This is a genomic window from Streptococcus sp. A22 (assembly GCF_043674215.1).
Lineage (GTDB): Bacteria > Bacillota > Bacilli > Lactobacillales > Streptococcaceae > Streptococcus > Streptococcus suis_V.
In genome coordinates, this window is the sequence record NZ_JBIMJQ010000018.1 from 1 (window position 1) to 42,904 (window position 42,904).

47 protein-coding genes and 5 pseudogenes are annotated in these 42,904 nt (G+C 38.1%); 10 read left to right on the forward strand and 42 right to left on the reverse strand.

Annotated elements, in window-relative coordinates:
• Nucleotides 1–76: 76 nt before the first annotated feature.
• The 3 genes and pseudogenes from ACHBHN_RS07745 to ACHBHN_RS07755 form a co-directional block, all read right to left on the reverse strand.
• Nucleotides 77–1,147 (reverse strand): annotated as a pseudogene (locus ACHBHN_RS07745) (bacteriocin-associated protein); the annotation flags it as partial.
• Nucleotides 1,148–1,252: 105 nt separating this feature from the next.
• Nucleotides 1,253–1,549 (reverse strand): lactococcin 972 family bacteriocin, encoded by a 297-nt coding sequence (locus ACHBHN_RS07750; protein WP_105111886.1) that lies wholly within the window; start codon nucleotides 1,547–1,549, stop codon nucleotides 1,253–1,255.
• Nucleotides 1,550–1,863: 314 nt separating this feature from the next.
• Nucleotides 1,864–2,034, reverse strand: coding sequence for a PhrA family quorum-sensing system peptide (locus tag ACHBHN_RS07755; protein WP_105101019.1), 171 nt, complete (start codon nucleotides 2,032–2,034; stop codon nucleotides 1,864–1,866).
• 193 nt (nucleotides 2,035–2,227) lie between these two features.
• Here ACHBHN_RS07755 and ACHBHN_RS07760 point away from each other — a divergent pair, with 193 nt between their 5' ends.
• A complete protein-coding gene (locus ACHBHN_RS07760) occupies nucleotides 2,228–3,091 on the forward strand; it encodes a helix-turn-helix domain-containing protein (RefSeq protein ID WP_105122736.1) in 864 nt (287 codons plus the stop codon).
• Nucleotides 3,092–3,195: 104 nt separating this feature from the next.
• Here the strand turns inward: ACHBHN_RS07760 and ACHBHN_RS07765 are convergent, their stop codons facing one another.
• From ACHBHN_RS07765 to ACHBHN_RS07790, 6 genes are all read right to left on the reverse strand, one after another.
• Entirely contained in the window at nucleotides 3,196–5,070 is a 1,875-nt protein-coding gene (locus ACHBHN_RS07765; RefSeq protein WP_105137930.1) for an SAG1250 family conjugative relaxase, read from the reverse strand.
• Nucleotides 5,057–5,422, reverse strand: coding sequence for a MobC family plasmid mobilization relaxosome protein (locus ACHBHN_RS07770; protein ID WP_105137929.1), 366 nt, complete (start codon nucleotides 5,420–5,422; stop codon nucleotides 5,057–5,059). The genes ACHBHN_RS07765 and ACHBHN_RS07770 overlap by 14 nt, the downstream gene beginning before the upstream one ends.
• A gap of 2 nt (nucleotides 5,423–5,424) precedes the next feature.
• Nucleotides 5,425–5,787 (reverse strand): SAG1252 family conjugative relaxosome accessory protein, encoded by a 363-nt coding sequence (locus tag ACHBHN_RS07775; protein WP_105137928.1) that lies wholly within the window; start codon nucleotides 5,785–5,787, stop codon nucleotides 5,425–5,427.
• Nucleotides 5,788–6,165: 378 nt separating this feature from the next.
• On the reverse strand, nucleotides 6,166–7,737 hold the full coding sequence (locus ACHBHN_RS07780) for a hypothetical protein (protein ID WP_248046154.1): 1,572 nt from the start codon (nucleotides 7,735–7,737) through the stop codon (nucleotides 6,166–6,168).
• A gap of 1 nt (nucleotide 7,738) precedes the next feature.
• Complete coding sequence (locus ACHBHN_RS07785) at nucleotides 7,739–8,785, reverse strand: RNA helicase (RefSeq protein ID WP_105137925.1); 1,047 nt, start codon at nucleotides 8,783–8,785, stop codon at nucleotides 7,739–7,741.
• On the reverse strand, nucleotides 8,767–10,356 hold the full coding sequence (locus ACHBHN_RS07790; RefSeq protein WP_105137924.1) for an AAA family ATPase: 1,590 nt from the start codon (nucleotides 10,354–10,356) through the stop codon (nucleotides 8,767–8,769). The genes ACHBHN_RS07785 and ACHBHN_RS07790 overlap by 19 nt, the downstream gene beginning before the upstream one ends.
• 187 nt (nucleotides 10,357–10,543) lie before the next feature.
• Here ACHBHN_RS07790 and ACHBHN_RS07795 point away from each other — a divergent pair, with 187 nt between their 5' ends.
• The 5 genes from ACHBHN_RS07795 to ACHBHN_RS07815 are packed head-to-tail and all read left to right on the forward strand — an operon-like array spanning nucleotide 10,544 to nucleotide 13,436.
• Nucleotides 10,544–11,236 (forward strand): XRE family transcriptional regulator, encoded by a 693-nt coding sequence (locus tag ACHBHN_RS07795; RefSeq protein WP_394733892.1) that lies wholly within the window; start codon nucleotides 10,544–10,546, stop codon nucleotides 11,234–11,236.
• Nucleotides 11,237–11,238: 2 nt separating this feature from the next.
• Nucleotides 11,239–11,373 (forward strand): hypothetical protein, encoded by a 135-nt coding sequence (locus tag ACHBHN_RS07800; RefSeq protein WP_105137922.1) that lies wholly within the window; start codon nucleotides 11,239–11,241, stop codon nucleotides 11,371–11,373.
• Between the two features lie 5 nt (nucleotides 11,374–11,378).
• A complete protein-coding gene (locus tag ACHBHN_RS07805) occupies nucleotides 11,379–12,794 on the forward strand; it encodes a Y-family DNA polymerase (protein ID WP_105137921.1) in 1,416 nt (471 codons plus the stop codon).
• Complete coding sequence (locus tag ACHBHN_RS07810) at nucleotides 12,791–13,141, forward strand: hypothetical protein (protein ID WP_105137920.1); 351 nt, start codon at nucleotides 12,791–12,793, stop codon at nucleotides 13,139–13,141. The genes ACHBHN_RS07805 and ACHBHN_RS07810 overlap by 4 nt, the downstream gene beginning before the upstream one ends.
• Complete coding sequence (locus ACHBHN_RS07815) at nucleotides 13,128–13,436, forward strand: DUF5960 family protein (RefSeq protein ID WP_105137919.1); 309 nt, start codon at nucleotides 13,128–13,130, stop codon at nucleotides 13,434–13,436. The genes ACHBHN_RS07810 and ACHBHN_RS07815 overlap by 14 nt, the downstream gene beginning before the upstream one ends.
• Before the next feature lie 68 nt (nucleotides 13,437–13,504).
• Here the strand turns inward: ACHBHN_RS07815 and ACHBHN_RS07820 are convergent, their stop codons facing one another.
• Both ACHBHN_RS07820 and ACHBHN_RS07825 read right to left on the reverse strand, forming a co-directional pair.
• Nucleotides 13,505–13,738 (reverse strand): hypothetical protein, encoded by a 234-nt coding sequence (locus tag ACHBHN_RS07820; RefSeq protein ID WP_105137918.1) that lies wholly within the window; start codon nucleotides 13,736–13,738, stop codon nucleotides 13,505–13,507.
• Between the two features lie 53 nt (nucleotides 13,739–13,791).
• Nucleotides 13,792–13,857, reverse strand: a pseudogene (locus ACHBHN_RS07825) (DUF5945 family protein); the annotation flags it as partial.
• 82 nt (nucleotides 13,858–13,939) lie between these two features.
• Here ACHBHN_RS07825 and ACHBHN_RS07830 point away from each other — a divergent pair.
• From ACHBHN_RS07830 to tnpC, 3 genes are read left to right on the forward strand one after another with little or no spacing between them, the layout of a single operon-like run.
• The gene (locus ACHBHN_RS07830) at nucleotides 13,940–14,125 is read left to right on the forward strand and encodes a hypothetical protein (protein WP_167785862.1); all 186 of its coding nucleotides are present in this window, start codon (nucleotides 13,940–13,942) and stop codon (nucleotides 14,123–14,125) included.
• Nucleotides 14,106–14,456, forward strand: coding sequence for an IS66 family insertion sequence element accessory protein TnpB (gene tnpB / locus ACHBHN_RS07835; RefSeq protein WP_105137248.1), 351 nt, complete (start codon nucleotides 14,106–14,108; stop codon nucleotides 14,454–14,456). Before ACHBHN_RS07830 ends, tnpB begins: the two co-directional genes overlap by 20 nt.
• A 53-nt stretch (nucleotides 14,457–14,509) precedes the next feature.
• On the forward strand, nucleotides 14,510–16,021 hold the full coding sequence (tnpC, locus tag ACHBHN_RS07840; RefSeq protein WP_394733893.1) for an IS66 family transposase: 1,512 nt from the start codon (nucleotides 14,510–14,512) through the stop codon (nucleotides 16,019–16,021).
• Nucleotides 16,022–16,218: 197 nt separating this feature from the next.
• Here the strand turns inward: tnpC and ACHBHN_RS07845 are convergent, their stop codons facing one another.
• The 30 genes and pseudogenes from ACHBHN_RS07845 to ACHBHN_RS07990 form a co-directional block, all read right to left on the reverse strand.
• Nucleotides 16,219–16,689 carry an SMI1/KNR4 family protein gene (locus ACHBHN_RS07845; RefSeq protein ID WP_105137247.1) on the reverse strand — a complete coding sequence of 157 codons (471 nt, stop codon included), beginning with the start codon at nucleotides 16,687–16,689 and terminating at the stop codon, nucleotides 16,219–16,221.
• Between the two features lie 23 nt (nucleotides 16,690–16,712).
• Nucleotides 16,713–17,315, reverse strand: coding sequence for an HNH endonuclease (locus ACHBHN_RS07850; protein ID WP_248046453.1), 603 nt, complete (start codon nucleotides 17,313–17,315; stop codon nucleotides 16,713–16,715).
• A gap of 118 nt (nucleotides 17,316–17,433) precedes the next feature.
• Complete coding sequence (locus tag ACHBHN_RS07855) at nucleotides 17,434–17,799, reverse strand: immunity 22 family protein (protein ID WP_105111493.1); 366 nt, start codon at nucleotides 17,797–17,799, stop codon at nucleotides 17,434–17,436.
• Between the two features lie 3 nt (nucleotides 17,800–17,802).
• Entirely contained in the window at nucleotides 17,803–19,566 is a 1,764-nt protein-coding gene (locus ACHBHN_RS07860) for a pre-toxin TG domain-containing protein (RefSeq protein ID WP_248046452.1), read from the reverse strand.
• Entirely contained in the window at nucleotides 19,563–19,772 is a 210-nt protein-coding gene (locus tag ACHBHN_RS07865; RefSeq protein ID WP_172006816.1) for a hypothetical protein, read from the reverse strand. The genes ACHBHN_RS07860 and ACHBHN_RS07865 overlap by 4 nt, the downstream gene beginning before the upstream one ends.
• Before the next feature lie 109 nt (nucleotides 19,773–19,881).
• Nucleotides 19,882–20,616 (reverse strand): DUF2290 domain-containing protein, encoded by a 735-nt coding sequence (locus tag ACHBHN_RS07870; RefSeq protein ID WP_105138291.1) that lies wholly within the window; start codon nucleotides 20,614–20,616, stop codon nucleotides 19,882–19,884.
• 4 nt (nucleotides 20,617–20,620) lie between these two features.
• Entirely contained in the window at nucleotides 20,621–22,795 is a 2,175-nt protein-coding gene (locus ACHBHN_RS07875; RefSeq protein ID WP_105138290.1) for an ATP-binding domain-containing protein, read from the reverse strand.
• A gap of 198 nt (nucleotides 22,796–22,993) precedes the next feature.
• Nucleotides 22,994–23,194: pseudogene (locus ACHBHN_RS07880) on the reverse strand (DUF5966 family protein); the annotation flags it as partial.
• A gap of 20 nt (nucleotides 23,195–23,214) precedes the next feature.
• On the reverse strand, nucleotides 23,215–23,757 hold the full coding sequence (locus tag ACHBHN_RS07885) for a T6SS immunity protein Tdi1 domain-containing protein (RefSeq protein WP_105111811.1): 543 nt from the start codon (nucleotides 23,755–23,757) through the stop codon (nucleotides 23,215–23,217).
• 16 nt (nucleotides 23,758–23,773) lie between these two features.
• On the reverse strand, nucleotides 23,774–25,705 hold the full coding sequence (locus ACHBHN_RS07890; protein WP_248046450.1) for a polymorphic toxin type 15 domain-containing protein: 1,932 nt from the start codon (nucleotides 25,703–25,705) through the stop codon (nucleotides 23,774–23,776).
• Complete coding sequence (locus ACHBHN_RS07895; RefSeq protein ID WP_172006806.1) at nucleotides 25,705–25,893, reverse strand: hypothetical protein; 189 nt, start codon at nucleotides 25,891–25,893, stop codon at nucleotides 25,705–25,707. The genes ACHBHN_RS07890 and ACHBHN_RS07895 overlap by 1 nt, the downstream gene beginning before the upstream one ends.
• Nucleotides 25,894–25,950: 57 nt before the next feature.
• Nucleotides 25,951–26,613, reverse strand: coding sequence for a PoNe immunity protein domain-containing protein (locus ACHBHN_RS07900; protein WP_105137755.1), 663 nt, complete (start codon nucleotides 26,611–26,613; stop codon nucleotides 25,951–25,953).
• Between the two features lie 13 nt (nucleotides 26,614–26,626).
• Complete coding sequence (locus tag ACHBHN_RS07905; protein ID WP_394733894.1) at nucleotides 26,627–28,573, reverse strand: pre-toxin TG domain-containing protein; 1,947 nt, start codon at nucleotides 28,571–28,573, stop codon at nucleotides 26,627–26,629.
• Nucleotides 28,573–28,971: a hypothetical protein gene (locus tag ACHBHN_RS07910; protein ID WP_248046446.1), complete on the reverse strand. Its 399-nt coding sequence runs from the start codon at nucleotides 28,969–28,971 to the stop codon at nucleotides 28,573–28,575. Before ACHBHN_RS07910 ends, ACHBHN_RS07905 begins: the two co-directional genes overlap by 1 nt.
• On the reverse strand, nucleotides 28,971–29,660 hold the full coding sequence (locus ACHBHN_RS07915; protein WP_105137944.1) for a DUF5081 family protein: 690 nt from the start codon (nucleotides 29,658–29,660) through the stop codon (nucleotides 28,971–28,973). The genes ACHBHN_RS07910 and ACHBHN_RS07915 overlap by 1 nt, the downstream gene beginning before the upstream one ends.
• Complete coding sequence (locus tag ACHBHN_RS07920) at nucleotides 29,629–29,961, reverse strand: WXG100 family type VII secretion target (RefSeq protein ID WP_105137945.1); 333 nt, start codon at nucleotides 29,959–29,961, stop codon at nucleotides 29,629–29,631. The genes ACHBHN_RS07915 and ACHBHN_RS07920 overlap by 32 nt, the downstream gene beginning before the upstream one ends.
• A 3-nt stretch (nucleotides 29,962–29,964) precedes the next feature.
• The gene (locus tag ACHBHN_RS07925; protein ID WP_105137946.1) at nucleotides 29,965–30,372 is read right to left on the reverse strand and encodes a hypothetical protein; all 408 of its coding nucleotides are present in this window, start codon (nucleotides 30,370–30,372) and stop codon (nucleotides 29,965–29,967) included.
• Nucleotides 30,373–30,396: 24 nt separating this feature from the next.
• The gene (locus ACHBHN_RS07930) at nucleotides 30,397–30,777 is read right to left on the reverse strand and encodes a hypothetical protein (protein WP_394733895.1); all 381 of its coding nucleotides are present in this window, start codon (nucleotides 30,775–30,777) and stop codon (nucleotides 30,397–30,399) included.
• Nucleotides 30,778–30,788: 11 nt separating this feature from the next.
• On the reverse strand, nucleotides 30,789–31,757 hold the full coding sequence (locus tag ACHBHN_RS07935) for a hypothetical protein (RefSeq protein WP_394733896.1): 969 nt from the start codon (nucleotides 31,755–31,757) through the stop codon (nucleotides 30,789–30,791).
• A 128-nt stretch (nucleotides 31,758–31,885) separates the two neighbouring features.
• Nucleotides 31,886–32,310, reverse strand: a pseudogene (locus ACHBHN_RS07940) (hypothetical protein).
• Between the two features lie 8 nt (nucleotides 32,311–32,318).
• Nucleotides 32,319–32,705, reverse strand: coding sequence for a hypothetical protein (locus ACHBHN_RS07945; protein WP_105137949.1), 387 nt, complete (start codon nucleotides 32,703–32,705; stop codon nucleotides 32,319–32,321).
• Nucleotides 32,687–34,258 (reverse strand): hypothetical protein, encoded by a 1,572-nt coding sequence (locus ACHBHN_RS07950; protein ID WP_394733897.1) that lies wholly within the window; start codon nucleotides 34,256–34,258, stop codon nucleotides 32,687–32,689. Before ACHBHN_RS07950 ends, ACHBHN_RS07945 begins: the two co-directional genes overlap by 19 nt.
• 17 nt (nucleotides 34,259–34,275) lie before the next feature.
• Complete coding sequence (locus tag ACHBHN_RS07955; protein WP_394733902.1) at nucleotides 34,276–34,350, reverse strand: hypothetical protein; 75 nt, start codon at nucleotides 34,348–34,350, stop codon at nucleotides 34,276–34,278.
• 115 nt (nucleotides 34,351–34,465) lie between these two features.
• Nucleotides 34,466–35,011, reverse strand: coding sequence for a hypothetical protein (locus ACHBHN_RS07960; protein ID WP_172006815.1), 546 nt, complete (start codon nucleotides 35,009–35,011; stop codon nucleotides 34,466–34,468).
• A 9-nt stretch (nucleotides 35,012–35,020) separates the two neighbouring features.
• Complete coding sequence (locus tag ACHBHN_RS07965; protein ID WP_394733898.1) at nucleotides 35,021–36,424, reverse strand: hypothetical protein; 1,404 nt, start codon at nucleotides 36,422–36,424, stop codon at nucleotides 35,021–35,023.
• Between the two features lie 92 nt (nucleotides 36,425–36,516).
• Nucleotides 36,517–36,750: an Imm74 family immunity protein gene (locus ACHBHN_RS07970; RefSeq protein WP_105111728.1), complete on the reverse strand. Its 234-nt coding sequence runs from the start codon at nucleotides 36,748–36,750 to the stop codon at nucleotides 36,517–36,519.
• Nucleotides 36,751–36,754: 4 nt separating this feature from the next.
• The gene (locus ACHBHN_RS07975) at nucleotides 36,755–37,600 is read right to left on the reverse strand and encodes a hypothetical protein (RefSeq protein WP_394733899.1); all 846 of its coding nucleotides are present in this window, start codon (nucleotides 37,598–37,600) and stop codon (nucleotides 36,755–36,757) included.
• A 200-nt stretch (nucleotides 37,601–37,800) separates the two neighbouring features.
• Nucleotides 37,801–38,538: a PoNe immunity protein domain-containing protein gene (locus ACHBHN_RS07980; protein ID WP_161498003.1), complete on the reverse strand. Its 738-nt coding sequence runs from the start codon at nucleotides 38,536–38,538 to the stop codon at nucleotides 37,801–37,803.
• Between the two features lie 15 nt (nucleotides 38,539–38,553).
• Nucleotides 38,554–39,678, reverse strand: a complete 1,125-nt coding sequence (locus ACHBHN_RS07985; protein WP_394733903.1) for a hypothetical protein — start codon at nucleotides 39,676–39,678, stop codon at nucleotides 38,554–38,556.
• Between the two features lie 362 nt (nucleotides 39,679–40,040).
• Entirely contained in the window at nucleotides 40,041–40,466 is a 426-nt protein-coding gene (locus ACHBHN_RS07990; protein ID WP_394733900.1) for a hypothetical protein, read from the reverse strand.
• A gap of 306 nt (nucleotides 40,467–40,772) precedes the next feature.
• Here ACHBHN_RS07990 and ACHBHN_RS07995 point away from each other — a divergent pair.
• A pseudogene (locus ACHBHN_RS07995) lies at nucleotides 40,773–41,904 on the forward strand (IS110 family transposase).
• 98 nt (nucleotides 41,905–42,002) lie between these two features.
• Here the strand turns inward: ACHBHN_RS07995 and ACHBHN_RS08000 are convergent.
• On the reverse strand, nucleotides 42,003–42,904 hold a 902-nt coding region (locus ACHBHN_RS08000; protein WP_394733901.1), incomplete at its 5' end, for a TNT domain-containing protein.

A 42,904-nucleotide genomic window follows, 5' to 3' on the forward strand; every position in this document is an offset into this window, starting at 1 on the left:
TGGGACTTTTTTTCTACACTCAAAAAGGCTCCATAATCTCTACAGTGGATTTACCCACTACAGAAATTATAGAGCCTGAAACAGCCAGATCCATCAATTGATACCAAGTTCTGAGTTGCCTTTGAGCTTGTTCATCAAAACCAGGACTCATTCCTTCACGGCTGGTTGATAAGATAACCAGCTGTCTTTCCTGACTCCAGGCCTCTTCTCCTATCCGATGCTGCTGCCAAGCTTGGGAATACTTTAAGCTACTTCCTATTCCCAGCATCACAATAATAACCGCAAATAGTTGACCGATTAAAATCAAACTAATGATTCCTCTGACAGGCACTTGCCCTTTTATAATCTGCATCAGGTGTATCTTTTTTATCCCAACTGCGAAGAGTTGAGCGAAAAATAGAGAGATTAACATCAAGATGAGATTATAACTGAGCAATCCTGCTCCTATGGTCATCAGGGATTCCGTTGGAAGCGACAGAATTTTTTGCATAAGAATGGCGAGCACGCCAGCTAAACTGAAACCAACAGCTATCCCTTTCAAATCCTCACCAACTGGTCTAAGGAAAATGGACCACCGTTTCTCTCCTGAAATGAGGCGAATGCCCGACGACCGTAATTGGCTAATTTGACTAATTAAAGTCAGTGCTCCAAAGGTTAAGATGAAAATCAATAGACTGATTAACTGAAATCCGTTACTAAAGATAGCCATTAACGTAGATAGTTTAGATGGAATTGTCAGGTGCATGTTAGTCAAGCCAAGTTGACTTAGCTCCTCCCTTAGCAAGTGAATATCTAGGTGTCCATCGAATACAAAATAGTTTGTTTCAACACTGCTACTTTGAGCGTCTTCAAGCTTTCTTTCCTGAAGCCCATCAGGCAACTTTCCGTCCCCAAAGGTCGTATAAGAAAAAACTGTAGTACCTTCTGAGTTAGGATCTTGGTGTTGAATCGCAATAAAACTATCCGTTTCTTCTGCTAGTTTTTCCAAGCGTGTAGCAACATGCTGAAAAGTTGTTTCAGGGGAAGAATCACGTACCACAACGTTTGGGTAATAATGGGAGACATATGTATCACTCCAAATGGTAAATACCCAAACAAAGAACAAACTAGCAAGCAGGTTGGATAACAATAGAAATAGTTTTTTCATAGTGTGTCCTTTATTCTAAAAATAGAGGACAGAAATAATCCTGCCCTCTATAGACTAACAAGCTTACTAATGCTACTGATAAAGGAATTTATCTCAAGTTATTCCTTACCACCCTGCATCAAATACAACATGTTCCCCAACATTCGTATTGATAAACGCATATGAAGTGCTACGTGCTCCTGCGTAAGCTGTTCTTTGATTATTTCGTGCCGTACTACCAACATAAGACCAGTGATACTGTGATCCGTGATAATAGTTCGAGAATGCTCCCCAATTATTCGGATTATGGTGGCCTCCATAGTTCCAATCGCCACCACGATGAGAAACCGCCAAAACAGGAAGAGCCAAACTAAATGCCAAAACGGCAAGGGATGATGCAACTACTTTTCTAATTTTTAACATATTATTACTCCTCTGAATAGAATATTATGAAAATAAGCGAAATGCAACTACATATTTTAATTAGAAATCTCAGTCTGAATTATAGTATCCTATTTTTTCCTCCTTTCTAACTGCACGCTCCTTTCTACAGACAGAGACCTAATTTTATAAACCAATCTTAAATACTTTAGATTTTGTAACTCATAATTTTCAACAGTTGGTTAGCTATGAAAGCATCTTATCAAACATCTCCATTCTTATATCTATCTGGTATTGTTACAAGCTCTCATCAGAATACCTTTCTCTAAATAGTTGAATTTTAAAAGAATACGAAATCAATCAGCTTTCCCAACATCAAGACCATCAGACTTCTTTTGTGATTCTACTCGAATCTCCAATTGTTTATCCTTCTGAATAAACTGTTGGTAAGGAATTGTATTACTAAACGTAAAAACACCTAGTAATACAAATGTAACTAATTTTATAATTCCACGTTTTTTTCTCATGTAATGAAACCCCTTTCTATTTCCTTACCTTTATTCTAACATATAGACTTTATTTAGGCAATTATTTTTATGCGATTTTTCACTTTTTTTTTTTTTTTATATTATAAATAGTAATTTTATTTAACAAGAATTTGCCATTTTTAACTAAATTATATATAATAGAGGAAGATGAAGCAGAAAGGATTATTGTTTTATGACTAAATTAGCTGAAAAATTCAGAATCAAAAGAAAAGAACTAGGGCTTTCCCAACATGTTCTTGCAGAAGGGATTTGCGAACAGAGCCAGATCAGTAAGATTGAGAGAGGACACTTCATTCCATCCGCTGACCTTTTGTTTAAACTTTCTCAGCGACTTGAAGTCCCATTAGATTACTTTTTCAATGAACAAATTGAAGTCAAGTCTAACCTGTCCAACTTCAAACACCTATCTTCCCGTCTACTAGACGATAGGAATTATGACGATTTAGAATATCTTTATAAAATAGAGGTTGGCCGAAGCACTTTTCTAACACTAGAAGACCGAACTTACCTTGAATGGATTAAAGCTATCATTGACTTCTACCAATATAACCTTCAGTTTGAGGCCATCTCCTACTTGGAAAATATATTATCAAAAGTATCCTCAACTACTTTAATTTACTTAAAGACATTGAACACACTATCTAATTTCTACTCCCTCGTTGGCCGTGAACAAGAATATGAAGCAAACTACTCTCATTTAATGGAGTTGTATCAGACAAAAAATCTAGATCATCAAGAGTTTTTATTTGGTTACATCAGAGTTCGCTACAACTACGCTCACTATTTAGTGTCAAAGGAAAAATATAACGAAGCCGTCCAAGAAGCTCTTGAAACGATCGAGATCTGTAAAGAGCGGCAAACAAGCTACCAACTAGCTCCCCTACTCATTCTTGTCGGAAATGCTGGAGCTCAATTTCTAGACAAAGAAGAAGTCAAAAATTATTATATAGAAGCAAGAGAGTTATGCAAGATTTATAACAATCCTTTAATGCTGATGAAGATAGAAAATTATTTAAAGAAATTAGATTCTATTTAATCTATCTTGATATTGGAATTCTACTTAAACGTTAAATAACCTATGAGGCTGATAGTGAAATTAATACTATCAGTCTTATAATTTTCCCATGGTATCTCAAACAACTAAATTGATTTTGTTTCCTGTTTTAATTTAGTGATATTTTGATTTCTAGTGTTATCAAGTATGTTGATAAACTTCTCTAATCTTCTTATCTCATATTCGTAGTCATCTATCCATTTCGTCATGGAGTTTTGATTTTCTGCTATCTCCTTCTCTACCTGCTCCAGTTTAATGGCTGATGTCAGGTTCATCTTGGCGTAGTCATATCTAGCTAGCCGTCTGTTTTCTGGGTCTGCGTTATTAAGATTTAGCAACACTTCCGCCACCTTGTTAAGGTAAGCAAGTTTATCCCGATAATCCGTAATCATCAACTCCAGTTGAGCAATATCCTGAATCATTTCGTTCTTAATCTCTTGATAGGATTTATTGTCAGTATCCAGGTCAATCAAAAGATTAAGCTCTGCAATTTTTTCTTTGAGGGTATCAAGTGTTGGTCGTCTGCGTTTAGGGATATGCTTGCTGTCGTGTGAGAGTTGACGAATCAGATCTCGGCCTCTCATGTACTTATTGAGCTGGGCATTGTCTCTGTGATAGATAAAAAATTGGGCAGTCTCACTAATAAAAACGTGATAGGTTTTTCCCGTATCCGTTTCTTTAATATCCAGGTTACGGTTTGGTATAAAGACCAAGCCGCCTTTTTTGATGCCATAATTGATTCTGACAAAGAGACCGTCCTTGACTAACTTGTCAATCTGGTGCTCTGCTAAAACAACTTCAAACTCCTGAACCTGGTCTCGTGTTTCTTTGAAATCCGTATAGGATGGCCAAAGTTCTTCGTTAGGCAGCCTATCTTTGTTCATTTCCTCCTGGTACTTTTCAAAATCTGACATAAGAGTTTCCAGGCTAACGTCTGGGAGCTCTTTCTCTTTAGAAAAATAGTCTTCAAAAAACTGGACATCGTAAAGACACTTGGCACTCAACTTCTCATTTTTTATGGCTATGCTCCTGCCATTCTCTGATAAAGTAAAGACAACGTGTTTCTGTCTGGGAGAAATGATCAGGTTCAGCTGCTCTGCCATTTTAACCAAATGCTCCAGGCTCCTAGCCTTGGGTAAAAGAAACTCCAGTCGCTCTTCAATACCTCGTTTCGCAAACTGCTCCCGAAAATAATCCTCGGTGTAGGGTTGGCGTTTGTTGAGCTGGTCGCCGCGAATGACCTGTTTCATGTTACGGTCAGTCATCAAAAAGCGGGCATGCTTACGAGAAAAATCCATCTCCACGTTTAGAGCAGGAGCCTTGTCCAAAAAATCTTCAAAGCTCCTGCTATTTCCCATGAGAAAGTAAAGTCGCTGCTTGAGTTCGAACTTATTGTTGGTTCTGCGATAGGTCTCAAACTTTTCATGCGAGTAACGATTAGGGCTGATGATTTTTGCTCCAGCTTCTTTGGCAATGCGATCTGAAATCAGACGAAGGTTTCTCTCCTGGGCATAGTCCCATTTGAGTTTTTTATCTGACTGCTTATCCACAGCGTTAATCAAGATATGGTTATGGATATGGTCCTTATCAACGTGGGTCGCAACAATAAAACGAAAACTCCCACCTGTTAATTCTTTAATGGTCTCATAGCCAATGCGGTTAATCTCTTCAGGTGTGAGCTTGTCATCAGGGGAAAAGGATTGGATCAGGTGGTGGGCATGGATTTTCGTTTGCTTGACCTGTTGCCGATCATTTCTGGAATCGTAGAGCCTATCGTTGTTGACAAAGTTGGCATGATACATTTCCACCAATTCTTCATAGCTAGGAAAGTCCAGGTAGTTGCTCATGCCAAAATCGGAGACCAGCTTCAGCTGCTCTGTCTTGTCAGGATTGAGGATATACTTGATAAGGCTCTTACGATACTTCTTACCATGTGTGGCATAATGCTTAGTCACTACCATAGAAGGCCCTCAACTGTTGACACTTGATGTCAAAATCCTTTTCCACTTCCTTGATGAGCTGGCTAATGCCCTGACAAAGATTAGCTCGATCAGTCGGTGTTAAGATATGGGTCTGGTTGACCTTCCGTGCAATCTGGTTAATATTATTCCCAATCCGTCTCAGCTCAAAGACTAACTCCTGGTAATTGCTGGTGTCAATGGTCAGAAAAGTCATGTTGGGATTTAAGAGAACTCTCCTAGCGTACTGGGAAAAATTTTTACAGCGACTCTGACCAATACAGTCGTTCAATGTCGCCAACTCCTGGTCCGTCAGAAACACTTTTTTGAGATTGGTGCGGTAACGATTCTCCATGCCTAACCTCCCATGTACTTTTCACGAAAATCTAGACTGAGTGGGATAGCTTTCTCGACTTCAGCCATCAACTCCTGCACACAGGTCAAGATAATTCGTAAGTGCTCTGCCGTGACCTGCTGGGTCTGCTCAGCCAGGACAGTCACATGTAAGATGTCACGGCTAATCTGTTCAACCTTCTGGGACTGCCAGAGGGTAAACCAGTCCGTCACTGTCTGCTTCCTCTCAACCAAGTCCATCAGCTTTTGACGGACAAAGGGAGAGAATTGCTCTGCGTGTTCTTGCCTCATCAGCTCCTGAATCTGCTCCAGTTCCTCTGAGGTCAGATTTATTTCCTTACGGATAAAGCGATAGTGGTCTGTCATCTCGTTATACTCCTTCTCTACTTGCCTCTATCGGGTCTAACCCGATACCGTATCAGATACGGGTACTTCCAAAAAGCCTCAACGCTTCGCTTTTCGGCTTTTGCGAGCTCAGATATTGTGTCCACAATATCCCAAAAATCATATCGCCAGCTGACCAAAACCTTACAGTTTTGACAGCCAACGATAAGATAACTTGGTGGCTCCGCCCCCAAACCCCCAGTGAAAAATTAAATATTGATTTTCAATGGAATGAGATTAGGATAACAAGAAAGATTTGGAAAAGGTATCACAGAATTGAAAATATGAGTAAGAAAAAAGAGAGCCAAGGCTCTCAAAAATAACATACAAACAATATTATTTTGTAATTATATTTGTAAATTATTGAGAAGACTTCAAAATATAATTGCTTATATTTTGGGAATCGTCTTTAAATACAAGAATACCTTGTTTATTGTATGATCCAACTACTTCAGAATTACTATCTAGTATTTGCATGGTGACATTATCTACTTTATAAATTTGCTTATTTAATAAAATTTCATTATTCCTAAATTCAATTTTTTTAGACTGATCAATTCTGTTTATAATTCCATCTTTCACATCAGCAAAAACATACTCTCCTCTCAAATTATTAGTCATAATATTGTTTGCTAGTGTTGACCCAATTATGGAGATAGTTAACAAAATAAGTGGGAATAAAATAACGCTGAATTCTGGCTTTTTCAATAATTTAAATCCAATTGATTTATTTTCTTGCAGTAAGCTCTTATAAACGTCTGAAGTAGTTTTTACATAATAGGTATCATCAATAATCAAAATATCTTCGGATACTATTTTAATATTCTTGTAATTACCAGATTTAGTTTTTATAATCCCTTCTTCATACGTATATACCTCCTTATTACCACTTTGAAAATTATTCTTAATACACCAATAATAATCTGACTCATCGAACTGCCATTTTTTATTTTTTAAAAATGCCCTATTATATTGTCCATATAAGGCAACATTAAATTCATTTTTTAAAACTTTAATTATAATAAATTTCGATAACTTATCAATAATAATATCTTTAAACTCAATGAATACAATCAAGATAAATGATACTACCAATACTTTAACAATCGTAGCAATCATATTTAAATCTGACAAATATGAGACATTTAGAATATTTTCATGCCTATCGTATAAATAATTGTATAAGAAATTAAATTCATCATTGTATATTAAAACTTCTGAAATAATGAGTGCAAGATAGAAGAATGGTATAAATAATAAAACCTGATATTTTAATCTTGTAATTTTTTCTTTATTCTCATTGTCAGCTGTATTATTCATAATTTTTAAAAAATTCTTTTTTTGTAATATTTTTATATCCTCATTTAAAAATTGAGGTACTAAACTTGATAGTATTATTGATATAAAAGTCCAACTGAGTAAGGCTTTTTCTATTCCGATTAAAGAAAATATAAATAAGGGAATAGCAATACAACTAAGAAGATACACAGGCGGTAACTGCGATAAATAAAATAAAATTTTAGATAAAATAAAACACATTGCTACAAATAGTGGGAGACTATAAATTGTAATACCTGTACCTGGTATAATTAACTCTCTAAATAAACTTTGTAACAAAACCTGTAAAAAAACTCCCATAGAAATAAATTTAATGCAAATAAATATCGAACTAAAAAAATATCCCCCAAATTTAGGATTATATTCCTTACTCGACTGCTCCGTTACAGAAACAAAATAGTATTTCAAATCGTCACGATTTACTCTATAGTATATAAGAGAAATAATTATATAACCTACCATGGTAACCCATTCAAATAAATTTTGAGGAATATTTCTAATAAACCAAAAAACAATAGGAATCTCTAAAAAAAGTGATAGATAATACTGCCACATCATTGGTCTTTTAATAAATATATCTTTAACTATTTTCATGTTATCTCCTTTTTCGATAATTTTCTATATCAGATTGCTTTATAAAATATAAGCTTCTTCTCGTGCGAGTACACGCAACATAAAATTTACTTTTGGTTTGTGAAGGGAGTTCATTCAAACGATTGGCTACGAATAATTTATATGTTGTTGGATTTAATACTACACAAACATTTTCATATTCAGAGCCTTTACTGTCACCCCAGTTCTGACTTTTGCAATCATAATCATAAGATTTTTGATAAAAAAGTTTCATAACACTGTCATCTGTCATGATTGATTCTATTTTATCCTGTGAATCTATGAACAAAATTTTTGTAGTTTGATTTTCTTTTTTCTGCGATGAAATTTCAATATCTAAGCTTTCAACAATGAAGTCACAAACTATCTTTGGACAACGATAACTTTTTGACAAACTTGACAAATCAATTTTAAATCCTGAATCAGAAATAACTTTTAACCAATTCTCAAAATTAGAATGAATACCTTTCCCCTTATTCCCTCTCCTTGAAGTTTTAAAAGTTTTTTGATAAAAATCTCCAAGTAATAGAACGTCTGCACTAAGTTTACTTAGGCTTAAAAGCCAATCAAAATCATCTGACTCAAAATCCTGACACTCATCTACATAAATACAATCAAAAAATTTATCAATTCTTTCTAAATATGAATTATCAAATGGGATTTTACTCCTATTATAAATTAACGTCCCCCTGATTAAAGACTTAGAAAGTTGATTCTGAATAACTCTACCCGCAGCATCAATAGAATTATTATCAAACTGTCCTTGAGTTTCATATTCAAAGTTTATTCCTTTTGGTCGTTTCCCTAAATATGGCACTAAGCAAAAACTATATAGAAACTCAAAGACACCAAAAATAAAAGTAGACTCAGGATTATAGCCCAATTTGTCAATCAGCTTTGCTCTAATTGTATTCTGGTTCGTTTCAGTGTATGTTATAATAAGATTTCTTTTTTGAGGGTCAATACTTTCAATTATTTTTGTTGTTTTGCCACTTCCAGCAACGGCATGAATCAATCTTTTATTATCCATTCAATCGCCTCTTTAATATAATTAGGTATAATAAATTTTTCGCTTATATTATCAGTTTCCAAGTGTTCTAGTAATCTCAATGCAAATTCAGCCTTTTCTCTGAGCATGTATCCTTGTAAATCTTTGGATTTAGTTAAACCTGAAGAATCTAACAAAGCTTTGTTATTTTTATAAATACATATTTCAAATGTTTGATTATCATTATCTAAATCAGAAGAAACTTTTATATTCTGGAATTGCTGATATGAACTGTACTTTGACTGTACATTTCCTTCATAATCACTATCGTTATCCGTAATTACTACCACCTTCTTATCTACAAAACAAGCAGCAATTTCTAAATACCTTTCAAAACTTAATCCATCTACTGAAATAATTGATACATTAAATTCTTCAGGCTTTTTTGAATGGATTATTTCAAAAAACTTCTCTACTAGAATATACTCAGCATTCCCTTCAACTAGAATAATCTTCTTACCTAGAGAAAAGTTCAATAAATTTTGATTGGTAGATTTTTTGAAAAATCTTATCGTATCTTTTTTCAAACCTTCAAGTTTAGATATCTGACCATTATCTAAAAAAAGAAGATTGTCCACACCTAATCTTGAAGCAATCATATTTGAATGAGTCCCAATAAAAACTTGAACACCTGTATTTGAACTTAACATTTTAACCAATTTCTGTAGGTTTTGGTAGCTCAAATGATTTTCAGGTTCCTCAATAAGCAGTATTCTAACCGTTTCCTTGAGATGACTGTATGCATTTTCAACTCCTAATAATACTTTTTCACCCTGCCCTAAATTTTTTATATCTACACCATTTTTTACAGCTGATACTGAATTTCTAAATGAATTTTCTGATTCATCAAAATGAAGTTGGAATTCTGAAGCATTCTCCGTCAACAATTCATCCTTCCTTAAAGCATTTAAAAAATTAAGTGAATTTATCCTGTATTGATGATTAACTTTTGCTCTATTTTCAGCTGAAATATTATCTAAATACACCTCATGGATACGTTTTTGAATCTCTTGTTGTGTATCAATTAGACTAGTATTTATTATTGAATGTAGAAACTTATACGGTTTATTGTAAGAGGAGTAGGTTTTCCCTGAAAATGTCAAAAATTCAACTTTATAGAACTCAAATGGAAAGACTGTCCAATTACTATTATTTAAGACAGAAGTAATTTCAGCTATGTAATCTTGATTAGGTGTTATTTTTAATGAAAGTCCAAAAGCTTTGATTTTTTGAGAGTTATGCTTCCCTTCGATATTGAAGTTAGAGGAAATTTCAGCACTTGATTCATCAAAATATATTTCAACGAAGACCTCAGGGAGCTGATTGATATCCCTTGTACCCATAAATTCTATAATCGATTCTTGGTTAATGATACTAGACAAACTACTTCTTTCTATTTGACTGTGACCACCACTCAGCACTAAACCAATTCCATATAATAGAGTTGATTTCCCAGAACCGTTCTCCCCAACAAAAATATTAACTTCAGAATTACAAGTAAAATCAACTTTCTGATAACGTTTGAAGTTTTGTATTATAATTCTTGCTATCATATTGCCTACCTTAATCTCGCACATTAGTTTAAATAGTTATTTATTGAAATTATATCACATAAATCGTGCTATTATTTTAAAATTGCTAATTTAGGATCCGTTTTATATTACTTTCCTCTTGCATCTTAAATCTTCTATGATATAATTTTGTTAGTTTATAAAACAACAATGGTTTTCAGGAGGTAATATGTTTTCTGGTAAACGATTAAAAGAAAGACGAATAACACTTGGCTATTCTCAATCTGAACTAGCAGATAAACTTCAAATAAACCGCTCTTCTTATTTTAATTGGGAAAATGAAAAGACTAAACCAAACCAAAGCAATCTCAAACAACTAGCTATCCTATTAGATGTTCCTGAAACATATTTTGAGTCAGAATATAAAATAGTCAATACTTATCTTCAGCTTTCTTTACAGAACCAGGAAAAAGTAGATAAGTATGCTGAGGAATTGCTTCAAACTCAAAAGGTTCATGAAAAGATTGTTCCGTTGTTTGCTGTGGAAGTTCTATCAGAAATTCAACTATCTGCTGGTCCTGGTGAAGGTCTATACGATGAATTTGAAACTGAGACTGTCTATTCGGAAGATGAATATACAGGATTCGATATAGCAACATGGATTTCTGGTAATTCTATGGAACCTGTTTATAAAGACGGTGAAGTCGCTTTAATCAGGTCAACTGGTTTTGATTACGATGGAGCTGTATATGCCTTGAATTGGAATGGATTGCTCTATATCAAGAAACTCTATCGTGAAGAAGATGGATTCCGAATGGTGTCAATTAACCCAGATGTTGCTGAAAGGTTTATCCCATTTGAAGATGAAATCAGAATTGTTGGTAAAGTTGTAGGCCACTTCATGCCGGTGATTGGAGGTTAGTAATGTCAAGACAGTTTGACGACATAATATTTATTAAAGCAAATAGAATTATTTTATTACTCGACCAAAAAGAATACGACGTAACAGACCATCTGACAGAATTGGTCGATGAATTAGCAAAATTAAAAACAAGGTGAATAGTATGGGCTATATCGACTATTCAAAAGAACCACGTAGCGATATTGCTTTTGTTGATATGAAATCCTTCTACGCCTCCATCGAATGTGTTGAGAGAGGACTTCACCCGCTCCATACTTCACTTTGTGTCATGAGTAGGGCTGACAACTCTTCTGGTCTAATTTTAGCCTCTTCTCCAATGTTCAAAAAAGTATTTGGTAAAGGAAATGTCGGTAGAGCCTACGACCTCCCCTTTGATGTTCAGACAAGAAAATTTAACTACTACCGTGCTAAAATCTCAGGATTACCAACGGATGCAAAATTTGTTTCCTTCATAGAAAATTGGGCCAAGCGTACATTTATAGTGTCACCCAGGATGGACTTGTACATTCAAAAAAATCTTGAAATACAAAAAGTATTTCAAAATTATGCAGATCCGACAGATATTCTGCCCTATTCTATTGATGAAGGATTTATCGACTTAACTTCATCGCTAAATTATTTTGTTGAAGACAAATCTCTGAGTCGCAAAGATAAGTTAGATGTGGTTTCAGCAAAAATTCAACACGATATTTGGGAAAAAACGGGTGTCTATTCAACTGTTGGAATGAGTAATGCCAATCCACTTCTAGCTAAGTTAGCACTTGATAACGAAGCTAAAACCACTGCTACCATGCGTGCCAATTGGTCTTATGAAGATGTTGAAACGAAGGTCTGGAATATTCCCAAAATGACTGACTTTTGGGGAATAGGTTCACAAACAGAAAAACGACTAAACAAATTGGGAATTTACAGCATTAAAGAATTGGCCAACTGTGACCCTACTATCTTGAAAAAAGAATTTGGTGTGATTGGCGTGCAACACTGGTTCCATGCCAATGGAATTGATGAGAGCAATGTCCATGAACCCTATCGGCCAAAAGAAGTTGGGATTGGTAATTCACAAGTACTTCACAAAGACTATACACGTCAAAGCGATATAGAGCTTGTCCTACGTGAAATGGCAGAGCAAGTTGCGATTCGGCTACGCAGAAGGCACAAAAAAGCAACCGTAGTTGCCATAAGTGTAGGCTATTCAAACTTCGAAAACAAGAAATCAATCAATGTTCAAAGAAAAATTAACCCCAATAATCGTACGCTTGTTTTTCAAGATGAAGTTGTTTCTCTCTTTCGTTCTAAATACGATGGAGGGGCAGTTAGAAGCATTGCTGTAAGGTACGATGGATTGGTGGATGAAAACTTTGCTGTGATTTCTCTTTTTGATAACTTTGAAGAAAGTGAAAAAGAGGAAAAATTGGAGACAACCATTGATTCCATTCGTGATCGATTTGGATTTCTTGCTGTACAGAAAGCTAGTTCTTTATTAGAAAATTCAAGGGCAATTGCTCGCAGTAGATTAGTCGGTGGACATTCCGCTGGAGGATTGGAGGGTTTAAAATGATTGATAGAAGTTATCTCCCATTTAAAGTTGCTAGAGAATACCAAGACCGAAAGATGGCCAAATGGATGGGATTTTTCTTATCAGAACATACATCAGGCTTAGAACAAGAACGTAATCGCATTGATTATTCAAGTGAGTTAAGTTTAGCAGATAAACTACTGCTACTCAATCAACTATATAGCCACCAATTAACTGGTATTCTGACAGTTCCTGGCAGGACTTATGTAGGGAAAGTAAAGAACTTGACTTTTCAATCGATTTCATTTGAAACAAAAGAAGGCTACATCAGTATCAAAATCTCTGATATTCTTGCAATAGACTTGGAGGTAGAGTATGAATCAGCTTGAGTTTAATAAAAATCAATTACAAATGGATTATTTTAGTGATAGCTACAGAAAATTTGAAGAGGATTTCTATCGCTACTCAGCCCTAGATACTCCACTTACTTTTTTAACAGATGATATTATGCTTGCCATGGCAAAATCTCAAAAGCCCTATTTTAAGCTAAATAAGGAAAATTCGAAAGACCATCGTGACCATTATTTTATGTTCAATGTGGAACCTTCACGAGATAATAATCTAGTTAGGCTATACTGTTACGATTCAACGATGACATATATTTCAAAAAGCAGGCCAAAATAATTGGTCTGTTATTTGTTATTATTGCTCTCTCGCCTACCTTGTCTAAATCTCTCAATGTTTTTTTCGAATTATTCCATGTTAAGTTTATTTTTCGCTTCTTGGATCGACTTATCAAGACTTTGTTCCTCGTCAGTTATAACGCTTTGAGATAATTCAACGCTCGTATCAGGCTTAAAATTTGTATCAAAAACCACATCTAGGACTTGTTCTACTTTGGTTAGTTCAGTATCTGACATCTCTGATAGTCGATGGATCAGTCGTTTAAATTGATCCTGGTTCTGTTTTTTCTTTTGAAAAAAAATTCATTATCCTCTCCTTCAATTGTAAAAAGGTAGCCCACATAGAACTACCTGACTTATAAATCATCAATGGCTACTGAAATAGCCTGTAACTTTTTATTTTGGATTTTCTTTTCATCAATCGTAACCGCCCAATAACAAGGTATCTATCTACTCACTCCCTCCTCCAGTATACTGTTATAAAAACAAACTGGAGGATTTTTTATGTCACAGCCCATTGTCCCATTGACTATTCCCAAATCTCGCTGCTTTGAAAAGAAAAGCAGAAACGATATTTTGATGAAAATTCGTTTCGGAAAAACGGAAGTCTCATTCTTCCAATCTATCAATCCTGAAGTAATGGAAACAATCTTGGATAAGGTACTGCATTATGACCATCCGACTCAGTGATTTAGGTCAAGTCTACTTGGTTTGCGGGAAAACGGATATGCGACAAGGGATTGATTCTCTCGCCTACCTTGTCAAAAGTCAATTCAATCTGGATCCCTTCTCCGGTCAGGTCTATCTCTTCTGCGGATGTCGAAAAGACCGATTCAAGGTTCTTTACTGGGATGGACAGGGATTTTGGTTATTGTATAAACGTTTTGAAAATGGGAAATTGACCTGGCCAAGCAATGAAGAGGAGGTTAAAGCCCTCACTTCCGAGCAGGTGGACTGGCTCATGAAAGGATTTTCTATCATCCCAAAAATAAATGTTTCAAAAAGTCGTGATTTCCATTGAAATCATGGCTTTTCTTTGTGTATAATGAGATAAAAAGAAGGAGGCTCAATCGTATGGATGAGTTATTGGCAATTATTAAACAACAGACCTCAACGATTGAACAACTTACCAACGAGTTGACCCTCCTTCGTGAGCAGGTTGAGTATCTGAGACAGAAACTCTATGGAAAATCATCAGAGAAGGTTGTCTATCAACCCGGTCAGCTGAGCTTGCTTGGGAGGAAAGTCTGCCTGAAGAAGAAGCTGACTTACCCAGTTGAAACAGAGATTATCACTTATAAACGCAAGAAAGCTAAGGGTATTCGTCAGGCTATTTTTAGTCAGTTCACTCCAGAGATTGTTCATCACGAATTGCAGGGCGAAGATTGTACCTGTCCAGACTGTCATGGTCAATTGAAGGAGATTGGTTCAACTGTTCAACGACAAGAGTTGGTCTTCATTCCTGCACAATTAAAGCGGATTGACCATGTTCAACACGCTTACAAGTGTCAGGCATGTAGTCAGAAGAATCTGAGCGATAAGATTATCAAGGCTCCTGTTCCTAAGGCACCTCTGGCACACAGCTTGGGTTCAGCTTCTATCATTGCCCACACTATTCACCAGAAATTCAATCTAAAGGTGCCAAATTACCGTCAGGAAGAGGACTGGCATAAGCTTGGCCTGCCAATAAGTCGGAAGGAAATAGCTAACTGGCACATCAAGTCTAGTCAGTATTATTTCGAGCCGATTTATAACCTGTTGCACGAGAAATTGTTGGAGCAGCCTATTCTTCATGCGGATGAAACCTCCTACAAGGTCTTGGAAAATGATAGCCAGTTGACCTTCTACTGGACCTTCTTGTCTGGGAAGCAGGAGAAAAATGGAATTACCCTTTATCATCATGACAAACGACGGAGTGGCTTGGTTGTGGAGGAATTTCTAGGGGATTATGCGGGCTACGTTCATTGTGACATGTGGAGTGCTTATCGTCAATTAGACAAGGCTCAGCTGGTTGGCTGTTGGGCTCACGTCAGACGAAAGTTTTTTGAGGCGACTCCTAAGAAGACAGACAAAACTTCTTTAGGAGCTAAGGGTTTAGCCTATTGCGACCGCCTATTTGCCCTGGAGAATGACTGGGCTGACTTGTCTACTGAGGAGCGGCTGCATAAACGACAGACAGAATTAACTCCCTTGATGGACGAGTTCTTTGATTGGTGTCGCAATCAGGCTGTCTTGCCAGGCTCCAAATTGGGTACTGCAATAGAGTATAGCCTCAAATACGAAACCACCTTCCGAACCGTTCTATCGGACGGTGACCTAGTCCTGTCCAACAATATGGCTGAGAGGGCTATGAAGACCTTGGTGATGGGCAGAAAAAATTGGCTATTCTCTCAAAGCTTTGAGGGAGCCAAGTCAACAGCTGTCATTTTGAGTCTTTTAGAAACAGCTAAGCGACACGGACTTGATGCAGAGAAATATATGAACTATCTTCTAGAACACTTACCTAATGAGGAGACACTCGCAAAAAAGGAGGTGCTGGAGGCTTATTTGCCATGGAAGGAAAAAATTAAGAGAGCATGTAAATAGAAAAAGGTTCCAGAGTCGATAGGACTTTGGAGCCTTTTCAATATACTTTGTTATTGGGCGGTTACGAATTACAGAAAGTGTCTTAGAGAAATTGTTCTTAATAGGTTATTTCATGACCGCGAACAAATAAAAGGCGTAATTAATCACGCCTTTTATTTGTTCGTGCACTTTATAGTGAATAGAAAAACCATACAATTCTAACATAGCATTTCTAAAAATTCTGAAAAACTATCTGCTACCTTTTGAATAGAGGGGTCAAATTCGTACGATTCTTCATGATACCAAATGCAAATACTTGGAGATAGTCTGTTTTGACTAAAATTTAGACAAATAAAATCTCCTGCGAAGAGTACAGCTATTGGAAGGAGTTCTACACCTAAAACATAATCGTGAAAGAATAATCGTTCATCCAATTGTGACCAAACAACATCAATATCATATATGCCATTCTCATTTTCCTGAGGAGTATCTAAAATACACAAAAAACGCTCAATAAAATATTCATGATTATTAATTTTTAGCTGTCTATTTTTCGGTATACACCCATTATATTTCATCATAAACTGTCTGAAGTCTAAGGGGAGCGATACCTTCCAGAACTTTTCGCTATTATCTAATAAAATTTCACTTGGTAATGGTTTAACATAAGACTCTATTTCAAAATTCATGTTCTTCTCCTTTATAACATCTCTTATCTGATTGCGTATGCCCACATACCAAAGGTTCTACCGCCATTATGTGACGTAATATTATGAATTCCAAATGGAACAAGCTCCATTCTCCCAGGAATTTCTGTATGATGCCAAGTCATTCCTAGACGCGAACCTCCAATTTGTTCATCAAGCCATTTAAATTGTTCTGCATCCGATTTCAACCATAGATCTTTAGGAAGATCTACTGCTACTTCTACCAATCCTGCTCCCTTAAAATCGGCAAATCCATATTTTATCCCATCTACAGGAATTACTTTTACATCTGGTAACAAACCTCTATCTATAGCATATCGTTTAATAACTGAACGTTGCTGAGAAGTCAAAGCATTCCCTGATGCAATATTTTTTCTCCAAGACCAAAGCTTATTCGAATTTACTGCTTCAACGTACTCATCTACAAAATCTGATAAAACATCATCAAAAGAACAATTACCCTCAGCAAAATTTTTGAGCCGCTCAAGTCTTGTTGTCTCCACCACCTCATCCAAACTGCCATCCAAATTCTTGGCAAAAGCTTGAATGTTATCCGCTAACCCAGACAACTTCCCTGGAGGTGGAGTTGGCATAAAGCCATCAATCAATTGTGGTTCTAAACCAATATTAAGGCGGAAATTCTGTGCTGCAGTGCTGAGTGTCTCATCCGCATGACGAAGTTTACCAGCTAGATTATCAGCTGCAGAGGCTACTTTACTTTATTATCTAGACTTCATATGAGGCAGTTCCAATCAATTCAAGAAAAAAATCATCCGTTTCTTTTCTTAATATTCGTTTATCATAGGAGTAATCATATATCAATATTATAGTGTTGTACTCTCTTCCTGTTTCTAAAAACTGCTGTATTATCTGATTATCATATGAAAAACCTTCAAGTAAAACAGATAATGCTACTTCTTTGTTTTCAATCCAGTCACTTTCTATTAAATCTCTATCATAAAAACCTAGATGAAAATCTTTCTCAAAATTGGAGTCAATACTGTCTCCATCGTCAGTATATCCAACATACAAATATTTTTTTAAATCTTCAGCAGACTGAAAATTTCCAAGCCATAATGTTACTGTTTGCATCTTCTATCTCCTTAATCCTATTGGCAAGTCTAAGATACCGTTTTTCATACGTCGTTTCGCCCACTCATTTAACTCAACTACAAAATCCTCATATGCGCTCGCAGAATCAATAATTTTTAAAATTTCGTTATGGGCTTTAGTTGATCCTCGTCCTCCATGGCGACCAGGAGGATTTATGAACTCTACATCTATAGTCAAAGTTCTCATCTCTTTTATATCGTCCATCGAAACACCCCAACTTTTAAATTTTGGTGTCCTAGAAACTAAATGCCATTCATGGTAACCTCCTGGTTTGCGGATTCTATCTTCTATGATTTTCCTTATTTGAGGGTTATCCCATAACTTTATAAATTCCTCTGAAGTTAGACTGTCAAACCACTTATTAAATTCACCATCTCTTACCGAAGGGATATCTACCTCATCCACACTGCCACTCAAACTCTTGGCAAAGGCTTGGAGGTTATCGGCTACTCCAGATAAACGACCCGGTGGAGGTGTTGGTATAGCTCCGCTGACTAGTTGGGGCTCAAATCCAATGTTATTAAGACTAAAATTCTGTGCTGCAGTACTGAGTGTCTCATCCGCATGGCGAAGTTTACCAGCAACGTTGTCAGCTAGTGATGATACCTTATTAGTCACTAAATTGTCAAGTTGTTTCCCAAAATCATCGATTTTAGTCACAACCTTCTTCCCAAAGTCATCCACGTTCTTAAGAACAACCTTGAAATTATCCACATTCTTAGCCACCTGCTCCATACCTTCCTTGAAGCTGGTTTTCAAACTTGCCTTGATACCAGCCAAGCCTGCTACCTTGCCTGTCTTGGCCAAGTCATTGAGGTAACCAACACCTGGCACAAGGTCAAACAAGGCAAAGGCTCCCCGCATCAAGCGCTCACCATCATCAAGTTCACGACCAGTCATCCAGTCCTTACCTGAAGAAGCTGAATACATGTCCGCTGTCGCTAAAGCAACACCTACCACAGCTCCTGCTGGTGGACAGAAAATGCTCAAAATGACAACACCAGCAGCTAAAAGAAGGTCTCGTTTCCCCTCAAAGGCAGCCTTTTCATCATTAAGAGAGTGATAAGTAAAGGCTCTAGTCTGATGACTCGCAAAGAGGTAGTCCTCTTCGGTCAGCTTGCTCTCTTTATAGTCATCGCTAGACTTATAGGCCTCATACATAGCCTGAAGCCGTTTCTTATAGGGATTGTCAACCTGATAAAGTTCCTTGAGACCAACTTCTTTGGCCAAGACTTCCCGAGTACCCATGTACTGGCCAGCTTCGCTATAGATGACCTCAGTTTTCTTAAACCCAATCTGGTTACTAGTTTTGTAGCTAGCTATATTCAGAGCCTCTAGCCGATCTCCAACCTTGTCCAGCTTTTCGTAGAAAGGCTGGTCAATTTTATCCTTCAGGTACTGTTGCACCTTGCCCGCATAGGTTTCTAGAGCGGTCAGTTTAGACTGTAAGGTAATCGCCGTCACATGGTCATCATGGAAGTGAAGATTGCCAATAGCCCCATCCACATCCAACTCATTGATGGCCCGCTTGGCCTTCTCCGTAATCTCAACCAGGGACTTAATCCGGTTCGCAAAACCCTGACTGTTGCTGCCACCAATGCCACTATAGGAGGACATGGCTGGACCGCCCCAGCTGCTGTAACTGCCACCACTAAAACCACCACCGGAGCCAGTCTCAGTAACAGAGCCTAAAGCACCCTTCATTTTGCTCCACTTGTGAAGATGAAGTTCAACGTTTTTCATCATTGGCTGCCTCCTTCCTCTGGTGGGAACAACTGCCTCAAATTATCAGCCAAGGGACCACCGCCCTGCAAACTATCTCGGAAGTTCTGTGCCAGAACCTCATCTTGTTCCAGCCATTGATTCATCAGGTAGAAAACCTCACTATTGGCTCGACTGTACAAATCACCAACCTCATTGACCTTGTTAAGCATCTTAGCGTAATGTTCCATCGCCTTAGAAGCCTCACCACCCTTATCGGATTAGGGGGCATTTCATACATCAGACTAATGGGATTTTATTTAAATATATTCGTTTTCAGATTTTTATTCTATGTGTGTTTTATTTTACAATAAAATGAGGAATAGTTTTTTCATTCGCTGTAATAGACTCCTCAATTCCAGAGCATTTACAAATTGAGTGAAATTGTTCTCCATACTGTTTATAATAAGCTGAATAAAAATTTCTTATAATAAAAATCAAGAATTGTCCAGGAGTTAAAGCAGATGAAACTGGTATTCTACAATTTTTATATTGACCTAAAGTTAAGTGAGATTTTGGATGTTCAATATCAACACTACTAAATAGGTCAAAATCAAACCTGATAGGGAAAGGATATATATTTTTACTAGTTATATCTGAATATAGCTCTTCATACTCATCGCTTAAGTCGAATCCTTCATTAGTCTCATTAGCGAATAAAAACGGTGAAGGGAAAAAAGTTAGTCTATGCATTAAAATCTGTTCTTCATTTTCATCAACTTCATATATTAACGAAATCAATGCTCCATCAACTAATTTTACATTATAATTTTTTCCTTTTTCTAATTCTTTATATAAATCTTTATACTCTAATTGATCATCAAAAATAATCTTATGATTGCTATTTTTAACAGATGGACTTATGCAAGCAACAGTTTTTGAAATTACTGTAGCGTGAGAAATATTTTCTTTAAAATTTTTTGTTTTACTTTTAAGACTAGGATAATTATTAGAAATTTCGAGACCTATGGTAGTTAGGTAGGAAGTAAATTCTATGATTTCTTGATTTATGCTATCTCCCAATTTTTTTGCCATGAATTTAATCCTTTTTTAAAAGTTGGAGTAGTAATTTACGATCTTCAGCAGAAAGAGCTATATCAAATTCAGTTAACTGACCAGATTTAATTCCATCTACTAACTTCAAAATTCCATTATTAGCATCATCTATCATTCGCTTCTCAGCAGCAGTTTTATCTCTATTAATTGTTTGAATAAGCGCTAATTCTTCTTTATTTGGATAGTGAAATTTTAAATCAAAATTATTTTCTCTAACTAAATCATATTCCTCTAACAGTAATGACATTTTTTCTCCAACACCAGTCACTCTCACCCATCCTTTACTCCTAGTCATTGCAGTAAATAGTCGATTACGTACAGTTTGCAATTCATTTAAAGAGTCGTAGCAATCCTGGGCATTCATAACATATACCATCGAAGCTTCGTTACCCTTTGCTCTATAAATTCCTGTAAATGTGATTGAAATATCATCAACATAAAAAATATTAGCATTAGCTTCACCTGCTATATGGCTGATGTAACCTTGTTCAAACAAAATCTTTCTAACCTTAGCCACTTCATTTTTAGTTTTAACAGGATCGGGATTTATTACAATAATATCTTTTGCAGTCAAGTCATCTTTTGCAATATTTTTGATAATCTCTTGAGCTATCCATTCACTCTGAGCATCTTTGTCATCAAATTTCTTGAATAAAATTAAATCATCAAAATCAGAATGTTCTTCTAAAAATTTAGGACTCGTTTTATCAGTCCGCGTTAATCTAACTTCTTGACCTAATTCAATACGATGATCCCTTGTGAGTGTATTCTCGTAACCAACTTCATTCCATAATTCAGAGTCTTCAAACATTTGAATTAATCCTGTATTTGAACGCTCATCAGTTTTACGATAGACGCCAAAACCTAGAGCATGTGCTGTCACCAATATGGGTCTAGGATTTCTATAACACTTTTCTAAAACAATGTCTTCACTATCATCATTTCTTTCTAATGTAACTCTCGGTGTATCTGTACCAGTTTTATTACCAAATAATTCCTCAGGAGATGGCAACGACTTACCCGAAAGACTTTGAAGCTCATCATATGCATAAACAATTCGTTTCTTATCTCTTACTAAATGATAACAAATCTGAAAAAAATATTTAGAAAAATCTTGAGCTTCATCTATTAAAATTACATCATATAGTGGAACTGACTGATTCATTTTTTGAATTGCTTCTTGACAAACTTTTTCAAATGGTTCAAACCCAAATTTTCTTTTTGCCTGTGCAAAATCATAGTATTCCGCATCATCCTGATATTTTACAAATTGATGATAGAGCCCATCGTCATCTCCAGACACGGGTCGTCCCCAAGCATTTAATATCTTTAAATTTTCCCAATTAGGTAATGTTTGAGTTTGCGATACATAAAATCTTGTAATCAATTCTTTAAACTGCTCTTTAAGTGATCTTGTATTAAATGTTACTACAATTTTCCAATCTTTATGTTTGGCATGCAGATAGGCGGCTTTCATTGCTAATACAATAGTCTTACCAGAGCCAGCTAACCCTCTGATCCTCTGAACACCTTCAACAGACTCAACTACCGCCTTACTTTGCTGAGGATCAAGAGTTGCAATATGTTTTTTTACCTCCTCAATCTTTGCTCCCCTTGAATTAGGTGTGGTAATTTTTCTTTCCGAAATACTTTCTCTGATATTTTTTATATTCTGGATTACAGATTTCACTTGATTAAAATCTTCTGTAGAAAAATTCTTATCATCAATATAATTATCAAGTTTCTTAAAAAAAGTATGTAGAGTCTCATTATTAAAAATTAGATATTCATCATCCTCAATTTTTGAATGAACTTCTGGCGCATATGAAACAATTGTTAAAGGAACTTTCAACTGCCTCCTATTTGTTAATTCCTTATATGATTTTAAATAACCATCTACAATATTAAAAATCTCATCTTGTCTTTCTTCAAATCCTATAATATCAGAACTTTCTGTTCCAGATATTAAATCGAAAATAACTACACCATATTCACTAGAGATTAAAGTGGCATCAATTGGATACGGTCCATGTGTAGTACCTATTATTGGATATCCTGTATACAATGTTGCATCCATTTCTGGATGATTTTTAGCGAAAAAATCTACCAATAATTCATCAACTACTGGATTTTTAGATGAACCCTTGATTATTTCCATTTTATTTCTCTTTTCTAAATTATTTTTTTCTATTATACCATATATCTGTTATCAACTTACAAGTAACCCTTATATACGTACTTAATATATAGAACTGTAAAAATACAGACTTCAAAGCGATATTTAGAATCTTTCAATAACAAATAGAATTTTTAAAAACTCAGTAACAAAAACATACTAAGATAGACTCTTCAACATCTATACAATTCCACTTCTAATTACTTTTCTAACCAATCCAAAGACAAGTAAAAGATTAAAAATGATATAGAGGGCGGTAAAACTCAATATACCATTGGTGGCTAAATCTTCCACATAGAGGTATCGTTCTGTAAAAAAGAGGTAAATCCCATAGACTTCTGTAAAGGCTAAAAATCCGATTAATCCAATGATAAATAAACTTTTATAACGAGGCCACCTCTTTAGTCGTCCATTCCAATGCCACCAACTAATTGGGTAATAATATAAAGATGTTCAATAATTTTAACTTTATCCAAATGTTTAACATCCTTAGGACCACCTAATGCTAACAAGGGAACAAAACCAAAACAGTAATCATAATCCAGTTCGCCATATGCCCTAACTGCTTCTTGGTAGAGAGATAATTCGAAATTTTTAGTAATATATTCATTATTTAAAAATTTCAAAAAATGAGTAAAATTTTTAATAATGATATCAAATAAACTATTTTTATATTTTACAATTCCTACATAAGCATTTTTTTCCCAAGTAATTATGTCTCCGAAAGCTGTCACAAATATTGGAATCGAAACATCTCCCCTGAAGTAGGTTTCTTGAATGAGTTCGAGGTAATCATCTGGATTAATGACTTTCAAATAACCATCTAAAAATGTTCCCAAACCATCTTCCTGCCAAATACGTAATAATTCTTCAGGAATCTGGTCTTTATATTTTTCAATTACTTCTTGAGGCATCTCAGCCACTGTTCTAAAGTTCTCTAACATTATTTGCCTCCTCCCATTAGTGTGTTAGTTTAACATTTAAATACGTACTATTCAACTGTTCTGGCGACAGTTTTGAAGCCATTTCAAGAATTTGTTCATCTACCGCATCAATTCGATACTGCCATTGAGCACCAATGGAGGAGTTAATGCCTGAATCCCCCATGCCACCAATTCTATCGGCATAGCCTCCCGCAATCTGATCAGGGTTGTGTAACGCTGCTTGAGTATCTAGCCATTTTTGTGCTTCCTGTTCTGCTTTATCAATAGGCATATTTGCATTGATTAACTCTTCAAGTTTATCTTCAAATGCTTCTTTACGGGCAGCCTGTTGTGCCGCATTCCCTTCAAGTGCACGCCCATCTGCAATATACCGTTCACGGTTATCCAAATATTCTTGAACCGTTAATTGATTCATACCTGCCTCTTGATCGGCCAATTGTCGTGTAAATTCTGCCTTATCGTGTTTCGGATTCCGATTGAATTCTACTTCAACTTCTTTCAAGCGTGGAACATCTTCCCCCTTACGAACAATAACATCCGCAACGTCATCCGCAAAGTTATCACACACCTTGCTGGCTTGACGACTGGCGCCTCTCGCCACATCATCCACACTACCATCCAAACTTTTCGCAAAAGCTTGAATGTTATCAGCTAAACCAGACAACTTCCCTGGAGGTGGAGTTGGCATAAAGCCATCAATCAATTGTGGTTCTAAACCAATGTTGAGGCGGAAATTCTGTGCTGCGGTGCTGATTGTCTCATCTGCATGACGAAGTTTACCAGCAACGTCGTCAGCTAGTGATGATACCTTATTAGTCACTAAATTGTCAAGTTGTTTCCCAAAATCATCGATTTTAGTCACAACCTTCTTCCCAAAGTCATCGACATTCTTGAGCACAGTCTTGAAGTTATCAATATTCTTAGCCGCCTGCTCCATGCCTTCCTTGAAGCTGGTTTTCAAACTTGCCTTGATACCAGCCAAGCCTGCTACCTTGCCTGTCTTGGCCAAATCATTGAGGTAACCAACACCTGGCACAAGGTCAAACAAGGCAAAGGCTCCACGCATCAGGCGCTCACCATCATCAAGCTCACGACCGGTCATCCAGTCCTTACCTGAAGCAGCTGAATACATGTCCGCTGCCGCCAAAGCAACGCCTGCCACAGCTCCTGCAGGAGGACAGAAAATACTCAAAATAACAACACCAGCCGCTAAAAGAAGGTCTCGTTTCCCCTCAAAAGCTGCCTTCTCATTATTGAGGGAATGATAAGTAAAGGCTCGGGTCTGATGGCTGGCAAAGAGGTAATCCTCTTCGGTCAACTTGCTCGCTTTGTAGTCATCGCTAGACTTATAGGAGTCATACATGGCCTGAAGCCGTTTCTTATAGGGATTGTCAACCTGATAAAGTTCCTTGAGACCAACTTCTTTGGCCAAGACTTCCCGAGTACCCATGTACTTGCCAGCTTCGCTATAGATGACCTCAGTTTTCTTAAACCCAATTTGGTTGCTGGTTTTATAATCACTGATGTTCAGAGCCTCTAGCCGATCCCCAACCTTGTCCAGCTTTTCGTAGAAAGGCTGGTCAATCTTATCCTTCAGGTACTGTTGCACCTTACCAGCATAGGTCTCTAAAGCGGTCAGTTTAGACTGCAAGCTAATCGCCGTCACATGGTCATCATGGAAGTGAAGGTTGCCAATAGCCCCATCCACATCTAGATCATTGATGGTCCGTTTGGCCTTCTCCGTAATCTCAACCAGAGACTTGATCCGATTCGCAAAGCCCTGACTACCACTACCACCAATACCACTATAGGAGGACATGGCTGGACCGCCCCAGCTGCTGTAACTGCCACCACTAAAACCACCACCGGAGCCAGTCTCAGTAACAGAGCCTAAAGCACCCTTCATTTTGCTCCACTTGTGAAGATGAAGCTCAACATTTTTAGTCATTAGCTTCCTCCTTCCTCTGGTGGGAACAACTGCCTCAAATTATCAGCCAATTGTCCACCGCCCTGCAAACTATCTCGGAAGTTCTGTGCCAGAACCTCATCTTGTTCCAGCCATTGATTCATCAGGTAGAAAACCTCACTATTGGCTCGACTGTACAAATCACCAACCTCATTGACCTTGTTTAGCATCTTATGGTGATCTTTTGGAAAAATAGCAGAGCTGAAAACTAGCTCTGCTAATTACTGCTACTTCTGCACCAACAAATCATAAGGGAAATAATCTAAATTTTTCAATCGCTCATCAAAAATACCTTTGATTTTACAAGTTGCCGCCGTATCAAAAGCCCAGTAACCATAGTAACCACGATTGTCATAATGATGTGTCTCATACCAAGGTGCATCTGAATGTTCATAATACCAAAAACCTTGGGCTTTTTGAACACTGTCAAAATCATCACCAATCATATTCTGATACTCTAAAACTGAACGATATGGGACAATTTTGTCATGAAACAGATAAGTAGCGTAGTAATCAATCAGGTCATCGGTATAAATTAGATTGTCATACAAGACTTTCAAATCATCGATAAACTCTGCCTTTCTATCGCTATACAAGACACCTATTGCAAAATAATCAATGATGTCATAAAGAGAAGAATTATCATCAACTTTATTTTTATAATAACCCAAAGCTTTTAAATAATAATCAAAAATGTTATTCACATCTTCTCCAAAAGAATAGGTTGACTTAAATAAATTTTCGTAAAAATGACTTAGAGATAATTCAACAGTACCTCGCTGCTCTTCTTTGACAATTTTTGCGGTATCTAAAAAAGTATCGATTCCCTTAAAAAGAAATTCATTTTTTCTACTAAAATATTGTCTGTCTTTATGTTTATCTCTTACCATTTATAGAACCCCCTTATGGTTTAATAATGTTGGCATTTTTATCTAAGTTATCAATGGTAATTACTCCAGTTTTCTTAACTTTTACCAGCTGAGTACCTACATTGCTTTTATGTATCTCATTCAATATTTCTAGATATTGTTCTTCACCAACAGATTTTTCTAAATTTTTCAAAATCCACTTCTCATCCATTTGTTTACCTGAGCGTGTTCCATTACTTTTAAGATATTTTAATCGAGCTTTGTCATACTTAGCTTCCGCGATAATATAAGGTGGGTGACCATCGGGATTATAGTAAACGCCATCAATGCCGTGGTGTGTAACATTATCAAGGTCGGCAGTGATGTCCAAACTGATACGCTCATAACCCCGTTGACGGAAAATTTCATCAGTGGTCATCTCGCCATAGTTACCTTTACGCATATTGGTCAACAGTTCTTCGACACCGTCATCAACTTTTCCAATGAGGTCTTGCTGTTTTAGAATATCGTCAACCGAGTGAACACCGAGATACTCTGGAATATCACCTTTTTTCAAGAGTTCAGTAAACTCCTCTTTTGTCGTATAGAAGTGATGACGAGATTTAAGCCGAGCTAAACTCTTATCTCCTGCACCTTTGACAAATTGTTCTGCTGGTGTGATTAGTTTACTGCCTATGCCTGTATCACCTACTGTTGTTTCCACAACATCAGCCATCATCATGCGCTGACCTGTCATCGCATCTTCGACAACACCAATCGTAGGAAGATTTAAGGAAAAAGTCTTTGCTCTCTCCAAACCTTCTTGAGCAGCCTTGGATAATCCTAGGGCTGATTCATCTACTAAATCAAGACCAAATGTTGTGAATTGCTTACCATAATTATCGACCTGACGAACAACCTTCTTCCCAAAGTCATCCGCGTTCTTAAGAACAACCTTGAAATTATCCACATTCTTAGCCGCCTGCTCCATACCTTCCTTGAAGCTGGTTTTCAAACTTGCCTTGATGCCTGCAAAACCTGCCACCTTACCTGTCTTGGCCAAATCATTGAGGTAACCAACACCTGGCACAAGGTCAAACAAGGCAAAGGCTCCACGCATCAAGCGCTCACCATCATCAAGCTCACGACCAGTTATCCAGTCCTTACCTGAAGCAGCTGAATACATGTCCGCTGCCGCCAAAGCAACGCCTGCCACAGCTCCTGCAGGAGGACAGAAAATGCTCAAAATAACAACACCAGCCGCTAAAAGAAGGTCTCGTTTCCCCTCAAAAGCCGCCTTTTCATCATTAAGGGAATGATAAGTAAAGGCTCTAGTCTGATGACTAGCAAACAAGTAGTCCTCTTCGGTCAACTTGCTCTCTTTGTAGTCATCGCTAGACTTATAGGAGTCATACATGGCCTGAAGCCGTTTCTTATAGGGATTGTCAACCTGATAAAGTTCTTTGAGACCAACTTCTTTGGCCAAGACTTCCCGAGTGCCCATGTACTGGCCAGCATCGCTATAGATGACCTCAGTTTTCTTAAACCCAATCTGGTTACTGGTTTTGTAGTCGCTGATGTTCAAGGCCTCTAGCCGATCCCCAACCTTGTCCAACTTTTCATAGAAAAGCTGGTCAATCTTATCCTTCAGGGACTGTTGCACCTTACCAGCATAGCTTTCTAGAGCGGTCAGTTTGGACTGCAAGCTAATCGCCGTCACATGGTCATCATGGAAGTGAAGGTTGCCGATAGCTCCGTCTACATCTAGATCATTGATGGCCCGTTTGGCCTTCTCCGTAATCTCAACCAGGGACTTGATCCGATTCGCAAAGCCCTGACTACCACTACCACCAATACCACTATAGGAGGACATGGCTGGACCGCCCCAGCTGCTGTAACTGCCACCACTAAAACCACCACCGGAGCCAGTCTCAGTAACAGAGCCTAAAGCACCCTTCATTTTGCTCCACTTGTGAAGATGAAGCTCAACATTTTTAGTCATTAGCTTCCTCCTTCCTCTGGTGGGAACAACTGCCTCAAATTATCAGCCAATTGTCCACCGCCCTGCAAACTATCTCGGAAGTTCTGTGCCAGAACCTCATCTTGTTCCAGCCATTGATTCATCAGGTAGAAAACCTCACTATTGGCTCGACTGTACAAATCACCAACCTCATTGACCTTGTTTAGCATCTTAGCATAATGTTCCATTGCCTTAGAAGCCTCGCCGCCCTCATAGTATTTAGTCTGGGACAAGGCTTGGAGTTTCGGAGCCAGACGTTGCTGAAAGGATAGCTCTATGGTGGTCAGATAACGCATAATCTCATGCATCTCATCGACATTCATAACAATCTGTTGACTAGATGCACCCCCGCCATCATGATGAATTGATTCTTTACCCATCAGGCAAAATCCTCCTCTCTAAAGGGAATTCCTAACCAAGTGTAGCACCGTTCTAGAAAATAGTATTGACTAAACCGTTGTAACACTTGTTTAGACGTTTCAACCCCATACAAACGACCATCAATCTCTCGGAATAACCAAGACACGACCAAATCGTCCCGATGCTTGGTCTCAAGCATCTGACGAAGCGGATAGTGCTGGATAACAACGGTGTCATCACCAGCTAGTGCCTCCTCGACTTCTGGAGAGAGAGCCTCTTCCTTGGTTAAGAAATCACCTTCATCCGTCTGAGGCTCCCTCAGTAAAAGAGACGGTAATTTTTCTTGAAAGAAAGCTAGCCGAGCAAGCGGGCCTATCCGCAATAACTGAAACCCCTCTTGGCTATCAATTAAGATAACCGATTCCCCGTGATTACCCGTCAGCATAACATAAGCATTATTAACAACAGTTAGAGAATAACCCGTGCAATAATCCTTCAAGGTTTCCACAACCACAAATCCAGCCTTGGTCAGGTCATCATCATCTCCGACAAGACCTTTAGCCTTTAATGACTCATGGGCAATCTCCCAAACAGCTTCTGACGGGAGGGAAAGCTCCTCTAATCCTGGCAGACCAAGCAAGGTATCGCCATCAAAGGCTCCAATGAGGTAATAAAGCTCATAGATTGAAAAATAATCTGTTCCTGCCATAGCCTACCCCCCTTATTGAGGCAACTTCCGATGAACTGTTATAGTCATCAATGGATTGCTTCAAACTCGTTACCGCTGTTTCATGTTCTTTCATGATACCAATCAAATCATTGTGATACTGATAGATAAGGTTCAAATAAGTCATAAAGGCATTTTTCGTTTGCCCACTCCACGCAGCACTTTCCAAATAAGAGCGTAGTTCGCCAACCGTTTGATACGAAGAAGATAGCTCTTTATTGATATCTTTAGATAATTGCAAAGCTGTTTCGAGTTCCGAATAAGTTATTTTTAATTCTGCCATGAATTACCCCCGATTCTTTTTCGCTGCTTCTTCAGCCTTACGACGGCGACGCTCTGCTTCTCGTCTACGCTCCTCGGCTTCCTGAATCGCTAAACGATGGTAATACTGATACCTACTGTAAGCCGCAGATACCGCCCCAGCTAATTTGGCTCCATCACTCGTCTGATGTGATTTGAGAAGCACAACCTTAGACCTCGCAGTTGATTCACTATCTGAAAAAACATCCTCTGGGATATAGCTCGCTTCCATATTAGGGCGATTCGATAAGTACGTATCAACACGCTGACTTAACTGTTTCTCTTTTCTATCAAAGTCTTGAGACAAGGACAACAGCTTATTATAAAGGCGTTTATACTGGTCTCTTTTTTGTTCTGTAGGTGTTCCACCACCAAACCAACCAAAAATAGACATAGATTTTCCTTTCTATACTTCCAACTACTTGACAAATTCATAGCCATCTAGGTAAAGTAAATAGCCTTGATTTGATTTCAGTGACGGTTCATTGTTAATATAAGGGTAACGGGTATGATTTTGATCACTAATCCGTTGACCTAAGAACACTTGCCCCACCAAGTGGACAATCATCTTAACGTAATTGTCATAAGTATTGTTAACCAAGTCCTGAACTGTACCTAGAAAAACAGGAACCACGCCATAGGTCGCACCTTCTGAGATTAATAGCTTAAAATCAGACTCACTCAGATTAGACGTCCTAGCCAACTCTACTACATCAGGGATAATAACTAGCCACTCGGCATAAGATTGACCAGGAACAGTCATCCTCTTCTTCAAATCCTCAAGAATAGTCTTCAACACATTTTCAACTTCTAATGACTTATCAAAGCGTTGAGCACCCTCAAATAAGCTTGTCCCAATATAGGGATAATAACTAGCCACTCGGCATAAGATTGACCAGGAACAGTCATCCTCTTCTTCAAATCCTCAAGAGTAGTCTTCATCACATTTTCAACTTCTAATGACTTATCAAAGCGTTGAGCACCCTCAAATAAGCCTGTCCCAATATGCTGACTAGAATCTAAAATCACCGCATTGTATTGCCCCTGAAGTCGTTTGAGATGGAAGTCTAAAATCTTATAATAATTGTTCACAAAAATTGGACTATCCGATGTCATCAAAACAGGCTTCTCAAAGCTAAACCCTGCTGGTTGAACCCACTCCCTATCCAAACCAAAGACAAAATCCTTGGTTGACAGGTCAATACTCTCAGGCTTGACCTTCTCAGGCAACATCGGTATACCACTTGGCAACTCTCCTGTGTAGGCTGTCTTCATGGCTTCAACCTCATTACCCACCTCAATGATGTAGTCCGCATGGGCTTCACTGGTGTAAGGCAGAGTTACTTGGAACTGGACAATCTCATCCAGCTTAGTGATGGCCCGACCCTTGATTTCATCCAAAGGAATGTTGGAACGACCGACAACACCTGACAGGTCACTATTGTCAAACAAGAAGAGGGAAATCTTAGTCTTAAAGTTGGACTGGAGCTGAAGTCGCATGGCATTGAGGCGAGATAAGGTCGTCACCAGATAAATGCCAAGTGACGCCCCGTCACTAGCGATAACGTTGAGCACATTGTAGAAGGCATCAGCAAATGGGGCATCCATAACACTATCAAACCCATCAATCATGACAAAGAGGGTTGGGAAACTGGCTTCAGACAACTGGTTGTACTGGCGAAGATTGGTGGCCTTAAGCTTAGACAAGGCCTTCTTACGCTCCTTAACCATCTGCTTGAGGCGACGCATGGACTTGAGAATTTTCTCCGTCTCATCCAAGACAAAGTAGTCCGCTTCATAATATTAAACCCACACTTTCTCTAATTTCCTGGACCCAATAAAGTTATAATGCTGGATGGTTTTGGTGTGACTGCTTCTTCATAGCCCTCAGACTATGAGTGATATTATTACTTTTTAAAGGGAGAAACATAATTATCTGGTAGCTTGCCTTTCCAATCAATCCATTTTTGTTCTGCAATTGGAATTAGTTCTTCTAGTTCTTCTTGGATAAACAACGCTCTAAATTTTGGTATGTCTATTAGAGTCGTGGGACTCTCTTCAATAGAACGCTTTTCTCTGGCTTTTTTTGTTCTTCCGATGGCGGCCAGGAATCATATCTCAACTTAAAATGGATATCTGCCATACTTTTTTCGTTGCGTTCCAATAACTCAAACAAGTCCTTTGGCAGTTCATAAACGACTCGTTGTACGGCAATGCCTCCTTCTTCTGTAACATAGTAATATTGGTCATGATTTTTCCAAATATGTTCCCCGTAGCCTTTGACTTCTTCAAATTTTATGACATCTTCCCAGCTTAATCCACTTTTTTCCATATATAGTCTCAATTGTCACTACTAGCTAAAATCTCTGAACCTTCGGGTAAGATCTCTTCTAATTCTTTCTTTGTAAAATATTTTTGTGCCTTTACATTGGATTTTAAAACATCCGGATATCGTCTCCAAAAATTTTTATTTGCTTCTAATTGTGTTACTTTTGGCGGCCATGAATCATATCTCAACTTAAAATGGATATCTGCCATACTTTTTTCGTTGCGTTCCAATAACTCAAACAAGTCCTTTGGCAGTTCATAAACGACTCGTTGTACGGCAATACCTCCTTCTTCTGTAACATAATAGTATTGGTCATGATTTTTCCAAATATGTTCCCCGTAGCCTTTAACTTCTTCAAATTTTATGACATCTTCCCAGCTTAATCCACTTTTTTCCATATGTAGTCTCCTTCCTCAATGCCAACATCTTTCATAACTCCTTCTAGCATATCCCCAGGGTATGTACGGCCGCCTGGACGCCACCAATCATTTGCTCCAGTTTCGTTCCCACTTGGTATAGAAAGCCCGCGTTTTTCAACAATTTCTGGTGCAACATCAATTCGATAAAGTGGCTCATCACCTAAATAACCTGGGTCAAAACCTAAAAGTGCCTCGTAAATCCGGTTATTTCCGTTAGCAACTTCTTGAATGATATCCGCATGATCTTTACTTAACCAAAAACTTGTATTATCGCCACCTTCAACACCTATAACACCATTGTTATAAGTTTCACTATATATTTTTTGGAATCTAGCAGCTCCATTATCAAATTGTTGCCTATGCGCTTCAATGTAGTCTGAATGAAGATATTCTTCTGGATTTGGCCTAGGAGTAACATCCTTATCAATCTTTAAGATGTCATCAAATATTGTCTGTTTATCAAATCCATCAACCACTTTAATCTTCGGTGCCTTCTCCGAAATCTCCAGCACTCGAACACGATCCTCAGGGCTGATGCCTGCCTCAACATACTTATTCCACTGCTCATACCTTCGTGCATCTTCAGGACTCATCTCATCCATAAATGAAGTGACCTTAGTTTTACCCACATCATTCAAACTAAACTTACTCGCCGCAGACGATGCCGCAAAGCCACCTAAGATGCTTCCGACTAAGTTGGCTCGTTGCGCATCGGCTTCACTGCCTCCAAGTAGTTTGGTTCCGTGATAGCCTGCTTGTCCTCCGACAAAGCCTCCAACCTCGCCTATCGCAAACTCAGCGAGGCCTTTAGTCACACTCTGTGTTTGTCCGATGGGGATCATCACCGCACTGGTGGTTGTAAACAGACCGCCCACTTGATGGTATAGTTTGTCATTTCCCATGAAGAGGGTATCTCGGATGAGGTTGATGGCTAAGGTTTTACCATCACCTTTGTAGCCTAGGTAAATATCTTGTCCTGCTTCTGCCACATTGGAAGCACCATAGGCGACAGTGCCTGTTCCTGCCACAATGCCTGCACCTACAACCAAAGGGGTCGCAGCGCCTGCTGTTGCTACAATAGCCGCAAGACCTACTGCAATTGTGACTGCACCTAAAGCCAAGTCTATCCAACCCTGCTTACTTCTCTCTTCCGCTGCCAAGGCTTCAAATCGTGCTCGATCTCGTTCTTGGGCATCTTGTAAGCGCTCCGCATTATTGCTAAGATGATTTGCCACAGCCTCATAAGCTGTCGCAAAACGTTCAATGTTAGTTAAACGACCAATATCTCCGGATTGATAGGTCGCCACTACCCTTGGACGACTACTATACTCCGCCAAGAGCGCCTTTGTAGAGGCAAGTAACTCTTTAAATGCTGAAAAATCATGACTAGCATGGTTACTCTCATATTGCTTGATTGACTCATCTAAGGTCTTTATGTCATTAATAATAAAGTTATACTGCTGGATGGTTTTGGTATGACTGCTTCCAGAGTAAGATACCAAATCAGATATTTTGGACCTGGCGGTATTCAATAATTCAATCTGACTTTTCAGGAGTAATCATTCATCAGATTGATTAGTGTCTGCAAGAACGTGCCCTGAACCTCACTCAGATAAGTCCGAATACTCGTGACTGCTTGACCTTGGAGGTTGGAGTCGTTATTCTATCCGATTTTTAAGATTATTATGAGAACTGCATAATTCTGATTGTATTGTCTTGAGCTCTTATTCTGATTGAATTTAATAAGCCAGCCCCAATTTTTCCCACTGACCAGTTTCTAAATCTAATAAGAAGTTAAATTGATAGCGTCCAAAAGAATCTATATTCTCTTCTGTAGTCGCTTCACAAACAACTTTAATTCCATTATTTTCAATATCAGAAAAATATTTCATTTCAAATCCAGCAGGTGATTTTGCTACAAGTTTTTCGTTTCCTTCTAAATCAATTACTTTTAAAAATTTTTTATCACCTTCTCCATAAATTATATACAGAAGCCTTTTTTCTTGGTTAACTTCTACATTTTTTAAATCGGATACTTCCAGTGTTAAGAACTCCAGATTATATAACCACTTTATAATACTTGTTTCAAGATGATATTCTAGAAAAAGAGTCCCATCGATACCATAATAAAAGTAAGAAATATCTGTTACCGTTCTCCGTGTCTTTAATATAACATAACCTTTTTGTTGAAAGTACCTAGCATAATATACATTAGCTAATTCGATAGATACTACTGTACTACCATAATTCCAACTGACAACATTTCCATCTCTAGTTATATGCATAAAAACTCCTTAATAAATTTCTCTTCCTAATTCTTCAATCACATCTAAATAGTCCATTCTATCTATTTCCCTAGGTAATAAGAACTCTTTCTGACCCGCTCCACCTGGTAAATATTTGTCCACTTTTAGATCAATTTGCGGACCGACTGGTCCTACTTGTACTGGTAATTCCAAACCGTCTTTTACCTTATATACAACTACTCTATCAATATCACCCTTCCAATCTACCTTAACAGCGAGTTTATTTCTTACATAGTTAACATCTGTAATTGTCCCCACATCTGTTGCGAAACCTCCTGGTTGAAAATCCTCCTGACCAGGTGACAGAGCCATCTCAAACATGTCTCCACCTTTCAAAACTCTTTTCTCCGGGATAAAACCTTTTGGCCATGGTGATTGTCCTTTAACCAACTCCAAATAATCATCAACATTCTGAAAAGGATTATGTTTAATAAATTCTTGATAGGTATGTGGAGAGATAATTCCCTCATCTAATATCCGAATTCTAGCCTCAGGTTCAATGCCAGCTTCAACAAACTCATTCCAAGCTACGTATCTCTGAGCATCTTCTGGTGACATCTGTTCAATAAATGAAGTGGCTTTAGTTTCTCCTATATCATTCAAACTAAACTTACTTGCCGCAGACGATGCCGCAAAGCCACCTAAGATACTGCCTACAAAAGTTGCACGCTCGGCATCAGCTTCGCTTCCTCCAAGGAGTTTTGTTCCGTGATAGCCTGCTTGCCCTCCGACAAAACCGCCTACTTCACCTATCGCAAACTCAGCAAGGCCTTTAGTCACACTCTGTGTTTGTCCGATGGGGATCATCACGGCACTAGTGGTTGTAAAGAGCCCTCCTACTTGATGGTATAGTTTGTCATTTCCCATGAAGAGGATGTCTCGGATGGGGTTGATGGCTAAGGTTTTACCATCACCTTTGTAGCCTAGGTAAATATCTTGTCCTGCTTCTGCCACATTGGAAGCACCATAGGCGACAGTGCCTGTTCCTGCCACAATGCCTGCACCTACAACCAAAGGGGTCGCAGCACCTGCTGTTGCTACAATAGCCGCAAGACCTACTGCAATTGTGACTGCACCTAAAGCCAAGTCTATCCAACCCTGCTTACTTCTCTCTTCCGCTGCCAAGGCTTCAAATCGTGCTCGATCTCGTTCTTGGGCATCTTGTAAGCGCTCCGCATTATTGCTAAGATGATTTGCCACAGCCTCATAAGCTGTCGCAAAACGCTCAATGTTAGTTAAACGACCAATATTTCCGGATTGATAGGTTGCCACTGTCCTAGGGCGATTACTATACTCCGCCAAGAGCGCCTTTGTGGAAGCGAGCAACTCTTTAAACGCTGACAAATCATGACTGGCATGATTGCTCTCATACTGGATAATCGCTTCATTCAAGTCTGTGATATCATTTTAATAATAATATTATTCCCTTTTTCAACAACTTCATTGATATAAAAGAGAGAGGGCAAGTCTACTTAACTAAGTAGTTATACAAATTCTATATGCACTGTATTCTCACTTTCCATACTTTTTACTATGGCAATAATATTCTCAACATCTTGTAAAGATACTAGGTCTTTTTCAAAGGGCGGTTCCCAATGTGTCATGCTATCTTTATAAACTACAAATTTTTTTCCAACTAATAATTCACCTTCTGCTCTTAAAATATGTCCGTTTTCCAAGTCAAAAGTGATTGATGATTTCGTCCCCGAAATTTTCATGATTTCACCTCTTAAATATTATTGTTTCTATACCTGTCTTAGGGTCAATTGTGGTAATTTGAGTAACATTTGGATTTGCTTTTAACCTCGGCAATTCTATATTTTCCCATATATTTCCAGGTCTTAATTCGTTACCTACGACAGCTCGAATTTTCCCAGAAACTTGTTCCGCATAAATATTTGACGCTTCTTCCCATGCATCAATACTTGATGGTTTATTAAAATCCCATTCAGGCATGATAACATTAGCATCATCAATAGTAGACTCTAGCGTGACACCACCTCTACTTTTGGCAATATCTTTTGCAACATCCATTCCTCCGATACCATCTGTTCTTCCTGACCAGAAAAAAGCTGTATCGGGTTTAGTTCTCAATCTATCTCTAATTAGATTGACATCAAAATTTGTTTCAGTAAAGTCTATTTTGGAAAATTGCTTTGAGGTGTGCACCTCATTCAAACTAAACTTACTTGCCGCAGACGATGCCGCAAAGCCACCTAAGATACTGCCTACAAAAGTTGCACGCTCGGCATCAGCTTCGTTTCCTCCTAGAAGTTTGGTTCCGTGATAGCCTACCTGACCTCCGACAAAACCGCCTACTTCACCTATCGCAAACTCAGCGAGTCCTTTAGTCACACTCTGTGTTTGTCCGATGGGGATCATCACGGCACTGGTGGTTGTAAAGAGACCGCCCACTTGATGGTATAGTTTATCATTTCCCATGAAGAGGGTATCTCGGATGGGGTTGATGGCTAATGTTTTACCATCACCTTTATAGCCTAGGTAAATACCTTGTCCTGCTTCTGCCACATTGGAAGCACCATAGGCGACAGTGCCTGTTCCTGCCACAATGCCTGCACCTACAACCAAAGGGGTCGCAGCACCTGCGGTTGCTACAATAGCTACTACACCACCTACAACTTTTTCTTGGAAAATAGCAGAGCTTATTTCTAACTCTGCTAATAAAATCTATTATTCTTTAGTGTATCAGTTAATTCCTAAAAAGAACATCGGGCTAGATGATTTCTAAAATCAACTTGATACAATGACTAACCCTTCCAATGTACCATATCATAAGGATAATATTGCTGTCCCTCAAGACTACTATCATCTAAATTCAATATCTTGGCAATAGCTCCAGCTTCGAAACTCCAATACCCAGCATGAAAGGCTGGATTTTTTGACTTATGGCTATTATACCAAGGGGCGTCATTAGAACCTGGATACCACTTGCTAAAGACATAGTTTCTCAAAGCACCAAGTGCCTTCTCCTGATTCTCTGCTTCTATGATAGCTTTGGCATGAGCATAAGGACGTTTAAAGCGAATCTCCTCATGTTGTGGCCAATCAGGACGGTAGTAACGAATCAGAAAGTCCATCAAGTAATCTTGATAATCAACTTGTTTAATGTTTTCAATAAAAGGTGCCATTGTTTCAGCATCAATATCTAAAAGAATACCAACTGAAATAATATCCAAATCGTCCAAATAATGAATATGACCATTTAAGACGAGGCCTTTGGTTTCTAGGAAATTCAAGAAAGACTTCCGAACATCAAAAATAGGATAGCCAGCAGAATACATTATTTTAAATATTTCATAATAGTTTTTGGATATGCTATCTTTTTTATTTCTAATAACTTCTGCATTAGTTAATCTATTGCGTTGAATACCACACCTTTCGTCCTCCAAAAGCTCATCAATACCAACTTGCCATCTTTTAATAGCGTATTCCCAAAAATTAATTCCTTTTTCATAGTTCTCTAAAGTATTCAGTTTATCTCTCATTGTCTTCATAACTCCTTATGGCCATTCACCGATTATATTTGCTCCACTATCCAAGCGGAAATGTTTCACAGTTCCATCAACATCTACCCTGCTTAAAACAGAATCATAATTTTGACTTTCAAAGGCTTCTAAAACTGTAAAATACTCTTCTGGATCTGTAAAATCTTTCAATTTTATCCTATTCTTAATCCACTCGTAACTCATTTGCTTACCATCAGCTGTATGAGGATTAAGTCGTGATTTATTAAATTTAGCCTCATCAATAATAACCTTAGAGCCGGTACCAGATTTATTGATATAAATACCATCGATTCCACGCTCTAATTTAGCATCCAGACTTTCTGGGATGTCCCTGCCAACACGCCTTAAATCATAGATAGAGGTCTCGCCACGCTTAGGAGTTAATAAATCATCATAGGCTCTAATTTCACCATAGTTCCCTTTTTGTGTCTTTGAAGCAGTATAATAATCAAACTTAGAAATTCTTCTTTCTAATTCATCATGAAGTTTAACTCTTTGTTTAATAGCTTTCTCAACTTCTAAATGCTTACCAAAATTCGAACTCTCTCTAGCAAGACGACTCTCTTCAATATTCTTTAGAATTTGTTCACGATTATAAGTTGGTGTATTAGGTACCTCTACCTCATTCAAACTAAACCGGCTTGCTGCTGATGATGTCGCATAGCCTCCTAAGATACTTCCGACTAAGTTGGCTCGTTGCGCATCGGCTTCACTGCCTCCAAGTAATTTTGTTCCGTGATACCCTGCTTGTCCTCCGACAAAACCGCCTACTTCACCTATCGCAAACTCAGCGAGGCCTTTAGTCACACTCTGTGTTTGTCCGATGGGGATCATCACGGCACTGGTGGTTGTAAAGAGCCCTCCTACTTGATGGTATAGTTTGTCATTTCCCATGAAGAGGGTATCTCGGATGGGGTTGATGGCTAAGGTTTTACCATCCCCTTTATAGCCTAGGTAAATATCTTGTCCTGCTTCTGCCACATTGGAAGCACCATAGGCGACAGTGCCTGTTCCTGCCACAATGCCTGCACCTACAACCAAAGGGGTCGCAGCACCTGCTGTTGCTACAATAGCCGCAAGACCTACTGCAATAGTGACTGCACCTAAAGCCAAGTCTATCCAACCCTGCTTACTTCTCTCTTCCGCTGCCAGAGCTTCAAATCGTGCTTGATCTCGTTCTTGGGCAGCTTGTAAGCGCTCCGCGTTATTGGTAAGATGATTTGCCACAGCCTCATAAGCTGTCGCAAAACGCTCAATGTTAGTTAAACGACCAATATCTCCTGATTGATAGGTTGCTACTACCCTTGAGCGATTACTATACTCCGTCAAAAGTGCCTTTATGGGAGTAAGAACTGAGTATTCCTCGTAACCACTGAATTAGAAGTACTTCCTGACAAATAGGATTCTGTAGCATAAGCAAGAACGCTAGTCGGCAGTAGGATTTGACTATCTCAGTTCTACCCAGCAATTTAAGATAGGCTTTAATTTTCACTTTCATACCAAATAAGGTATTTTGGATTTATTTTACCCAATATTTTTTTTTCATATTGGTACCTTTTTTCTTTCATCTGTTTAACTAATTGTTCAATTTTATCAAACTCCTGATTATTGATTAATTCATTAATTTCAAACTCACTAATCCCTCCTATTTTTTCAGATGAGATAGTTTGCGCTATAACTTTTAATAACCGATATTCTACTTCATCCGCAGTTAAATCAATGTCTTCAGATGTTATTTTTCCGCGTTCGGTAAAAATCAAATTATAGCCATCATTATTCTCAACTACATTTATTCCCTCAGGAAAATAAGGCGGTTGTTTCATAAAATATATTCCTAAATTTGATAAATTGATATTGTTAATTTCAGGAACTTCATTTTCAATTTTAGTTTTTAACTCTGCTAACATAATTATAATTCATTCCTTTCGTTTCACTCAAGGCACAACACTGAATGAAAAAGTGTTGTACTCTTTATTTTGATTTATAATTAAAGTGAGTAGACCTATCACTACTACAAATCACGGGGAGGTGATTTAGTGAGTGGTATGTATAGCCACTACCTCGAATAATTATAGGTGTAGTTCTTCCTATCAAGCACAACTAACTGTGACACTGAGCACGTAAACTTATAATTGGATAAGCGACTCGTTTGTGGAAAAGAAGAACAGTCAAGGGATAGATTCTTCTCAAATTGTTATGAAGGGAGACCCCTCATGTTAAAAATTGTTTACCCGAATTGTTGTGGCATTGATGTGCATAAAACCTTTATCGTAGCTGTTATTGCCATCACCGACAATCAAGGAATCACTAGCTACCACCGTAAACGGTTCTCAACCTTTACAAATGGTCTTATTAAGCTGCGAGACTGGTTGGAATACTATTGATGTCTGTATGGAATCAACTGGTAAATACTGGATTCCTGTCTTCAATATCCTCGAAGAATCCTGTCACATCTGCTTGGCTCACCCAAAATATGTTAAGGCGATTCGGGGAAGAAAACAGACAAAAAAGATGCCCAATGGATAGCTGACCTCTTCAAGCACGACCTTGTCGCTTCCAGCTTTATCCCTCCTCTTAAAATCAGACAACTACGTGACCTCTTTCGCTATTGTATGAAGTTAACGCAACTTCAAGTCAGCGAGAAAAATCGTTATCAAAACTGTCTCACTTGGTCCAATCTCCAGATCGCAAGTGTTGTTTCCGATGTTTTCGGACAAAGTGCAGGACTTAGAAAGAGCTATAGATGGGGACTTGACGCCTGAACAAGCTGAGAAAATTAGAGTTATCAAAGCTCACTACGACGCCCTAGCTATCTGTAAAGAACACTTAGAACAGATGATTAGGGAACTGGGGCAAGAGTATCAAGAACAGGTCAAGTTAATTCAAACTGTGCCTGGTTTTAAAGAAGAACTCTCTGCTCTCAGAATTATCTCTGAAATCGGTGTAGACATGACAATCTTTGACTCTGCAGGAAAACTCTGCTCTTGGGCTGGTTTAGTTCCTGCTAACAATGAAAGTGCTGAGAAGAAATACTCTACTCGCATTTCAAAAGGCAGGAGATACCTCAAACCTTTTCTCGTTCAAATCGCTAACGCTATTGTCAAGTCCGATAAACCTCCCGAATTCAAGAACAAGTATCTCAAACTCAAGAAACGACGTGGACATCGAAAAGCGATTATCGCTATTTGTCGCAGGCTTCTCGTTGCGACTTACCAAGTTCTTCTAAAACAAGAAAGCTATAATCCTGTTTTGCAAGGATTGACTGAAATCAGAAACCCTGACAAGATAATGTCTGTTCAAGACGCTATTCGATACGCACAACAACACGGATTCAACGTCAGTTAATTTTTTAAAATCAGGTTGCAAGACCTCTTTTTAGTGTACTCAAAATTCGGGTAAACAATATCTCATTTAATTTTTACTCTTTTTTCAAACTTAACCTCTTATTTAATTTTAAGGACATAACCACCTTTTTCCAATTCATCAATCGTTAAGTCCGTCAAATATTGTATTCCCAGTCCTGGTTCATCAAACCACGGTGCAACAATACCCTCTTTTGTAGGTATCTCTTTAAGTACAATGTAATCAGAATTAGGTTGTGATTTCATAAAAGGAGGCAAGGCCTTCTCTCCAAAAGTTGCACCCTCAGGTGAAAAATACCTACCCGTTGGATTAGACCCAATTCTATTAATTTTTGTTCCAGGTAATAAAACTGATTCTCTGGATTCTCCATTTAGGAAGCCGTCTTTATGGACGCTACCATCTACTCTTCCAAGTGCGCTTTCTTGTGACCCTGGATAGATTACATTCCCCGTTATCTGGTTAAAATAATCCGGATTGTCATACACATTTTTATTCGTAAGGTAGAGCTCTATTTCTGGAGGGTAAGTCCAATCACCCAATTTAACCCTATCTATAGGTTCAATGCCTGCCTCAACATACTTGTTCCACTGCTCATACCTTCGTGCATCTTCAGGACTCATCTCATCCATAAATGAAGTGGCTCTAGTTTCTCCAATATCATTCAAACTAAACTTACTCGCCGCTGACGATGCCGCAAAGCCACCTAAGATACTGCCTACAAAAGTTGCACGCTCGGCATCAGCTTCGCTTCCTCCAAGTAGTTTGGTTCCATAATAGCCTGCCTGAGCTCCAACAAAACCTCCAACCTCACCTATCGCAAACTCAGCGAGGCCCTTAGTCACACTCTGTGTTTGTCCGATGGGGATCATCACGGCACTGGTGGTTGTAAAGAGCCCTCCTACTTGATGGTATAGTTTGTCATTTCCCATGAAGAGGGTATCTCGGATGGGGTTGATGGCTAAGGTTTTACCATCACCTTTAT

Bases quoted from the DNA above. Each gene is read 5' to 3' on its own strand.
- ACHBHN_RS07925 (WP_105137946.1), bottom strand. From the start codon at position 30,372: ATGTCTATTTTTGGTTGGTTTGGTGGTGGAACACCTACAGAACAAAAA.
- ACHBHN_RS07910 (WP_248046446.1), bottom strand. From the start codon at position 28,971: ATGGGTAAAGAATCAATTCATCATGATGGCGGGGGTGCATCTAGTCAA.
- ACHBHN_RS07915 (WP_105137944.1), bottom strand. From the start codon at position 29,660: ATGGCAGGAACAGATTATTTTTCAATCTATGAGCTTTATTACCTCATT.
- ACHBHN_RS07855 (WP_105111493.1), bottom strand. From the start codon at position 17,799: ATGCAAACAGTAACATTATGGCTTGGAAATTTTCAGTCTGCTGAAGAT.
- ACHBHN_RS07900 (WP_105137755.1), bottom strand. From the start codon at position 26,613: ATGGTAAGAGATAAACATAAAGACAGACAATATTTTAGTAGAAAAAAT.
- ACHBHN_RS07845 (WP_105137247.1), bottom strand. From the start codon at position 16,689: ATGAATTTTGAAATAGAGTCTTATGTTAAACCATTACCAAGTGAAATT.
- ACHBHN_RS07795 (WP_394733892.1), top strand. From the start codon at position 10,544: ATGTTTTCTGGTAAACGATTAAAAGAAAGACGAATAACACTTGGCTAT.
- ACHBHN_RS07775 (WP_105137928.1), bottom strand. From the start codon at position 5,787: ATGACAGACCACTATCGCTTTATCCGTAAGGAAATAAATCTGACCTCA.
- ACHBHN_RS07805 (WP_105137921.1), top strand. From the start codon at position 11,379: ATGGGCTATATCGACTATTCAAAAGAACCACGTAGCGATATTGCTTTT.
- ACHBHN_RS07945 (WP_105137949.1), bottom strand. From the start codon at position 32,705: ATGGAAAAAAGTGGATTAAGCTGGGAAGATGTCATAAAATTTGAAGAA.
- ACHBHN_RS07760 (WP_105122736.1), top strand. From the start codon at position 2,228: ATGACTAAATTAGCTGAAAAATTCAGAATCAAAAGAAAAGAACTAGGG.
- ACHBHN_RS07750 (WP_105111886.1), bottom strand. From the start codon at position 1,549: ATGTTAAAAATTAGAAAAGTAGTTGCATCATCCCTTGCCGTTTTGGCA.
- ACHBHN_RS07905 (WP_394733894.1), bottom strand. From the start codon at position 28,573: ATGACTAAAAATGTTGAGCTTCATCTTCACAAGTGGAGCAAAATGAAG.
- ACHBHN_RS07960 (WP_172006815.1), bottom strand. From the start codon at position 35,011: ATGCATATAACTAGAGATGGAAATGTTGTCAGTTGGAATTATGGTAGT.
- tnpB (WP_105137248.1), top strand. From the start codon at position 14,106: ATGACCATCCGACTCAGTGATTTAGGTCAAGTCTACTTGGTTTGCGGG.
- ACHBHN_RS07885 (WP_105111811.1), bottom strand. From the start codon at position 23,757: ATGTTAGAGAACTTTAGAACAGTGGCTGAGATGCCTCAAGAAGTAATT.
- ACHBHN_RS07870 (WP_105138291.1), bottom strand. From the start codon at position 20,616: ATGGCAAAAAAATTGGGAGATAGCATAAATCAAGAAATCATAGAATTT.
- ACHBHN_RS07875 (WP_105138290.1), bottom strand. From the start codon at position 22,795: ATGGAAATAATCAAGGGTTCATCTAAAAATCCAGTAGTTGATGAATTA.
- ACHBHN_RS07765 (WP_105137930.1), bottom strand. From the start codon at position 5,070: ATGGTAGTGACTAAGCATTATGCCACACATGGTAAGAAGTATCGTAAG.
- ACHBHN_RS07780 (WP_248046154.1), bottom strand. From the start codon at position 7,737: ATGAAAATAGTTAAAGATATATTTATTAAAAGACCAATGATGTGGCAG.
- ACHBHN_RS07815 (WP_105137919.1), top strand. From the start codon at position 13,128: ATGAATCAGCTTGAGTTTAATAAAAATCAATTACAAATGGATTATTTT.
- ACHBHN_RS07970 (WP_105111728.1), bottom strand. From the start codon at position 36,750: ATGAAAATTTCGGGGACGAAATCATCAATCACTTTTGACTTGGAAAAC.
- ACHBHN_RS07980 (WP_161498003.1), bottom strand. From the start codon at position 38,538: ATGAGAGATAAACTGAATACTTTAGAGAACTATGAAAAAGGAATTAAT.
- tnpC (WP_394733893.1), top strand. From the start codon at position 14,510: ATGGATGAGTTATTGGCAATTATTAAACAACAGACCTCAACGATTGAA.
- ACHBHN_RS07785 (WP_105137925.1), bottom strand. From the start codon at position 8,785: ATGGATAATAAAAGATTGATTCATGCCGTTGCTGGAAGTGGCAAAACA.
- ACHBHN_RS07860 (WP_248046452.1), bottom strand. From the start codon at position 19,566: ATGATGAAAAACGTTGAACTTCATCTTCACAAGTGGAGCAAAATGAAG.
- ACHBHN_RS07790 (WP_105137924.1), bottom strand. From the start codon at position 10,356: ATGATAGCAAGAATTATAATACAAAACTTCAAACGTTATCAGAAAGTT.
- ACHBHN_RS07800 (WP_105137922.1), top strand. From the start codon at position 11,239: ATGTCAAGACAGTTTGACGACATAATATTTATTAAAGCAAATAGAATT.
- ACHBHN_RS07890 (WP_248046450.1), bottom strand. From the start codon at position 25,705: ATGACTAAAAATGTTGAGCTTCATCTTCACAAGTGGAGCAAAATGAAG.
- ACHBHN_RS07810 (WP_105137920.1), top strand. From the start codon at position 12,791: ATGATTGATAGAAGTTATCTCCCATTTAAAGTTGCTAGAGAATACCAA.
- ACHBHN_RS07830 (WP_167785862.1), top strand. From the start codon at position 13,940: ATGTCACAGCCCATTGTCCCATTGACTATTCCCAAATCTCGCTGCTTT.
- ACHBHN_RS07895 (WP_172006806.1), bottom strand. From the start codon at position 25,893: ATGCTAAACAAGGTCAATGAGGTTGGTGATTTGTACAGTCGAGCCAAT.
- ACHBHN_RS07770 (WP_105137929.1), bottom strand. From the start codon at position 5,422: ATGGAGAATCGTTACCGCACCAATCTCAAAAAAGTGTTTCTGACGGAC.
- ACHBHN_RS07755 (WP_105101019.1), bottom strand. From the start codon at position 2,034: ATGAGAAAAAAACGTGGAATTATAAAATTAGTTACATTTGTATTACTA.
- ACHBHN_RS07865 (WP_172006816.1), bottom strand. From the start codon at position 19,772: ATGGAACATTACGCTAAGATGCTTAACAAGGTCAATGAGGTTGGTGAT.
- ACHBHN_RS07990 (WP_394733900.1), bottom strand. From the start codon at position 40,466: ATGTTAGCAGAGTTAAAAACTAAAATTGAAAATGAAGTTCCTGAAATT.
- ACHBHN_RS07920 (WP_105137945.1), bottom strand. From the start codon at position 29,961: ATGGCAGAATTAAAAATAACTTATTCGGAACTCGAAACAGCTTTGCAA.